Origin of the sequence: Demequina sp. TMPB413 (assembly GCF_020447105.2) — a bacterium.
Taxonomy (GTDB): domain Bacteria; phylum Actinomycetota; class Actinomycetes; order Actinomycetales; family Demequinaceae; genus Demequina.
Genome location: NZ_CP096184.1, coordinates 1,642,211 through 1,698,736 on the forward strand (window position 1 = coordinate 1,642,211; position 56,526 = coordinate 1,698,736).

Here is a 56,526-nt window from a genome sequence, read left to right on the forward strand (position 1 = left end):
GGTAGCGGCAGGTGCCAAGCTCGGTCAGGAGGTTGCTGTCGATGCCGGAGGCGGCGTCGAGGTCGAAGTCGGCAAGGGTCGCACCGGTGGGCAGGTTCGCGAAGCGGAACCGGCCGGCCAGGCGTCTGGCGTCGGTCGCGGTGACCTCGATGGCGAGCAGGCGCTCGAGGGTGTGAGTCAGCGACCAGCCCTCGGCTTGGGCTTGGTCCAGGACGCGGGGCAGGGCGTCGGCGGCGTCGTCGAGTTTCAGTTCGGTGAGGTGGCCGCGTAGTTGCTGAAACACGCTCGCCGGCGTCGCGGCCGTCGTCGCCGTCAGGGTGGAAGCGGTGGTGAGTGGTGTGTTCATTGGAGGGTGTTCCTGTTCTTCGCGGCCGTCTCGTAGGCGGCCAGGCTGATCACGGTGGTGGGTTCGGTGGCGCTAGTGAGCGCCATGGCGGCGCGGCGGGCCGCGGTGCCCGGTGGGATGCGTTCCTTCTTCCGGTGCGGGCGGCCTGGAGGCGCAGCGGCCAGGGCGATGGTCTCCAGGGCGGTGACGTGTCTGCTGTCGCGGATCGTGACCCCCAGCCCCGGCTCGGCAACCTGGTGCCGTGCCAGCACCACGCCGGAGATGGTCCCGATATCGATGGTGGCCGCACCGAGGCGTTGATGGACGATGACGCGGGCCGCAGCCAGTTCCGGCGGGACCGAGTACCGGTTCCCGCGCCAATCGATCAGCGCCTGCCGTGTCGCGGTGCGCTCCTCGGTCACCACCACCGGGAACAGCATCGGTGGCAACGGGCTCAGCCGTTCCGCAGCGAACATGACTGCGGCCGTCGTGGACCCGTCGCGTCCCTCACGGCGTCGACCGTCCTGCCCTTGGGCGAACGCGGTCAGGCGTTGCTGCGCTTGCTCAAGGGTGACATCGTCCGCAAGGTTGCGCCACCAACGCTGGGCGGCGGTGTGGTTGTTCTTCTCGACCACGCCCTTGCGGTTGCCCGACCGGGGCCGGCAAGCGACGACGCTGACCGCGTGGTGCTTGGAGAACGCGGCGAACATTGGTGTCAGATCACTCGTCCCCGCCTTCAGCACGGTGCTCATCCGGTCGAACCGCCACATCTTCGTCACGCCGCCCAGCAGGCCCAGCAGCACCGTCATCGCGGCCAGCAGGTGGGGCAGGTCCATCGACGGGGAGATCACCGCCCGCCAAACCCCCGAGTGCGCGAGCGAACCCACGAGGACGTAGGCGCGTTTGGTTGGGAACGCCCAGTCGGCCGGGGCGTCGGGCAACTCGACCCAGTCGAACTGCGTCTCCTCACCCGGCGGGTGGACGATGATCGCGTTGGGCCGCTTGGTCACATGCGCGCAGGCCGTGCAGGCCGGCCGCAAACTCCGGTCCCGGATCTGGCGAGTCAAGGTCTGATACGACCCTTCGAAGCCCAGTGGCACGAGCTCGTCCAGCAGCGTCACCGCCCACAGATGCGGGTCCTCGCTCAGACGGGCGGTGACGTAGGCGATGAACGCGTCGAACAGATCCGGGGCGGCACGGTGACGCACTCCTGGGGTGCGTTGGCCAGCCAGATAGGCGCGGATTGTCTTGCGGTCGTGATCGGTGCGCCGGGCGATCTCACTGATCGTCATCCCCTGGCGTTTGAGCGCGTGGATGTCCACGTCGTCCTCCTCTGAAAGCATAGGAGCAGGGCCTTTCTCGAGCTGGTGTGTGGTCGAAGACCATCAGCATCGAGGAAGGCCCGCTTCTATGTGCGGAAGCGACCCGGAGTGGGGAATTTCAGTGAGCAGAACTGAGGAATTTCAGTGAGCGCCGTCAGGCACCCCGTCAAGGCAGCGTTCACGGCAACCATTCCCATCTCTGGCCTGGTTGCCGCCGTCGCCCTCCTGCCCCACTCGCGAGGCGTGTCAGGCGCACTGTGGTGGCCGGGCGCCGTCGCTATGTTCGTGATCACCATCTGGGTGGTGCGCACGTGGTCAACCGATGCGCAGATCCAGCATGTGCACGTGCATCCCGCCTGGTTTATCCCGGTCGTGGGCAACATGGTTGTGCCGCTCGCCGAGACCACCCACGCCCCAGTTGATGTGTCGTGGTACTTCTTCGGCGTCGGGGTTGTCTACTGGCTCGGCATGATGCCCATCGTGCTCACCAGGCTGTTTGTGCTTGGCACCATGCCCCAGCGGCTAGCCTCCACGCTCGCGATCATGGCTGCCCCGCCGGCAGTTGCGGCACTGTCATGGGTGCGGCTCGGAGGCGAGTGGTCCGACCCGCTCGCAAGGATTCTGCTGGCCGTCACCCTGTTCAACCTGCTGGTGCTCGCTAGCCACGCCACCTCGTTGCGCAAGGTTCCGTTCGCGGTTCCGGCGTGGGCCTACACCTTCCCGCTCGGCGCGGCCGTCGTCGCGTTCATCGCCGCATACGAGGCCGGTTCCGGATCGTTCTACGCGTGGGCTGGCGGGGTGGTGCTGACGGTCACCACCGCCATCGTGGCCGCACTGTCCGTGCGAACCGTGCGCGGCTTCGTCACCGGCGGGTTGCTGCAGCCAGAGGACTAGGAGCTCGCGGCAGACTGTCGCCGCAATCGCCCTACTTGACGATCTCGCCGCGCCAGGCGCTGATGCCACCTTCAAGGCCCACCGTCTGAGTGAGTCCCGCTTGGGTCATCAGGTCGATTGCCACTCGAGAACGGTTGCCGGAGCGGCAGTAGACCGCGTAGTCAGCAGCGGACTCAAGGCCGGCCACCGCGGTGGCGAACGCCGGGTCCTCGACGTTCATGTTCACAGCGCCCGGCAGGTGGCCCTCGGCGAACTCAGCCGGGGTGCGGACATCGATCACGGTCACGCCGGGCTGCTCCACGGCAAGCGCGAAGGCGCCCTCATCCACGTGAGAGCCATCGAACGCAGGCGGCTCTTGCGAGTCAGAGGAACAGGCCGCCAGAACGACGGCGGCAATAGCGGCAAGGATGGTGGCTCGAAAGGTGCGAGTAGTCATGGTTCTACTATACCCCCCTGGGTATGTGGTGCTGAGATGACGGCCAACGCCTAGCGGCATTCAGGGAAGCGTCACGCCACCTTGACCGGCAGTCCATACGACTCTAGCTGGGCTTTCACCCGGTCCACCAGCTCCTGCGAGGGGGCCCTGGTGTCTCCCAGCAGGTACGGCTCGCCAGTGGCCTCCCACTTAGCCTTGCCCATCTGGTGGAACGGCAGGATCTCCATGCGCTCGACCCCGTCAAGCGTCGCCACAAACTTGCCAATCGCGTCGACGTTCTCTTCTTCGTCGGTCAAACCTGGAACGAGCACGAACCGAATCCACGTCTTCTTGCCAAGGCGCGACAAGCGCTCGGCGAAGTCGAGCGTCGGCTGTAGTGGCCTTCCCGTCACTCGCTTGTAGGTGTCAGGGATCCCAGACTTGATGTCGAGCAACACGAGGTCGATGTAGTTGAGGTCATCGTCCGTGAGCCTCGATCCCAGCAGGCCAGCGGTGTCGAGCGCGGTGTGGATGTTGAGGTCGTGGGCGCGCCTGAACACCTGCGTGACAAAGTGCGATTGCAGGAGCGGCTCTCCGCCCGAGATCGTGAGGCCACCGCCGGTGACCTTCATGATCGTGGAGTAGCGCGTCACGCGCGCCAGCACCTCGTCAACGGTGTGGCGCACACCGTCCTTCATGCGCCACGTGTCGGGGTTGTGGCAGTACTGGCATCTCAGGCCGCACCCTGCCATGAACAGCGTCATGCGGGTTCCTGGGCCGTCGGCGCCCGTCACGAGGTCCCAGGAGTGGACCGAGCCAGCCGTGTTGTCGACGAGGCTCTCGCTCGCCGCTAGTTCAGCGTCGGCGATCTCCATGGGGGGCCCGAGCGTGACGTCGACCGGTACCGATTCGTTGGTCACAATTGCTCCAGACTTCCGGGGTTGCCAACACTACGACAGCGGCGCCCCTGCCTTCCGGACGGGGCGCCGTACTGTCAGTAGTGTTACAGGCCCGCGTGGAACGTGCGCGACAGGACGTCGAGCTGCTGCTCGCGCGTGAGCCGCACAAAGTTGACGGCGTAGCCCGAGACCCGGATGGTGAGCTGCGGGTAGTTCTCCGGGTGCTCCATGGCGTCTTCGAGCGTCTCGCGGTTGAGCACGTTGACGTTCATGTGGAAGCCCTGGCTCACCGTGTAAGCGTCAAGGATGCCGACCATGTTGGTGACCTGCTCGTCGCGGTCGCGACCAAGGGCCGAGGGCACGATCGAGGTGGTGAGCGAGATGCCGTCTTCAGCGTCCTCGTAAGGAAGCTTTGCGACGGACAACGCCGACGCCATGATGCCGTGCACGTCGCGCCCGTTCATGGGGTTGGCGCCAGGGGCAAAAGGCTCGCCGAGACGACGACCATCTGGCGTGTTGCCGGTGGCCTTGCCGTAGACCACGTTGGACGTGATGGTCAGCACCGACTGGGTGTGCTTCGCGCCGCGGTAGGTCTTCTGCTTGCGGATCTTGTTCATGAAGCGGCGGACCAGGTCCACCGCAATGTCGTCCGCGCGGTCGTCATCATTGCCGTAGGTGGGGTATTCGCCCTCGACCTCGTAGTCGGTGATCAAGCCGGTCTCGTCGCGCACAGGCTTGACCTTCGCGTACTTGATGGCCGACAGCGAGTCCGTGGCGACCGACAGGCCAGCGATACCGCAAGCCATGGTGCGCAGGACGTCCTTGTCGTGAAGCGCCATCTCGATGCGCTCGTAGGCGTACTTGTCGTGCATGTAGTGGATGACGTTGAGGGCGTCGACGTACGTCTCTGCCAACCAGTCAAGGAAGGTGTCGAACTTGCCCATGACGTCGTCGAAGTCGAGCACGTCACCCGCGACGGGTGCCAGCGTCGGCGATACCTGCTTGCCGCTCACCTCGTCGCGACCGCCGTTGATGGCGTACAGGAGGCCCTTGGCAAGGTTGACGCGAGCTCCGAAGAACTGCATCTGCTTGCCGACCTCCATGCCGGAGACGCAGCAAGCGATCGCCGCGTCGTCACCGCACTGTGAGCGCAGCAGCTCGTCCGACTCGTACTGGACTGCGGAGGTGTCGATCGACACCTTGGCGCAGAACTCCTTGAAGCCGAGCGGCAAGCGGTCGCTCCACAGCACCGTCATGTTCGGCTCAGGTGCGGGGCCGAGGTTGTACAGCGTGTGCAGGTAGCGGAACGTGGTCTTGGAGACGAGCGAGCGGCCGTCCTCACCAAGCCCTGCGAGGGACTCGGTCACCCACAGCGGGTCGCCGGAGAACAGCGCGTCGTACTCGGGCGTGCGCAGGAAGCGGACGATGCGCAGCTTGATGACGAAGTCGTCGATCAGCTCTTGAGCCTCGACCTCGGTCAGCGTGCCCTCTTGGAGGTCGCGCTCGATGTAGCAGTCCAGGAACGTCGAGGTGCGCCCGAGCGACATGGCCGCACCGTTCTGCTCCTTGACCGCCGCGAGGTAGGCGAAGTACAGCCACTGAACGGCTTCCTTCGCGTTGGTCGCAGGCTTCGAGATGTCGTAGCCGTACGAAGCGGCCATCTGCTTGAGCTCGTTCAGCGCCTTGATCTGCTCCGAGTTCTCTTCGCGGTCGCGAATGATGTCTTCGGTGGAGCGCTGCATGTCGAGCTCGACACGGTCGTTCTTCTTGGCCTGGATCAGCGCGTCAACGCCGTACAGGGCGACGCGACGGTAGTCGCCGATGATGCGACCGCGACCATAGGCGTCGGGAAGGCCTGTGATGATGTGACTCGAGCGGGCGGCGCGCACGTTCGGGGGGTAGGCGTCAAACACGCCGTCGTTGTGGGTCTTGCGGTAGGTCGAGAAGACGGTCTCCAACTCCGGGTCAACCGGGTAGCCGTAGGTCTCGAGCTCCTTGACCACCATGCGCCAGCCGCCGTACGGCATGATCGCGCGCTTGAGTGGTGCGTCTGTCTGCAGGCCGACAATCAGGTTGTCGTCCTCACTGATGTAACCGGGCGCGTGCGACGTGATGGTCGCCGGCGTCTTCCAGTCGATGTCGTAGACACCCTTTTCGCGCTCCTGGGGGAACATGCCCAGCAGCGTCTGCCACACGCGCGTGGTGCGCTCTGTTGGCCCCGCGAGGAAGGTGTCATCCCCGGTGTACTCGGTGTACGCGCACTGAATGAATCCGCGCACGTCGATGGTGTCTGTCCAGGGCCCGGTGGGGAACGAACGCCAGGCGTCAAGCTGCTGGGCGTCAGACTCGGGGTGGGTGGTTCCTTTGGCCGCGATTGTCATCTCGGTAAAACCTTCCTGCATGGGGAAATGCATGGGGAGTAGGCGCTGTAGCACCGTTACCGCCCAGGGTATGCCCTGTGGGCACGGGAATCTCAGGACTTTTGACCTCAAGGTCCTGGGTCCCAAGTGCCGACTTCGCCGGTGACGATGCGGCCCGCTACAGTGACTGCAATGTCCCGAGAGCCTGTATCCGTGGCACGCACCAGGGGAGTGACAATGACGTTGACGTACAGGACGGCTGGGCGCACGCTCGCGGCAGTCGCGTGCTCGAGCCTGATTCTAGGCGCGTGCGGATTGCTGGGCGACGACGCTTCCCCCTCCCCCAGCGCCACGGTTCCCGCTGGCGATGTCGTCACGGTGTCGGTCGCCTATTGGGGCGACTTCGGGCTCGAGGCTCTCGCCGTCGAATATGAGGAGTTGCGCCCCGAGGTCAACATCGAACTGATCTCCGGCAACTACAACGAACTCCACGACGAGCTCCAGCGCCAGATTGTGGCGGAAGCTGGCGCGCCGAGCATCGTCGCCATTGGCGAGGACTACATCGGCAAGTTTGCCGCCCAGCCCGACGCCTTCGCCGACCTCCTGACCTTCAATGCTGGCGATTACCAGGAACGTTATCTCGAATGGAAGTGGGCTCAGGGTTCCACTCCTGACGGCTCGCAATTGGTGGGCATCGGCGCCGACGTCTCGGGCTTGGCCCTCTGTTATCGGCGCGACTTGTTCGAGAACGCCGGGCTTCCGGTCGAGAGAGAGGCCGTTGAGCGGGCCATGGCCGACTCATGGGAAGGCTTCCTTGAGCTGGGCAAGCAGTATGAAGCTGCGGGCGGCGCGGGGGCCTTCCTTGACGACGCTGGCACGCTGCTCAAGCCCGTGCGCGCGCAGACGGGCGCGAGCTATTTCGCCGCCGAGGGCACGTTGGCGCTCGAGCCAGTCAAGCCCGCTTTTGACGTGGCGCTTAGCGCGATCGACTCCGGTTTGTCGGCAGGGGTGATCCCCTTTACCGACCAGTGGGACACGGGTCTCGACAGCGGCACGTTCGCGGCGACCCTATGTCCCGTGTGGGGAATGGGATACATCCAGAGCGTCCTGGAGACCAATGGCGGCAGCGCCAAGTGGGATATCGCCGACATCCCTGGTCCCGGGGGGTCCTGGGGCGGCTCCTTCTACGCGATCCCCTCTCAAGGCACGCCGTCCGAGCAGGAATCCGCGTGGGAGTTCCTGAGCTGGTTGATCCAACCAGAACAGCAACTGCGTGTCTTCCAAGCGACGGGTTCTCTGCCCTCGCAGCCTGACCTGTATGAGGACGACTCCGTTGAGTCCTACAAGCTTCCCTTCTTCAACGACGCCCCGGTGGGGCCGATCCTGGCCAGGGCCGTGACCGAGTTGCCCACGCAAAGCCTCTACTCCCCCAACAACGGGGTGATTGAGGTGACCTTGCAGGACGTGTTGAGCGAGGTGCAGTCAGGCAACGTGGGCAGCGCCGACGCTTGGGCGGTGGCGACAGAGGCTGCCACCTTGGCGGTGGGCACGACCGAGTAGGCGCGGCTGAGGCCGCTAGAACGTCCTGGACTCGCCTGTGGCGCGTAGCGTGATGCCGTCGGCGAAGGGCATCAGCGCCTCGACGCCAAACAGCGGATAGACCGTCACCTCGATCGTCACGGTGGCTGTGGACTGGTCGGGGGCCTCGACGGAGACGAGCGTGACTCCCTCGAGCCGATCCACTCCCCTGCGGTCTACATGGCGCTGCACCGCCGCCGTCATCGCGCCGTGTGCCAGATCGAGTGCGGCCTGATCGCTGCTGGGACCGTCGAAGTATCCGCCGGTGTCGACGGCGTCGGCCGCATCCTCGGCAAGTTCGTCGGCGAGGTGCGTGAGCCGCAAGCGCGTCATATGCACCGCGGTAGCGGCAGACACGACGAGGATGAGCATGAGAGCAAGCACCGTGAAGCCGAGGGTGAGGATCCCGATGGTGCCCTCGTCAGAACTCGCGCGACGCCACCTGTTCATGAGTCCTCCGTGAGGCTGTCGACGGGCGAGCGTGCCGAGCCAACCACCTCGACCTCGAGCGGGATGGCGCCGCTCAGGAAGCCAGGGATACCTGGGAGCGTGACGTGCATGGTCACCTCGGCAGTGACGTCTGTTCCTGGTTCAAGGCACGTTCCGGCACAGGCGACAGTTAGCGCCGCCTCGTCGTCTGTGAAGCCAAAGTCGGACGCGACAAGTCCCACGGCAGCTTGGGCCCTTGTCTGCCCTGCGTGCGTCGCGGAGGCGCGGCTTGCACCGCTTTCCAATTCATGCACGCCAGTGACCACGAAGGTGCGCGCGGCCTCGCCGGCGGCTGATTCCGCTGCGAACGCCCCTGCCTGGATGCGCGACACGGTGACGACGAGGTAGACCAGCGGAATGAGCAGCAAGAGCGACAAGGCGATGAATTCCAGCATCGCCGCCCCCTCGTCGTCGTGGTGAACAGGTCGCCGAGCGCGTCGCCGTGGACTAATCACGATCAACCTCCTCGAACGCCCTGGCCGACACCGTCATTGATCCGATGCCCCACAGACCAAAGACCGGCACGGGTGCGGTGATGGTCACTTGAGTCGCTGGCGCACCGTCGATCACGGTGTCGATCGCGGAGGCGCTCGCGTCGTATCCGCCAAGCGATTCAGCCAGCAGCGACTCAGTGCGCTCCACACCGTCAGCCAGTCCACGGTCGTTGGTGGCAGCCAAACGCGCTCCTTCGGATGCGGCGGAGACGAGCATGTTGCGCACGTGCAGGGCGACGGCAAGTTGAATCACCCCCATCGCGATCGTGATGACGAGGATGGACACCAAGACGAACTCGACAACAACGTTGCCGTCGTCCTGCCCGTGCTTACCCTCCCGTAACACCTTCGATGGCCTTGGTGAACAGGTCATTGAGTGTGGGGCCCGCGATAGCCCATATCCCAGCAACGAGACCCGCCGTCATGAGCGTGATGAGCACCCAACCAGGCACGTCTCCTCGGTCGTCAGTGGCGTCGCGACTGTCGAGCCACGTTTTGAGCTGCACCATGTTGTTCCCTTCCCCCAGCAGGGCCTGCGATCTACAGACCCAATCGAATAGTGGTGAGTCCCGGAAACACCGCAAAGATGACGGTGACCGGAAGAATGAGGAAGATCACGGGGACCATCATCGCGATTTCTCGCTTGCCCCCCTCTTCCATGAGTGCGCGCTGGCCAGCAGTGCGCACGTCTTGTGCCTGCGCCCGCAGGACCTCGGCGAGTGGCGTTCCACGTTCGACGGCGGTGGCCACTCCGTCGGCGAAGCGCCGCAACGGTACCGCGCCCGTGCGATCGGCCAGTTGCGTCAGGGCGTGCGCCAACGGCGTGCCCGTTCGCGAGGCGGCAAGGGTGGCGCGAAGCTCTTCCGCCATCACACCGTGCGTCGTGCGTGACACGCGCTCGAGCGCGCCTACAGCGCCCTCGCCCGCTGCGACCGAAAGTGCGAGTAGTTCTGCGACCGTGGGGAGCTCGGCGACGATGCGTTGCTCCCGTTGTGCGATCGCTCGCGAAAGAACGTAGTCCCTCGCGGCGGCGCCACCCACGCCTGCGACGGCGATGAGCACCACGAGCGCGACTGGGGAGGAACCCCTCGAAGCCGCGAGGAGAACGGCGGCGATGGCACCGAGCGCCAAGCCGCCGACGCCCCACACCACCTGGTGGGCTCTGAATTGCTCCACTGTCAGATCTGCGCCCGCGCGGCGCAAGCGTGCCTCGAGCTCTTGACCGGGAGAACCCCATCGTTCGATCCAGCGTGAGCCGTCTCGCACTACCGGTGCAATGAGGCGTTCAAGTGTGGGAAACGGCGTGATTGGCTCCGCGCGTCGGCGCAACTCGTCCGCCACGGACGCTCGCAGATGCGGTGCCACACGGTCTGCAAGCCGAGGCGTACGCGCACGCCACCAGGCAGCAACCATGGCGAGGCCAACACCGAGTGCGAGGCCAAGCAGAACCGTGCTCGGGCTCATCGCAACACCCTGCTCTCTTCGGGTAGGCGCCCGAGCCTGACCATGAGGCGGTATGCGAGCAGGGTGCTTCCGCCTCCTATCAGGAGCACGGTGAAGCCCGAGGCGGAGTTATACGCTTGCGCGTTCTCGGGTCGCGTGGACAAGAGCGCGAGTACCACCCAGGGAGCTGCCACGGCGAGCCGAGCGGCGTTCACCGTCCAGCTCTGGCGGGCTTCCAACTCGCCGCGGGTGCGAGCGTCATCCCTGAGGAAACCGCTCAGCGTCCGCAATAGTCTCCCCACGTCGGTACCGCCCACGTCGCGGGTGAGTCGCAACGCCTCGATGATGCGGTCGCCCACAGGGTCCGCTAGCCGCGCCTTGAGCGCGTCGAGGCTGTCGCCAAAGCGACCGGAGGCGCGGAAATCCTCGGCGAAGGCGGTGAAGGGCTCGCGCAGATGCTGCGGCCCGCGTTCGCCGAGTTGGCCGAGCGCCTCCGGCAGGGACAGTCCCGCCCGAATGCCCGACGCGAGGTTGTCCACAGCATCGGGCCACACCTCTCGCATCGACGCCTGGCGGCGATTCGCACGCGCCTGCACCAGCGCAAAGGGCCCGCGCGAGGCGATCACTCCGAACGCCAATCCAATCACGGGAGACCCTGAACCGCCGGATGCCAATACCGCCACGACCAACCCGAGCCCAGCAGATGAGGACACCAGCGCCCACGGGGTGACCGCGGGTGCTCCCGCCTGGATCAGGCGGTCTTGAGTCCGTGCGTACCACCCGTCCGCCTTGCGCGGGGTGGGAGCGAGCGGCGGCCAGAACGACCACCAGACCAGGAACAGCCCAGCGCCGAGCGTGAGCCCAAGAGCGGCGTTCATGCCTGCCTCGCCAACAGATCGCTGAGCCTCACGCCCGCCCTGGCGAATCGCTCCTCGTGAGGCGGGTAGCCCTCGCCCCGCACCAAATCGTTCCCGCTGAGGTGGAACAATTCGCTGATCTCGATGATGCCCTGTTCGACCCGGCCAGGCACCCCGACGATCTCACGTACTCGGCGTTTGCCCCTGCCATCCAGTTCAAGGTGAACGACGATATCGATGGCTGACGCGACCGTCGGCACCACGAAGCGGTCGGACACATTGTCGCCCGCAAGCAACGGCAAGGTGCACATCTTGGTGATGGCGTCTCTGGCCGTGTTGGCGTGGATGGTGCACATACCTGGAACGCCTGCGTTGAGAGCGACAAGCATGTCAAGTGATTCGGCTTCGCGCACCTCCCCGATGATGATGCGGTCGGGTCGCATCCGCAGAGCCTCTTTGACGAGGCGGCGTAGAGGGATCTCCCCCGTGCCCTCGAGCGACGGCTGGCGACACTGGAGTCCCACGACATCACGCAGCGGGATCTTCAGCTCGAAGACCTCCTCGCATGTGATGACCCGCTCGCGGGGCGGAATCGAGCCCGCGAGCGCATTGAGGAACGTAGTCTTGCCTGCCTGCGTGGCACCGGCCACGAGCACGTTGAGGCCGGACGCCACCGCTGCCCCGAGGAAGGCCGCCGCCTGCGCAGGCAGGGATCCGAGCGCCACGAGGTCTTGCACGTGGTTGGCCCGCGCAACGTACTTGCGGATGTTGACTGACCAGTGCTCGCGCGTCACATCGGGGATGACCGCGTGCAGCCGCTCACCGCCCGGAAGCGAGGCGTCGACGAAGGGGCTGGACAAGTCGAGTCTGCGACCGGACAGCTTCAGCATCTGCTCCACCAGGTCCCGCACCTGTTGCGCCGTGAGCATGGTGGAGGTGAGCTCTGACGCTCCCCTGCGAGCCACGTACACCTGGCTTGGCTCGTTGATCCAGATCTCTTCTACGTCAGGATCATCGAGGTACTGCTGCAGCGGGCCCAGCCCTGCCACGTTGTCGAGTACCGACTTCGCGAGCGCCGCGCGGTCCTCGACCGGCGCGACCGCGCCCACCAATGCCCGCTCTTCCCACGCCGCCAACGCGTCGTCCACGAGCGCCCTGACCGCGGCCACGTCCCGAACAGGATCCACCCCGCGCTTGCGGATCTGGTCCCGTACCTGCGACTCGATAGCGATAGTTGTCTCAGCCCCCATGCCGGAAACCTTAGAGGGAAACGCGGAATCGCGGGAGCCCCTGTGGATGGGGGCAACGGAACTGCATCGGCCGCAACGGGGTGAACCGCATCACACCGTGGTCCCGATCGCACGTAGGGAGAGGCCTTCTTCCTCTACAACCGACGCCGGTAGTACCGCATGTGACTCACGAAGACAGCGCTGCCGAGCACCGCGGCACCTCCAGCAGCAATCGCGTAGTAGTGCCCAGTGCCGCTCAAGCTGTACATCGTCATCGCGATGTATGCGCTGAACCCTGCCATCGCGATCACGGAGACGAGGGCCGCGGGTATGGCGGCCTTCTGCCAGCGCGCCCATCTCGTGAACCGCCTCAAGGTCAGCAAGAAGCCGATGTCGATCGCGCCCAGGATGAACACCCCAAGAGCAACTGGGAGAAGATACATGGCGACCCACAAGATTCCTGTGATCATCTCGATGAAGTCGTCGGAACCACCGAGAAACAACTGAGCAAAGAGGTAAGTCCCGACGAGCGCACAAAATGGCGCAACGGCCACCACGCACCACCCCGCGACGTGGCTCAGCACCACGCGCCTTGTGGCGATTTGACCATCGTTGCGACGATCGCCCCCCAATGGCGAGCCTTCCACGCCCGGCCCGACCATCACGCGCCCTTCCTCGTGCACCTCGAGCCCCGGGTTCCGCACATCAACTGCGACGGTGCAGGACGTCGCGGCGTCGGCGAAACCTGCAGGTTTGAGACCCGCGTCGCCATTACCGGAAGCGCAAGTCGGTCCATCCCACCACGGTATCCGCCGTCTGCAATCCAAGAAAAGACCACGGCGGCCACCTCGGGCGAGGCGGCCGCCGTGTTGGAGGAGCCGTCGACAACTCGGGCGGAAGTGCCGACGGGGTACTGCCTACAGTCCGAAGAGCTGGGGCAGGTCGGCCATGGAAGGAAGGGAGCCGACGATGAGGTAGTTGACGAGCACGATCACCACGAGCGCGCTCAGGGAGGTGGCAAAGATGTCGCGCTTAGCAGCGGCCACGTGGTCCACCACGGAGCGGGTGCAGCACGCCGCCATGATTCCCGGCACTGCCAGGCCAAGAGCCGCAGCACCGACGAGGGAAAGGCTCACGCCGGACCCGGCGGTGACGATGAAGATGAAGACGGCGGCGGTCGCCAGGGCAAGAAGGGTGCCAAGAACAGCAAACTCCATGGCACCGCGCGTCTCGGACATCCGGCGCTTGCGCACATCCGACTCGACCTTCCATCCCACGGAGTAACCGAAGATGGTGGCACCAAAGGTGACCGTCAACGCCGCTACGAGCAGCAGGGCGAAGGTGACGCTAGTGGCGTCGAGTGCGGCGTATCCGCTCGCGGCCAATCTGGTGGCCGGCGGGGCGAAAAACGCGAAGGTCACGCCGTAGATCACGACGTAACTTGCGGCGGATGCCAGTGCTCGAGTGGCGAGCGGCTGGACCGCGACAGTTTCGACACGGGTTGCCATGAGAGTTCCCTTCCGTGGGGTTACTTCCTCCTGCTGCCCGATGCCTCAACGATGGCACTGGGACCCCCTCTTGCCAAGCAGTCGGGGGCGGCAACGGGCCCATTGGAGGCCCGTGTGAAAAGCCTCACAAGTGCGGCGTTATGTCCCTTTTGCCCTACTTTGAAAGTGACCAATCAGACATTTCGCAGCGACCCACGCGGGGCCCGCACACCACTTCTGGGGGCAGTGCTCGCACCGCTTGGCGCCGGCGATTCGCCAGGTGGACTTTGTCACATCGGAGCACAATGGAGGCATGTGCGGCCGCTATGCAGACTTCCTTGCCGACCAAGACTTGGCGGACGCCTTCTCCCTCGCGGTCAGCGCGGACGACGAACGCCTGCTACCCCCCTCCTTCAACGTCGCGCCCATGCAGATGGTGAGGGTGATTCGCCAGCAAGAACAGTCCAGAGAGCTCGACATCGCGAAGTGGGGATTGGTGCCCTCATGGGCCAAAGGCCCCTCGGTGGGCTCCCGCATGATCAATGCCCGGCTGGAGACCATTGCGGACAAGCCGTCTTTCCGCACCGCCTTCTCCCGCCGCCGCTGCATCGTGCCGGCCAGCGGCTACTACGAATGGCGCACCGATGCCTCCGGCAAGCAGCCCTTCTTCATCCATCCCACAGATGGGTCCCCGCTCGCCTTCGCCGGACTACTCGAGGCGTGGAGGCCGAGCCCCGACGACGCCTGGCTGATCACGTGCGCCATCGTCACCACAGCGGCCAGGGGCGAGATGAGAGACATTCACGACCGCCAGCCCGTCATGATGCGCGCCGACGCGTGGCGTACGTGGCTGGATCCGGCGTCGGCAAAGGACGACGTCCTGGACGCGGCACACGCCGACGCCCCAGACCTCGCCTGGCACGAGGTGGACAAGGCCGTTGGCAACGTCCGCAACAACGCGCCGGAGCTCGTGGAGCCTGCCTGAAGGCGCTAACGCAGCGAGAAAACGAACACCGACACGACGAACAACAGCGACGCCGCGATGGGCACGGTCGCGACCGCCCACGCCCACCGAGCCACGGCCCTGCGCTTCATGGCGGTGGGCGAGACCAGGTGCGTGGCGAAAGCTGCCAACCCTGGCGGCATGGCCAAGGCCACCACGGCCGTCGGCCAATCGGCGAACCCCCACCAGACACCCAACGCCGCCACACCCAGCCCCAAGATCAGGCCGACGACGCCATGTGCCACCGCGGCGAGCGGTCGTGACCACGACCGCGTGACGACGTCAACGCCAAGGCCGACGGTGAACACGGCGAACGGGACCAATACCAGCACGCCGAGCGCGCCGTAGAGCAGCAGGGCCGGCCAGAAGTCGAGCTCGAACAACACTCCGTCCTCGCCATCCAGCGCTCGCGCAGCCAGACGCCCGCAGGCGAGGTGGAACGCGGCGAAGAACACGAGAGCGATGCCTAGCGAGACGCCTGCACGCTCGAGATTGCCTCCCTCACGAGCCTCGGTCACGTCGCGCTCCTCACCCGCACATCTCCCGCCCGCACCGTGACGTCTTCCCCCATTGCGGGGCGCACGATCAGCGCGCCGTCGGCCGCGAGCGCCACGGCCTTACCCGACAGCGGCAACTCCCCTGGACGCTCCACCACCACCTGCTGCCCCAAGGTGACCGTGACGGCCTCCACGTCGGCAAGGAAGGCGTCGGCGTCTTGCTCGGCCTGGCCAATAGCGTCGGCGACGCTGTGAGCAAGGGCGTCAAGAAGGGTACGACGGTCGAGCCGGAGGCCGCCGAGCGTGGCCAGCGACGCCGCGTGAGGCACAGGGAGCTCCTGATCCGTCTGGGAGACGTTGACGCCGATGCCCGCCACCACGGCGTCATCGTGGCGCTCGCACAGGACGCCTGCGATCTTGCGCATGAGACCCCAGCCGGGGACCTCCTCGCCCTCCACGAACACCACCACGTCGTTGGGCCACTTGAGCCACGCCTCGACACCATCGCCGCGCAGCGTGCGCACGCACGCGAGGCCGACGGCGAGGGGAACGAGTCCCCAGCGCTCGGGATCAAGCCTGGGCCTGAGCACAAAGCTGACGGTCAGCGCGGCGCCTGGAGGCGTCTCCCATTCGCGCCCAGCGCGCCCGCGTCCGGACGTCTGATGATCGGCCACCAGCGCGCTCATGTGAGGCCAGTCCATCGGAGCGGAAGCGAGTGCCTCGATGAGCTGCGTATTGGTCGAGGGAGACGCCGCGGTCACCGCGAGCGCGGAGAGCGCGGCCTGCTCTCCCACGAGCGAGGCGAGGCGTTGTGCGGTCAGGGGTAGCCGCGGGTTGTCACCTGTCACGGGCCAAGGCTAATGCGCGAGGGCCTCAGCCGTCATAACAAGGCGGTGAGTTCGGGCGACGCCGACGCAATGACGGCCTCCCGTGCCTCCTGAGCGGTACGCGCCGAGCGGGCAAGATGAGCAAGCCGCTGGCACTGCGCGAACGTGTGCAGCGACAGCGACAGCCGTACCATCGGCACCTTGGTAGGTGCCATCGACAGGCTCGAGACGCCGAGTCCGGCGAGCACGAGCGCGAGCAGCGGGTCTCCCCCTGCCTCGCCGCACACCCCCATCGGCTTACCCGTCACCGCTCCGCCGTGGCAAGCAGCTGCCACCACGTCGAGCAGAGCTGGCTGCCACGGGTCGAGGAGGTCCGACAGTTCGCCCTGCATGCGGTCGGCGGCCATCGTGTATTGCGCAAGGTCGTTGGTGCCAAGGGAACCGAAGTCGACCTCGTCGAGCACGTGCTCCGCTCGCAGCGCCGCGCCTGGTACCTCGATCATCACGCCCACAGACTTCAGGCCGTTCTCGCGCACCCGCCTGGCAAACCAGGCGGCCTCTTCGACGAGAGCCACCATGGGGGCCATGACCCGCACGTCGGCGCCCGTCTCGCTCGCTGCGACTGACAGCGCCTCGAGCTGAGCGTCCAGCAGGTCGGGCCGCTCGGCTGAGAGCCTCAGGCCACGCCTGCCGAGGGCGGGGTTCTCTTCCGCCCCAAGATTGGCGAAGGCGAGCGGCTTGTCTGCGCCTGCATCGAGAGTGCGCACGACCACACGTCGACCCTCAAAGGGCTCGAACACCTGGCGGTAGATCTCCGCCTGCTCCTCAACGGTGGGCGCCGACGAGGCGCTCAGGAACACAAACTCTGTGCGGAAAAGACCGACCCCCTCGACGTCTGCCTGTCCCGCGGCGATCGCATCCTCCACGCCGCCGATGTTCGCCAGCAACGCGACGCGCTTGCCGTCCTTGGTCATTCCAGGGCCGCTGCTATCGGCCAGCGCAGCCTCGCGGCGCTGGGAGCGCTGCCGGAGGCGCTCGACCAACTCTCCGGTGGGGTTCAGGTGCACTTGGCCGGTGTCGCCGTCGACGAGCACAGGGGTGCCGTCGGCAATATCAGTCGCGCCGGCAACCTTGACGGCGGCAGGGATTCCCATTTGGGCTGCAAGGATCGCGGTGTGGCTGGTGCGGCCGCCTTGCTCGGTGACGATGCCGACCACCTTGGAGCGGTCGAGAGTCGCGGTCTCGGCGGGCGCGAGGTCCATGGCGACCAGGACGCACTCGCCCGTGAGTGGGGGCACTCCTGGCGCCGGCTCACCAAGCACGGCGGCGATGGCACGATCGCCCACGTCGCGCAAGTCGGTTGCACGCTCCGCGAAGTAGCCGCCGAGCGCGACAAACTGGTCGATGTAGTCCTGAGTCGCAGCGTCGATCGCCTGCGCCGGCCCCTTGCCCGCGCTCGCGTGAGCAATAGCACCGTCAATCAGGCCAGGGTCGCGCGCCAGCATGGCCGTGGCGCCAAGGATCTCCGCTGCGTTGTCGCTTGCCGACGCCGCACGCCTGTCAATCTCCGTCGCCACTTCCGCCAAGGCAGCCCTGATGCGCTCCTCGGCCTCGGCGGCGGGCAGCACGGCCTCGTCTGCTGGCGGCCGCACGGCGGCGCCCACCTGAACGACGGGAGCAAAGGCGGCTCCCGAACTGACGGGAATTCCTTGGACGACGCTGTCCATCGCTGCCCTACTTCTCGGCGTCGAGGTCGCGCTCGAGCAACGCCACAAGGGTGGCAAGCACCTCGTCGGCGTTGTCGGCTTCACAGCCAAGTTCCACCGTGTCGCCGTGCTTGGCGCCGAGCGCCATGATCGAGAGCATCGAGTTGGCTGGCGAAGGCTTGCCACCAGGCTTGCAGATGGTCACGGCGGCGCCAGACTCGTTGACGGCCTGTACAAACAGCGCGGCGGGGCGCGCGTGAAGGCCAACGGAGGAACCGATCTCTACGGTACGAGTAGGCATGGGAATCATCCTTTGTGCGTTGGGGCCAGGTGGCCTAGTGATGAGGACAAGGCAAGGTCGAGAGGGAGTTCGGCGGACACCGTGACGGTGGGAAGCGAGAGGTCTCCCGGCGTGGGGACGGTGCTTCCCGGCAAGGCGACGGCTGCGGCTCCCCACCTCACGCCCGCCTCAAGCGCCTCTGTCAGCGAGCCGCCGCGTTCGAGGGCGGCGAGCCAACCGGCGAGCAGGCAGTCGCCAGCGCCCACCGTCGACTGCGGGTGAACCACCACGGCCGACGCGTGGACCGCGGTGTTCGCGTCGACGGCAAGTGCCCCGTGCTCACCCAGGCTGACCACCACAGCGGCGATGCCGTCGGCCACGAGGGAGCGTGCGGCCTCCAGGACGTCGGCAAGGGTGGGCAATGCGGCGCCTACCAGTTCTTCGAGTTCTTCGTGATTGGGCTTGATCAGGTCGGGCAGGGCCGCCACCGCCTTGCGCAGCGCTGTGCCGGACGTGTCGATCGCGACCTTCACCCCACGAGCCCTCGCGCGCTCGATGAGGCTGACGTAGAGACCGCCGTCAATTCCTGGCGGCAAGCTGCCGCAACCGACGACCCAGGCAGCGTCGGCCGTGTGACGGTCGACGGCATCGAGCATGGCCATGGCGTCGGCCGCAGTGGACGCCCTCCCGGACTCGTTGATCTTGGTCGTGACGCCCTGGGCATCGACGATCGTGATGTTGGTACGCACCGCACCTTCGAGCGCGATGAAGTCGTGCGGAACGCCATCGCCGTCGAGCCTGGCGGAGAACTCGACAGCCGGCGCACCGTGGGCGGGCAGCACGGCGACCGTGTGCAGCCCGTTCGCCGCGAGCGCGCGCGAGACGTTCACGCCCTTGCCGCCCGCGTCAATGTGCAGCCCGCCCGCTCGGTGCACCTCTCCTACGCGGAGTTGGTCAACCGAGATGGTGCGATCCAGGCTGGGGTTCGGTGTGAGTGTGACGATCATGCGCGCACTACCTCCACTCCAGCCGCATCGAAATCTTCCGTTGTCTCGTCGTCGAGGCCTGCGTCCGTCACCAGCAAGGCCACCTCTGACACCTCGGCAAAGCGGTGAAGATGGATCTGGCCGGCCTTGGTGGCGTCGGCGACCACGATGACGCGCCTCGCGGCAGTCACCATCGCCCGCTTCGCTGCGGCCTCCGCCTGGTCAGGCGTAGTGAAGCCGCGCTCCACCGAGAAACCGTTCGTTCCCAAGAACGCGACGTCGATCGCCATGGACTTGAGCGCGTCGGTGGTCCACTGCCCCACCGCGGCACCCGTGCGACTGCGGACCCGACCTCCCAGCATCATGAACTCGATGCCGGGAAGGTCGGAGAGCCGCGAGGCGATCGCGATGGAGTTGGTGACCACGGTGAAACGCTTGTCGCGAGGAAGAAGCCCCGCGATGGCGTAAGACGTGGTGCCAGAGTCGAGCAGGATCGAGCCGCCGTCGGGGATCTCCGCGACGGCGCGCTCTGCGATCCGCTGCTTTTGCTCGGATCGCTGGGTCTCGCGCGCCGCAAGAGTCGGCTCGAGCGTGAGCCTCTCCACCGGCAAGGCGCCGCCGTGAACACGCCGCACCACGCCGAGTCGCTCGAGGGCCGTCAGGTCGCGACGCACGGTCTCGACCGTGACCCCCAGCTCCTCTGCCAGCGCTCCCACTTCAACCCGCCCTTGAGCGCGTGCGCGGTCAAGGATGGCCTCGTGTCGTTCAGCGGCGTACACCCGTCACTCTCCTCGTCTCAAGCGCCAGAGTTACGGTTCGACCGTGACCTTGATGGCAGCGCCACGCTTCACGATGTCGAACGCATCTAGCACGTTCTCGAGCGCGATGTGCTCTGTAATCAGGTCCTTTACCGGCACCTTTCCTGAGGCGATCATCTCAAGAGCCGCCTTGTTGTGGTGTGGCGCCGAGCCGTTGGCACCAAAGATGCGCAACTGGCGGTAGTGCACCAGATTGGAGTCGCACGTGATGGTGGGGTTGGTCTTTGGCAGTCCGCCAAAGAAGCTGATCTTGCCGTTGCGGGCAGCCATCTCGATGGCCTGCTCCTGAGCGATGTTCGCGGCCGTGGCGGTGATGATCGCATCGGCGCCCCGGCCGCCGGTGAGCTCCTTGACGCGCGCCACCACGTCCACCGTGGCGCCGTTGATGACCTCGTCGGGGTGAACGGCGTCGGCCGTCATCTTGAGGCGTTCGTCATTGACGTCGATGAGGAAGATCTTCCCGGCACCGTTGGCCCGCGCGAGGCGGATGTGCATCGCCCCAATGGGACCTGCCCCGAAGACGACGACCGTGTCGCCCTCTTCGATGCCGAGGATGCGCTGCGCGTTGATCGCGCAAGCGAGCGGCTCGGCGGCGGAGGCCTCGTCATAGCCGACGCCTTCTGGAATGCGATTGAGGCCATCGACCTTGAGCACCTCGCGAGGGACGATCATGTACTCGGCGAACCCGCCGTCGTACTGGTAGCCCATCGACGTCTGGTTCTGGCAGACCTCCATCCAGCCGCGCTCGCACTCATAGCAGTCGCCACACGGCACGGCCGCGATGACCTGCACGCGAGCGCCAATCTCCCAGCCCTCGACGCCGTCGCCGATCTCCACGATCTCGCCAGCGATCTCGTGGCCGATGATGCGCGGCGGCGAGAGGTTCTGGTGACCGTTGTAGAAGATCTTCACGTCCGTGCCGCACGTGGAGCAGTTGCGCACACGCAGCTTGATCTCGCCTGGGCCGACTTCCGGTTCCGGCACGTCTTCGACGCGCACGTCCTCGGGGGCATAGAACATCAGGGCTTTCACGACTGGTATTTCCTTCCTTGGCGGGGGTTAGGCCTGGGGAGACAAGAGCGCCATGACGTCGTCGATGGACGACGCCTCACGCAATGCGGCGGCCGACTCTGGATCCATGAGCACGGTGGCCAGGGACTGCAGGATGTCGACGTGCTCCTCTGAGCGGGACGCAATCGCGATGCAGACCTGCACCTCGTTGCCGTCCCAGTCGACTCCGTGGGGAAACTGAAGGTAGGCGATCGCCGCGCGCTCGATGTGCTCGCGGCTCGCGTTGGTGCCGTGGGGGATTGCCACGCCCTCGCCGATGTACGTCGAGACGGACTCTTCCCTCTCGAGCATCGCGTCGGCGTAGGCCGGGGAGGCGGCGCCGATCTTGGTCAGGACCTCCCCGCACTGCCGCAGCGCGTCCGCCTTGTCCTTGGCTTCAAGGCCAAGGCGGACGGCGCTGGGCTCGAGGATCGCCCGAGGGTCAGGACTCAAGGTCTTGACCCTGGGCGATGGCGTTCTCGACCTTGGCAAAGGCCGGGTCGCCCATGAAGACAGCGAAGGGAACCACCACCGCGTTGGGCGCGGTGGTCTGGGCGCGGGACGCCAAGCCCTGGTGGCACATGACCACCGACGCGTCGGCTGGAATCTCGTCGACGGGCGTGTGGATCACCTCAACTCCATGCTTCTTGAGCTTGGATCGCAAGGTGCTTGCCACCATGACGGAGCTTCCCATGCCTGCGTCGCACGCCACCACAAGACGCTTGACGTCGGAACCATTGATTGTTGGCATCGCTTTCTCCTCTACCTCGTTGTATGGATGTGCTTAACGCTACGCCGGGACTGACGCAGTCTCGTTGGCACTGTCCTCGGCGCCGTCCTCGCGCTTGGCCTCACGACCAAACCCGAGCAGGAACGCCGCCACGGTGAACGCCACGGCGGCGGCCAACGTGACCTGTAGCAGCATGACCACCCAGTTCCCCACACCCGGCGGCGTGAAAGCAGCCCAGGCAAAGATTGATCCTGGCGACGGAGGTGCTACGAGTCCGCCATTGAAGAGGACACCGACCAGCACGCCGGTCATCCCGCCCAGGATCGCTGCGGCGATCATCTTCGGCTTGGCGAGCACGAACGGGAAGTAGATCTCGTGGATGCCTCCAAAGAAGTGGATGATGATCGCTCCGGGAGCGGCGGCCTTGAGCATGCGGGGTCCGAAGAACGCAAAGGCGACGAGGATGCCGAGACCTGGTCCGGGGTTGGATTCGATCATGAACAGCAGCGACTTGCCTGCATCCTCCGCCTCGGCCGTGCCGAGCGGGGTGAAGACGCCGTGGTTAATGGCGTTGTTGAGGAACAACACCTTGGCAGGCTCGACCACGATGGACGCGAGCGGCAGCAGGTTGTTCTCGACGAGGAAGTCCACGCCCTCGCCGGCCCACTCCACGCCGCGCTCGACCACCGGCCCGATGATGATCTTGCCGAGAATCGCGATGAAACCGCCGAGGATGCCGAGTGAGAAGTTGTCTACGAGCATTTCGAAACCGGGCTTGACCTTGTCCTGCCACAGCCCTTCGACCTTCATGAGGCACCACGCCGCAGCCGGCCCGATGATCATGGCGCCAAGGAACATCGGCACATCCGAGCCCACGATCACACCCGTGGTGGCCACGGCACCGATCACGGCACCACGCGTGCCGTAGACCAACTTGCCGCCCATGTACCCGATGAGCAATGGCAACAAGTACGTGATCATGGGTCCGACGATCACCGCGATCGATGCAGTCCACTCCATGACGCCGTCGTGCGGCTCACCATTGAACTGTTCGGCGACCTTGTTGATCCAGCCCGCCTCGATAAACAGCGCAGTGATCAGGCCCCAGGCCACGAAGGCGCCGATATTGGGCATGATCATGGCCGACATGAATCGGCCTAGACGTTGAACCTGAGCGGCAGCCCCGCCGCCCTCACGGTTCTTGTTTGCCTGCATATCAGGTGCTGACATGCGTACCTTCCCTTCCTATGCCTCGCGTCATTGCGAGAGGCGGAGATACTCGGTGCCCGTTTGGGCCCGTATTGGTTGACATTGCGCAATCTAGACCTCAAAGCGGGCCGAGTCAAGCCCCAACCGGGCGCGAACGGACATGCCTGTTGTGCGGTTGCTAGAATCGGACAGGCGCCGAGGGGACGCCCCTAGAGCCAAGGAACGTCTGTGATTCGTATCGGAGTGGTCGAAGACGACCCCGTCAACCGCCGCGGACTCCTTGACCACCTCGCGCGCTATTCGGAAGAGCACGGCGTGGAGTTCGCGATCAGTGAGTTCGCCGATGGGGCCGACCTCGTGGAGCGCTACCGGCCCGAGTACGACATGCTGCTGCTGGACGTGCAGATGCCTCGGATGGACGGTCTGGAGGCCGCCCACAGGGTGCGCGAGGTGGACTCCGACGTCATCATCATCTTTGTCACCAACATGGCCCAGTACGCCATCAAAGGCTACGAGGTCGACGCCCTCAGCTACCTGGTGAAGCCGGTGCCGTACTTCGCCTTTGCTCAAGAGATGGGGCGCTCGCTCGCCCGCTTGCAGCGCCATCAAGGCGACAGTGTGGTGTTGACAGTGGGAAACACTCTGGCGCGAGTGCCCACCACCGACATCGTCTACGTCGAATCCGTCAAGCACCGCATCACGGTCCACACGCTGAGCGGAAAGCACTCGTTCAGCGGCACGCTCAAGGCCATGGACCAGGAGTTGGAGGGCCGGGGCTTCTTCCGCTCAAACTCCTGCTACATCGTCAACCTCAGGCACGTCTCCCGGGTAGAACAGCACACGTGCGTCATGACAGGGGGCGACGAGTTGCAGGTGAGCAGGCCACGACGACGCGCCTTCCTTGAGGCCCTCACCGACTTTGTGGGAGGCAAGACCACGCCATGATCGAAGGCCTGCCCGACATCCCCCGTGTGTTCACCGCTCTGGCCGAGTGGTCGGCCTGTCTGGTCTACATCTCCTTGATGCGCAAGCGGCTGCCGCTGATCTCGCTCGTCCCCGTTGCCGTCGTCGGCCTTGCCGCCTTGATCGGCGTCCAACTGGTCGCGGAGACCCTGCCGCTTGAACTGTGGACGGTGGGCATGGCGGCGGCTGTCGGCACCATGTTCGCTTTTATCTACGCGAGCGCCGACGTGTCGCTGCGCGAAGCGGGAGACCTGGTCGCGAGGGCGTTCGTGCTCGCGGAACTGCTGGCCTCGCTCGAGTGGCAGCTTGATGTCTTCTTCCTCGGCGGCGATGACGCGACCCGCATGTCGAGCGTCGCGCTGCTGATCGGCGTCTACGTCGCGGTGTTTGGGATGGCCTATTCGGCCGAGCGCAAGCACTTCCCTCGCGACCACCGCGTGGTGGTGGACAACCGCACGCTCATCGTCACGGTGGTGGTGGCGATCGTGACGTTCCTCATGTCAAACCTGAGCTTCATCACCACCAACACCCCCTTCTCGGGCCCCGTTGGCCCGGAGGTCTTCTACATCCGCACGCTGGTGGACCTGTGCGGCTTCGTGATCCTCTTCGCGTTGCGCGGTCAGCGCCTCGAGTTGCTGCGCGCCACGGAGGTCAACGCGGTCAACGTCATGCTTCGCAATCAGCGCGACCGCTACCTGCAGTCCAAGCACGACATCGACGTGGTGAACCGCAAGTACCACGACCTCAAGTACTACATCCACGCAATCCGGGCAGAATCAAACCCCGACGCCAGGGCCGGCTATATCGACCAGCTTGAGGATTCGATCCGTGGTTACGAGACGTCCGCTCTTGATACCGGCAGCCACGTTCTCGACACCCTCTTGACGGCCAAGAGCCAACAGGCCGACCGCATGCAGATCACCCTCGCTGCTGTCGCCGACGGCACCGCGATCGCGTTCGTCGACGCGATGGACCTGGTCACCCTCGTCGGCAACGCGCTCGACAACGCGATCGAAGCCACGTCGTCGCTAGGAGACCCGGCGCAGCGCCTGGTACGGATCGCGGTGTACCGCCAAGGCGGCTTCGCCATGATCAAGGTGGAGAACGTCTTCAGGGGGACGCTTCAGATGGTCGACGGCCTCCCCCAGACCACCAAAGCGAGCTCGCTTCACCACGGCTACGGTCTCAAGAACATGCGGGAGACGGCGGAGAAGTACGGCGGGTCTCTCACCGCCCACGCGGAAGACGAGTGGTTTGTAGTCCGCGTCCTGCTGCCGACGCCCGCGCCTGGTAGTCCTCGGCACGCCAGGCGTGCGGCCGAGACCTCCGCCCCCACAGCCGACTAGCCCCGCACCGGCCTCCTAGGCGAGGTCGTTGTCTGCGGCCGCAAGGGCGGCGGCGATCGCCATGTGCATGTCGAGGTACTGATACGTGCCGAGCCTGCCACCAAAATGCACCTGCTGCTCGCCCCGCGCGAGCTCTCGATATGCCGCGAGGCGTTCCCTGTCGCGGCCGGTTGACACCGGGTAGTACGGCTCGTCTTCCCGTGTGGCAAAGCGCGAGAACTCGCGCGCGATCACCGTCATGTCCCGCGGATAGTCGCGTTCAGGGTGGAAGTGGCGGAACTCGAGAATCCGGGTGTACGGCACCTCTTCGTCGGCGTAGTTCATGACGGAAACGCCTTGGTAATCGCCGACGCCGACGACCTCTGTTTCGAAGTCAAGGGTGCGCCAGGAGAGCTCTCCCTCCTCGTACGCGAAGTACTTGTCGACAGGACCCGTGTAGACTACGGGCACCTGGCCGACCACTCGCGAACGTGTGAACTCGCCAGCGTCGGCGAGGAAGTCGACGCCCAATTTGACGTCAATGCATGGGTGGTCAACCATCCGCTCGAACCACGCGGCGTAGCCCTCGACGGGAAGGCCCTCGTAGGTGTCGGAGAAGTACCTGTTGTCGTATGAGTAGCGCACGGGCAGCCTGGCGATGATCGATGCCGGCAGCTCGCGAGGGTCGGTCTGCCATTGCTTGGCCGTGTAGCCCCTGACGAAGGCCTCGTACAACGGTCGCCCCACGAGCGACACGCCCTTTTCATCAAGGTTGCTCGGTTGGCGCCCTGCCATTTCCGCTGCTTGCTCGCGAATCAGCTGGCGCGCCTGTTCGGGCGAGTAGGCGGAACGGAAAAACTGGTTGATGGTGCCAAGGTTGATGGGCATCGGGAAGACCTCGCCGCGGTGCGTGGTGTAGACCCTGTGGCGGTAGTCCGTGAAGTCGGTGAATCGGCGCACGTAGTCCCATACGCGCTCGTTGGAGGTGTGAAAGAGGTGCGCACCGTACTTGTGGACCTCGATACCCGTCTCAGGGTCCGCAAACGAGTACGCGTTGCCGCCAAGATGATCGCGCTTGTCCAGCACGGTGACGTGGCGCCCACGGCTCGCCATCCGTTCAGCCATGGTCAGGCCGTAGAGGCCCGCTCCGACGACCACGAGGTCCGTCACGAGCGACCCATCAGTTGAAGTTCAACGCCCATCGCGCTCCACGGTAGGCGGCCATCGAGACGGATCGGCCTGGCCTTCCAGGCAGATTCACGAGGTGCCCGAGCGTGCTTCTGCGCAGCCGCCTGTACACCACCGGATCGTCGTATCTGAGCCCTCGCCACAACTCCACCTTACGGGCGAAGTCCTCATCCCGCCCCGAGCGCAGCAGCATGGTCGACGAGATGACACACACGATGCGAAGGTGGTGAAGCAAGTAGCGGTAGAGCGCGTCCGGCACCTCGTAAGGGCTCACAGGAACGTCCATCATCATCCGATTGACCTTGAGCTGCTGGTCGATGCGGCGAATCATCACGTGCTCGTTCACGGACTGGTCCGGCCTGCCAATGAAGTAGCGGTAGAGATCGACGTCCAGGTAGTACAGCGTCCGCACGCTGAGCAGCGGCTCGTAGACGTACAAGTTGTCCACATAGAACGTGTGCTCTGGCAACTGCAGTCCCGACTCCCGCAACACCTCGGTGCGATACACGAGCGAGTGCATCATCAAGTACTGACTGGTCCGGAAGCGACCCACCTCATCCCAGCCGAACACCCGACCCTTCGGAAGCACGTTGCGGTATCTGACCGCCCGCTGACGGCGGCTGCCCACCTTCTCGTACACAAAGTTGGACACCACCAAGTCGACGGGTGCCGCGCTCGCCGAGAAGTCCCTGAGCGTCGTCAACAGCGCCGCGAAGGCGTCGACGTCAACCCAGTCGTCTGAGTCAACCACCTTGAAGTACGCACCGCGCGCCTGAGCAAGGCCGGTGTTGATCGTGGAGCCGTGCCCACCATTTGGCTTGTGAACGGCCTTCACGACGCCGGGGTGGGCGGCCTCGTAGCAATCGGCGATGGCCCCTGTCGCGTCGGTCGAGCCGTCGTCGACAATGAGGATCTCAATGTCGGGAGCGCCCACAGCCAAGAGGGAGTCGACGCAGCGCTCCATCCATCCCGCCGCGTTGTACGACGGGACGATGACGCTCAAAGTGACCATCGCCGACTCTCCTATGGCTGTGGCGCGGGCTCACCCGGCTGGATGGTCGAATCCTGCGCGCCGGAGGGAACAGTACCCTGCTCGTCGTCGCCGTCTTCACCGTCCTCACCTGGTTCGCGCTTGAAGATGATCTTGAAGATGGGGAAGAACACCCAGAACGAGATCGCGGAGTAGATGATCATGGTCAAGACGTCTGCGAACGTCTCGCCAGTGGAGCCCCAGCCAAGCGTGTCAATGAAGAAGTCGTACACAGGCGCCTTGTAGAAGCCCTGAGCGGCCGCCGCGATGAACGTGATGATGACGTACGCGATGAAGTACCACATCGCCGCACGCCACGGCGAGGTGTTCGACTTGAAGGTGATGTTGCGCTGGAGGAAGAAGTTGATGACCTGCGCGATCGCGAGAGTGATCTGCACCGCGAGGAAGTAGGCGAGGCCGCCGCCTCCCTGTGGGAGCTCACCCGCGACGTAATCGAACATGTAGTACTGCGATCCGTCGACGTCTGAGCCGACAGGGAACACCTGGAAGGTGGTCTCGAGGAGCGATGTGGTGTTGAACCATGCCCTGAACAGCGGCATCAGCGCCAACTGCAACACCGTCACGGCCTGGGAAAACACCGTGAACATGAGGAACTGCGCGAAGCCAGGCCGCTTCTCGGTGAAGACTTCCCACTTGCGGCGGATGGCGTGAATCATCGTCGACTCCTCGACAGGTCGGGGGCCGCCGATTGTGCGCTCGCGGCCAGTTCGCGCTTCATGCTCTTGGTGTCCCTGCGCGCCCGGAAGTACCCGCGCACCACGCCGGACGCTCCCCGCCAGAAGTGGCCGTTGACGATGTCGACGATCGCGTGCACCATCGGCATCGATACAGCGCCCAACGTCATCTTGCCCATGGCCCTCAACGGCATGTTGTAGAGGAATAGCAGGTTCAAATCCGGCTTGCCGCGGCGTTCAGAGCGTGCGATCAAGCCGCGCAGCACCGTGGCGGCAAGGCGTGCAATCGGGCTCTTCGCGCGGTGCATGGCGAGCAGCGGATCGTTCACGCCAAGGTCACGGTTCGCGCCTGTGGCCGAAGGCAACTCGCGGCCGAGAAGTGCCGCGAAGTCCTCGTCGCTCACGTCCTTCACGTCCGCGGCGGCGTACCACGCAAGTTCCGGCCGACGCGCGGGGGCAGGTGTGCCCGCGACGCGGTAGTTCTCGCGGAGTCGGGTGTCGTCCACGCTGGCCCCAATGCGCAACTCGTAGTCGGCCTCATCGATCACCCAGGCGTCCGCCTCTGCGTCGAAGCGACGGAAGGTTCTGTCATCGAACGGCAACTTGACCCGGGTGCTCTCGCCAGGCTCCAGGGCCACTTTGGCGAAGCCCTTGAGTTCGGCCGTGGGGTGGACGGGACCGTCGCCCTGGCGGGAGACGTACATCTGGACCACCTCGGAGCCAGCCCTATCCCCCGTGTTGGTGAGCGTGAGGCTTGCGCCTGTCTCGGTGACGCGCAGGTCGTCGTATGCGAATGACGTGTAACTGAGCCCGAAGCCGAAGGGGAAACGCACGGGGACATCCGCGGTCGCGTAGTACCGGTAGCCAACGAACATGCCCTCGCGGTATTCGGCGTCGGCGTCGCGTGCGGGGAAACGGCCGTGCGTTGGCGTGTCCTCGAGCACCATCGGATACGTTTCCGCGAGCCTTCCTGACGGGCTGGCCGCTCCGGTCAGGATGTCGACCATGGCCTCCGCTCCCGCCTGACCACCCAAGTAGCCATGGACCACTGCGGTGGCGTTGTCGAGCCACGGCATCTCCACTACAGAACCCGCCGACAACACGACGACGACGCGCTCCGCCGCCTCGCTGACGCGCTCAAGGAGTTCCACCTGATTGGCGGGCAGCCGCAAGTGCTCGCGGTCGATGCCTTCCGACTCACTGATCTCGTCGAGACCCATGTAGAGGAGCACCACATCGGCTGCGGCCGCCACGTCGAGCGCGTCCGCCGCGACCGCCTCGTCTGGCGTCCCATTGCGACGGAAGCCCTGGGCGTGATTGACCGAGTCGAAGCCCGCGTCGCTCCACGCCTCCAGTGCGGTGACCACGCGGCTCGCGTTGACGAGTGAAGACCCAGCGCCTTGGTACCGCGGCGTTGCCGCGAAGTCGCCGATGACGGCGAGTCGGGTGTCTTTGGCCAGAGGAAGCACGGCGTCGTGGTTCTTCAGCAGCACGACGCTCTCTCGTGCAGCGCGGCGCGCGAGCTGGTGGTGCTCCTCAAGATCGACCGCACGGGCGCGGCCAGGTTCCATGCCCTGGACAAGGGCGCGCATCTCTTCTGCGCGCGCATTCAGCATCGCGGGGTCAAGGCGCCCGTCCTTCACGGCGTCGACAATCTCCCGCGCCGAGCCAAGTCCCGGCGATGGCATTTCAATCGTGCCGCCCGCCTCGATCGCAGCCACCGCGTCGTTGCTGCCGCCCCAGTCCGTCACCACCGCGCCGGCGAAGCCCCACTCGTCGCGAAGAATCTCGCTCAGCAAGTGAGCGTTCTCGTGGGCGTACGTGCCGTTGATGCGGTTGTAGCTGGTCATGATCGCGCGAGGCGAGGCGTCGCGCACCACGATCTCAAAGGCCGTCAGGTAGATCTCGCGCAACGTGCGCTCATCCACCACGGAATTGCTGGCCATGCGGCGCGACTCCTGGCTGTTGACCGCGAAGTGCTTGGGGCAGGCAGCCACCCCTTGAGACTGAATGCCCCTAACGTACGCGGCAGCGAGAGTGCCCGAGAGGAACGGGTCCTCAGAGAAGTACTCGAAGCTGCGGCCACACAGCGGGCTGCGCTTGATGTTGAGCCCTGGGCCAAGCAGCACGTCAACGCCCTGTTGCGCGGCCTCTGCACCGATCGCCTCGCCGATCTGCTCGGCCAAGGCCTGGTCCCAACTATTGGCGACCGTGGCCGCCGTGGGGAAGCACGTCGCCGGCTGGGACGCGTTGATCCCCAAGTGATCGGAGGAGCCAGTTTGCCGGCGCACTCCGTGCGGGCCGTCAGCGAAGAACAGCGACCGGATGCCCGCGTGCCCAAACTCACGGCTCTGCCACGTGTTGAGGCCACTCAGCAATGCGGCCTTCTCGAGAAGGGTGAGGTCCTGTGCCATCACTATCGACTCCTTGTGGCGCGTGGCGACTGACGGTCGGGCCCGCAGTTCTTGGGCGGCGTCTTTGCCGTTCGGCTACTCACGGTTCTCTCCTTGTACGTACCCGCCCGGTGGCCCGGACGGGGCTGATGCGGCGTCGCTGATGGTTGGTCTTGTCCGCCCGTCCCGCCTGCGTGACGGAGCGTGCGCAGGTTCAGAACACCACGCGATATGGCCTCCTGAGAGGCGTTTCGCACGACCTGTCACGTGGGCCGCACAACTTGCGTGGGGGCCGGCAAGCGGCGATTCCAGGGCAGGACAACATCGGGATGCCGCGCCCGCTGAGGCGCACGCGGCATCCCGAGTCTCCTGCTCGTTGTGGCTAGGCTTCGGCCGGTTCAGCGGCCGCGGAGGCCGCGTGGTGGCGGCGCACCCTGCGCCAGACCATGAAGGTTCCGAACGCCACCAACAGCCCGATGACAGCCGTGGTCGCGTACTGGATGTAGACCCAGGCTGGCGGCGTGTAGTCAACTGTCGCGCCAGGGGCGAGTCCGTTCATCGCGTTCGAGTTGGTGACCGTGAACAGGATGTTGTGGGTCGCGTCACGAATGTCGGTGACGGCCTTTGCCGAACTGGTGTCCTGGAAGGACTTGGAGGGCTGGAACGTCAGCGTAAGGTCCGTCCCAGCATCGATTCCCTCGTTGGGGTTCATGTAGGAGTACAGGTTGAAGTCGGAGATCGCGAAGCCTTCGAATCCCCACTCGTTGCGCAAGACCTCCGTCATGAGCGCCGGTGAACCACCCGCCCACGTCGCACCGATCCTGTTGAACGAACTCATGATGCCGCCGGCACCGATCGTCGTCTCAGAGATCGTTCCTTGGTCATCCGACAGGTAGGCGACGTCCATCGTGACGTCCTTGATGACCATCTCGAATGGCTTCAGGTACAACTCCCTGATGGTCTGCTCGGTCGCCCAGGTGGCCACGCCGTTATTGACGCGGTTGGTCTCCTGCTCGTTGAGCGCGAAGTGCTTGACCATCGTGTAGACGCCCTTCTCCGCCACCGCGTTGGACACAGCAGTCGCCATCGCGCCCGACAACAGCGGGTCCTCCGAGTAGTACTCGAAGTTGCGGCCGCCGAAAGGCGAGCGATGCAGGTTCACGGCAGGTGCGTACCAGCCATTGATGTCCTTCTGCAGCGCTTCTTCGCCGAGCATCCTGCCCATGGCCGCGGCGAGTTCCTTGTCCCAGGTCTGGGCGATCAGGAACTCTGACGGGTAGGCGACACCGTTGATGGACGAATTGATGAAGGAAGAGAATCCTGCAGGTCCGTCAGGTTCAAGGGTCTGCGGCTTGGCGATCGACTCGATCGCGGCGGTCTGGTAGGCGCCGTTCAGGAGCAAATCAGTCATGCTGCCGACAGAGAGCGAGTCAAGCAACTCTTCCCACTTCGGGTCGTCCTTTGGCAGGCCCCTCAGGTCAATGAGAGCCAGTTCGGAGCGTTCGCCCGTCGTCGGCTTCTCGCCGTCGAAAGCCTCGGCCGCGGCGTCGTCGTCCCATGCTGCGAAGCCCTCGGCGACGGCCTCGCTCGCGATGTAGAGGTCAGGAGTCGGCGCCGTCGGGAAGGTGCCCGCGAAGTCCGCACGCGACATCGACAGGACCTTGCCCTCTTCTGGCTCGGCCGTGAACTGCGCCGAGACGTCGTCGAACTGGTTGGTGACCTCCGCCAGGTCGCTTGACCTGGTGTTGGCGCCTGAATAGACCACGTCGGACTCGACGGTGTAGGTGATCGGTTCCGTCCCTGGTGCCACCGTGTGCGAGTCGGTGCGAAGGCTGATGACGTAGTCGCCCTCTTCCAGCACGTAGGCCCGCTCGCCCAGGTAGTCGTACGACGCCATGTCCTCGACCGCGAGTTCGATGGTCAAGGTCTCGCTGGCGCCGGGCTCGAGCAGTTCCGTCTTGTCGAAGCCGCCCAGCACCACCTCGGCCTTTTCGATGCCACCTTCGGTGTAAGGCGCGCTGTAGTACAGCTCGACGACGTCCTTGCCCGCGACCGCGCCGGTGTTGGTGACCTTGACGTCGACCTCCACCGATCCGTCAACGTCTCCGGCTTCCGTGCCCACGATCTCCCACTCGAAGTCCGTGTAGCTCAACCCGTAGCCGAAGGGGTAGACCACTGCGTTGTCGTAGTTGATGAAGCCCTCGGCTGCGGCCGTCTCGTAGTAGCGGTAGCCGATGTAGATACCCTCGGCATAGTTCACAAACGGGGCGTCCGACGTGACGGTGGCGTTCGACGTGGCGCGTTCGATGCTCGAGACCGGGTACGACACTTCAAGGTTCTCGTAGATGAAGTCGCCGAAGTTGACGAAGGTGGGGTCGGCGGTGAAGTCGGCGGCCCACAGGTCCGCCGTGCGGCCGGAGGGGTTGACCTCGCCGCTCAGAATGCTGCCGACGGCGTTGAGACCGGTGGCGCCTGGCGAACCGGCGAGCAAGATCGCGTCGATGCCGCGGTCGCTTTGCAGGTCGCCCATCTCGATCGTGGTGGAGGAGTTGACCACCACGACGACGGTCTCGAAGTTGGCCTTCGCCAGGTCGATCAGGTCGCGCTCGTCCTTGTTGAGCTCGAGCTGGTGCTGGCCAGGCTCAGCGTTGTCATCCCAGTCCGTCATGTCCTGCGTGAGGTCTCCACCCTCGCCGCCTGGACGGCCGATGTAGACCACTGCCGCGTCGGCGAAGTCGGGGAACGACGCTGCGTGAGCCTCGTACTCGCCGACGGGGAGTTCGCCGATGTTGTATGTCGACTTGCCGGGGTTGTCCATCTCGATGTAGCCGCGGCGGTTGTCCTTCGCAAAGGCCTCAATCGCGGCGAAGACCTGGTCGTTGACCTGGAAACCAGCGTTCTCGAGCCCCGCACGAGCCGTGACTGCCGAGTTCGTGTCAACGGAACCGGAGCCGGAGCCGCCGAAAACGGGGTCGGCTGCCGCGCGGCCCAGCATCGTCACGCGCGAGTTTGCGGCGAGGGGCAGGGCGCCAGACTCGTTCTTCGCGAGGACGATGCCACCGGCGGCGATCTCTTCGACGAGCGCCCTAGCGGCCTCGTCGACTTCCTCAATAGTGGAGAACTCCGAGGTGTAGTAGTCGGTGTCCCAGCCCGCCGACTCCTCAGAGTTGGTGAACGTGTAGGTGCCAGAGCCAAATTGCGAGGCAACCCAGCCGCCAGCGACGTTGAGCGCCACGTTCGCCACAATGGCGACGGCAGTCACCAGGGTGAGGACGGGCACCCAGATCGCAAGGTACTTCTTGTTGGACATGGGCTTGTTCGCTCGGCGGGCGTTCTTTGGCGCCTTGGCGTTCACTGTGGTTCTCCTTCAGTGCTGTCCGTCGCGAGTGCTGGGCGACGGTCGAATGTCGTGATGCGGGGCCGCGTGTGCGGTCGAGGTCGCGGCGTGTACCGCACCTTGTTGCGGCCCCTTGGCCCCGGGTGTCCGATCACAGAAGCGGTCGGACACCCGGGCCTGCGCGTGAGTCACGCCAGGCGGGGCGAATTCTTCACTCGGTGACCTGAGTGATGGTTCCGTCTTGATCGATTTGCCAGGTCTCGCCTGTCGCTGCCGAATCGGCCTCGATGACGAAGTTGCCGCCTTCTTCGATCGTCACGGTTCCCGTGACGCGCGAGGCGGCGTCGGTGGCGACGAACGGCATCACCATGAGGCCGTACTTGATGGTCGGCTCCTGGACGTCGCTGGCAAGCATGACCTGGGCCCAGTCGTCGTCGGCGAGCGCATCCAAGACCGCCTGGCGGGCGGTCTGCAGGTCCGTTGCGACGTCGACGTTCACCTCAGCCGTGACGGCGGAGTCTTCTGCTTTGTCACCGTCGTTGCTGCTGCAACCCGTGAGACCGATGGTGCCGGTGACGGCGATCAGCAGTCCGAGGCCTGTGGTCAGTACCTTGTTGTGCTTCATTTCTACTCCCTTGCTGAGGTGCGGCCGGGGGTGTCCCATGGCCTTGGTGCTCGCAGATGGCCGGCGACGTAGGCCGCCGGCCATCTGCGATGGTGCTTGTGGTGCTTTAGTTAGCGATCGGACCCGAGTAGTTCAGGCCGAACCCGTAGTCGTACGCGTTGCCGTTGGCATCGGTGTAAGGCGTCATGTCCTTCGCGACGTCCTCAAACTGAGCCTCGACAGTGTCCATGTCGGCCGGGAACTGGATCGGCAGACGGCCCGAAGGCTCGTACTGACCCAGCGCCACGTCGATCACGGCCTGGTCGGAGGTGCCGAAGCTGACAAGGATCGCGTCAGACTCCGCTTCGAACTCGGCGGGGATGATCGGGTTGACCGCCTTCAGAACGGTGATCACCGGGATGTCGTTCCCAGAGGCCTCGACAGCAGCCACTGCGCGCTTGAAGGCGTCCAGGTCTGCAGCGTTCGTAATGTACGCGGTGTTGCCGAAGTAGGAGCGGTTCTCCACGGTACCGTCCTCGAGAATGTCCCCCGAGATCGAGACCTTGCGGACGTTCTCTCCGTCAGCAACGTAAGGACCGTACTGCAGCGTGAGGGGCGTCCACGTCTTGGTGCCATCCTCAGCAACCGTGAGGCCCGCGTTGGTGAAGGTGCCGCCCGAGTTCGGGCTGTCCATCCCGACGAGTACCAAGTCGACGTCGGACAGGTCAGGAGCGGTGTAGCTCACGACCTTGCCCTCTGCGTCCAGTTCGACCTCATCGGTGACGACGGTGCCGAAGTACTGAGCGGCCACGTCCAGATCCATGGTCGGACCTTGCGTGTACGTCGCGGGACCAAATGCTCCCGGGATGCCGATGTCGTATGACTGCGGGATGTACACGGTCTTGTCTGACCAGTCGCCGCCCTCTGCGATCACGCCGTCGTTCTTCAGCATGACGACCGACGCGAGTTGAGCGTCGTAGCCAGCAGCCACCTTGTCCTCAGAGGCGAGAACAGAGGAGGACTCCGCAGGGTCGAGGAAGGCCGACTCGTACAGGCCCACCTGGAACATCATGTTGAGGATGCGCGTGCCGGACAGTTGGAAGCGAGTTTCCGCGTCCATATCGAGGTCACCTGCCTCGAACTTCTCCTGCCACAGGTCGGCAGCCTCGAGGATGAAGGTCGCGTCGTTCACGCCACCGAACATGTCGTGTCCGGTGCCCAGCACCTCGACGTAGCGCTCGGCGGGGGTCAGGTCCTCGGCGCCCCACGCCATGGCGAGGAAGGCACCCTCGTCGTTCGAGCCCGTCATGACGCCCCAGTCGGTCACGACGACACCCTCGTAAGAGTTGTCGTCGCGCAGGATCGCCATACGGCCGGAGTCGTACGCCGTACCGGTGCGGTCCTCGAACAGCGGGTCGCCGTTCGCGTCAAGCGCGATCGAGTACGCCGTCATGACTGCTGCCGAGTCGAGCGCTCCCTGGAAGACGGAGACGTGCTCGTCAAGGTTGTCGCCGGGGTAGACGCCGTACTTGCCTGAGGTGGTGTGACCTTCGCGGCCACCCTCACCGGGACCGTCTCCAGCCCAGTGCTTGATCATGGCGTTGACCGACTCTGCGCCCCACTCGGTGTCGCCACCAGTGGTCTGGAATCCGGTGACGTAGGCGCCAGTGAGCTCGGCCGCTTGAGCCGCGTCTTCACCGAAGGTGCCACCCACGCGGCTCCAACGAGGCTCGGTGGCCAGGTCAACCTGCGGGCTCAAGGCAGTGGTGATGCCCAGCGCGCGGTACTCGGCCGACGCCATCTCGGCAAAGGTGAGCGTGTAGGACGAGTCGAACGTCGCCGCGAGGCCCAGGTTGGAGGGCCAGCGAGAGATGTCGGCGCCCTCAGCGTTGTATCCGCCCGAACCAGCGGTTGAGCGCGGGTCGGAGGCGAAGTTCACGGGCACGTAAGGCGTGTCAGCGGTCGCGAGCGTCTCGACGTATGCCTGCATGGAGTTGACCCACGGGACCGTCACTTCTGCGTCGCTGCCAGCTGCGTTCAGTACTGCGCGCAGGTTCGACTCGGACAGATAGGTCTTCTGGGCGTCCGTCAGGCCGTCCGCAGGTGAGCGCTCGTGCGAGCTGAAGAGCATGAGGCCGGCAATCTGCTCGATCGACATCTGCGAAGCGAGGTCGGCTGCGCGCTCGCTCGAGTCGACGCGCCAGTCCTCCCACGTGTCCAACTCGCCGTTGGCGTTCATGTCCTTGAACGCGTACGTCGAGCCGTCGATGACCTCGTCGATGAGCGTGATGCCACTGTCCACACCGTATGACAGCGTGGCGCCGTCGGCAGGGTTGTCCACCACGACGAACGTGGTGGTGCCGTCGGTGACCTCTCGCGTCTCGTACTTGGCTGGCTGGGCCGTGGGAGTGTCATCGTCGGGGTCGCTGGTGCACGCTGCGAGCGTGAGCGTCATGCCCAGCATCGCGAAAAGCGCCGCACCCTTGATAGGCGTAGGCCTCATTGCCGGTCTCCAATCGTCGTCATCGACTTCATTGCTTGTCTCCTGTGCAACTGGTGGGCCGCGTGCGGTATCGCACTTGTCGACACTGCGCGCCGCCCCGCCCGATCACCGTCCATGCGCGGCAACCATGCCGCTCTGTACGCCTTAGGCGAGATGTATTTCTTAGGTCAGCGCTCTCACCGCGGTGCCGTGGTCAGGCGACTCGTCGATCCGAGCATCGTTGCCGGACCGCCGACGCACCACGGGTGATTGCGCTATCCGGAAGTCAATCAGCGGGCCATGTCGCCCATCGGGTCGCTCGCACGACCTGTTACACACGCCGCAAGATCTGTCGCTGCACGGGGCGGCCGTTATCGTTCCGTTATCTGAGCGTTATCGCCCCGCGATGAGGCGGTTCAACGGATCTCGCCTCGTAAGGGCTCAACGCGCCGCGCCCTGCGTCGAGGGCGTGCAGCAAGGAAGGGCGGCTAGGCTGTGTCCGAGTTGACCCAAGGGAGCAAAGTGGCCGACACCACCAAGTCCACCGCGTCCGCACTTGCGGGACTGCGCGACAAGATGACCGCCGCGATCGAGACGCCGGAAGCCGCGGCGCTGGAGAAGCAGCACGCTCGCGGCAAGAAGACGGCGCGCGAGCGCGTGGAACTGTTGCTCGACGAGGGTTCCTTCGTCGAGTTCGACGCCCTCACGCGCCACCGCGCCACCGCGTTCGGACTGGACAAGAACCGCCCCTTTGGCGACGGCGTCGTCACCGGCTACGGCACCGTCGACGGTCGCCAGGTGGCCGTCTACTCTCAAGACTTCACCGTGTTCGGCGGTTCGCTGGGCGAGACCCACGGCCACAAGATCACCAAGGTGCAGGACTTCGCGTTGCGTACAGGAGTGCCGCTCATCGGGATCTCCGACGGCGGTGGCGCGCGCATCCAAGAGGGCGTCGCCGCCCTCACCCAGTTCGCCGAAATCTTCCGGCGCAACGTCGCCGCGTCCGGCGTCATCCCCCAGATCTCGATCATCTTGGGGCCGAGCGCCGGCGGTGCCGTCTACTCGCCCGCCCTGACCGACTTCATCGTCATGGCGGACGGCACGTCGCAAATGTTCATCACCGGCCCTGACGTCATCAAGTCGGTCACGGGAGAAGAGGTCACGTTCGAGGACCTTGGCGGCGGTCAGACGCACAACGTCAAGTCTGGCGTGGCCCACTACCTCGCCGACGACGAGGACGACGCGATCGAGTACGTGCAGCACTTGCTGCAGTTCCTTCCGCAAAACAACCTCTCGGACCCCACCGTGTGGGACATGGAAGCTGACCTTGACGTCACGGACGACGACCTCGCGCTCGACGCGCTGGTGCCGGATAGCGACAACCAGCCCTATGACATGAAGACCGTCATCGAGACCGTGCTCGACGACGGCGACTTCCTCGAGGTGCAGCCTCTGTTCGCCTCCAACGTGGTCGTCGGCTTCGGTCACGTCGAGGGCCACTCGGTGGGTGTGGTCGCCAACCAGCCGTTGTCGATGGCTGGCACCCTCGATATCAACGCTGCGGAGAAGGCCGCGCGGTTTGTGCGCACGTGCGATGCGTTCAACATCCCCGTCTTGACGTTCGTGGACGTGCCAGGCTTCCTACCTGGCGTTGACCAAGAGCACCAGGGCATCATTCGCCGCGGAGCCAAACTGATCTACGCCTATGCAGAGGCCACCGTGCCGCTCATCACCGTGATCACACGCAAGGCTTATGGCGGCGCGTACATCGTGATGGCATCCAAGCAACTTGGCGCCGACATCAACCTGGCCTGGCCCACCGCTCAGATTGCCGTGATGGGAGCGAGCGGCGCCGTCAACATCCTGTCGCGACGCGCCCTCGCCGAGGTCGAGAAGGCTGGCGGGGACGTCGACGCCGAACGGCAAGCGCTGATCGACGACTACGAGGCGAGCATCGTCAATCCCTACAACGCAGCTGACAAGGGCTACGTGGACGCCGTGATCGAACCGTCGCAGACGCGCGCGCAGATTGTGCGTGGACTGCGCGCCCTGCGCACCAAGCGCGCGGCACTTCCCCCCAAGAAGCACGGGAACATCCCGCTATGAGTGACGTCGACGGCGTCATGGATGCCTCCGCATCGATGCGGGTGGTGCGCGGCGCCCCTAACGACGACGAACTGGCCGCTCTCGTCGCGGGGATGGCGGCCATGGCGAGCGTCGCCCACGACGAGGAGGAGCCAGGCTCCCCCACCTCGGCATGGATGGATCGCGCGCGCACGATGCGCGGCATCAAGGTGGGCGTACTTGGCCGCGGGCCAGGCGCTTGGCGGCACTCGCTCAGATGAGGTCCCGCACGCGCCTGCACCCTCGCTACCGCTGGCTGGTGGCTGCCTTGGTGCTGGTGCCTACGGCCATCGCGACCCCGTGGATGATCGTGCGGGGAACCACGGCTTCGGACACCCAACCGGCGGACGCTTCGTTTGACCACGCCGACGCCGCCGTCGTGCTGGGGGCCCGCGTGTACGCGGACGGGCGCCCGTCGCGCTTTCTCCGCGAGCGCGTCGAGACGGGAGTGCAGTTGTATCTCGACGGCACCGTTGACCGCCTCATCATGAGCGGCGACGGTTCCGATAGTTCCGGATTCGGCGAGCCGAGCGTGATGCGCCAGGTCGCGGAGAACATGGGGGTGCCGCCGGAGGCCATCGAAGAGGACCCCCTGGGCGTCGACACCTACTCGTCGTGCGTGAACGCCCGCGACACTTTCGGGGCCAGCAGCGTGATCATGGTCAGCCAGGAATTCCACGTCCCGCGCGCGGTGTGGGTGTGCGACCGCATCGGCCTGTCCGCCCAGGGCGCGTACCCACCTCAACGTCTCACCAAGTCAACGCTGACGGGACACGTGCGCGAGATCGCGGCGGACGCGAAGGCCATGTTGGACGTGTGGAGCGGCAGGGTTCCCGACGGCACGTCCTGACACTCGGAAGGGCAGGTCACCCGGGACCAAAGTAATTAGGTAAGGCTTACCTTTCGAAATAGCGTGAGCCTATGCAGCTCATTGCGATGGCGCCGGGCACGCGGGCACACGTCCGCGCCGTCAGTGCGGACTCGGCCGCGGTACTCCGTCTGCGCGAGATGGGCATCAGGCCGGGCGCGCTTCTGCGGCTCACGGCACGGGGTGCATCCGGCTCACGCATCGTGTCGATCGGCGCCTCCCGGTTAGCCATCGACTCCGCGACGTGCGCGTTGATCGAGGTGGATCCGTCATGAAGCAAGCAGTACGGACCGCAAGCATCCTGTTGGTGGGCAACCCCAACGTCGGCAAGTCCACGCTGTTCAACGGCCTCACCAAGGCACGCCAGCGCGTGGTCAACGCCCCTGGCACGACGGTGGCGCTGGCTTCCGGAACGTGGCGCGTAAGCGGCGAGGATCTCTCGCTCGTTGACCTCCCAGGCACCTACAGCCTGATCGCTCGCTCGCCAGACGAGCAGGTCGCGGCCGACGCGGTCAACAACGCCGATCACAACGTCGCCGTGGTGGTGCTCGACGCGACGGCACTCAGCCGCTCGCTCTACCTGCTCGGACAGGTGGCCGCTGCCGGGCGGCCAGTCGTGGCGGCGCTCACCATGGTCGACTTGGCCCAGGCGAGAGGGCTGCAGCCAGACGCGGCGGCATTGTCGACCGCGCTCGGAGTGCCCGTCATAGAGGTCAACGGCCGTTCGGGTGCGGGTCGCGCGGCACTCGAACGAGCCGTTGCCGCCGCACTCGTACACCCACCAATGGTGCACGGGATCGAGCCGCATAAACATGCAGCCACGCTCCCCGACACCCTGGCCTGCACCCAGCATCTCTTCGACTGGGTGGAATCGATCACCGATGCGGCGGTCCCCGCAGGCGAGCCGCGCCTCACCTTCACCGATCGCCTCGACCGGGTGCTCCTCAACCCGTGGCTCGGCCTGCCGGCCTTCCTCGCGGTGGTGTGGGCCGTGTTCCAACTGACCACCGTGGTGGCCGGGCCCCTGATGGATGCTGCCGCGCAACTCATCGAAGGGCCGGTCGCGTCTGCCACGTCGTCGCTCCTCGACTCACTGCGTGCGCCCGACTGGATCGTCTCCTTCACCGTCAACGGCGTGCTCGCCGGCGTCGGCACCGTACTCTCCTTTGTCCCCCTCATGGCGATCATGTTCGTGGCCGTCGGCACGCTTGAAGGCAGCGGCTACCTCGCTCGCGTCGCTGTGGTCGCCGACCGCGCGATGCGCTCCCTCGGCCTCGACGGGCGCGCCATGCTGCCGCTCGTGGTGGGCTTCGGCTGCAACGTTCCTGCCCTGTCCGCTACTGCCGTGCTCCCCCACGCACGTCAGCGGCTCCTCACCGGACTGCTCGTGCCGCTCACCTCGTGCACGGCCCGCCTTGCCGTCTACCTCATGCTCGCTCACACGTTCTTCCCGTCCCAGGCAGGCACGGTGGTATTCGCCATGTACGTGGGGTCCGTGGTGCTCGTGATCGGCTGGGGCCTGATTGCGCGCCGCACGGTGCTGCGCGACATCGTCCCCGAGCCCCTCATCATCGCGCTGCCCGACTACCAACTCCCCCACGTGCCCTCGCTCGGCATGAGCGTGTGGACGCGCGTCACATCCTTTGTGCGCAAGGCGGGAACCATCATCGTGGTGGTCGTCATGGCGCTGTGGGTGCTGCAGGCGATCCCCGTGCGAGGCGGCCACGAGCTCGCCGACGTCCCCGTCGAGGATTCGGTATACGGCGCGGTCGCTCACGCCGCCGCCCCAGCCCTCAGTCCCCTGGGCCTTGACGATTGGAAGATCGCCTCGGCGCTCGTCACTGGCGTCGCTGCCAAAGAGGTGGTGATCGCGGCGCTCGCGCAGTCTTACGCGATCGACGACGAGGCGGCCGGCGCGGAGGCGACACTCGGCGAGCAGCTTCGAGCCACGGTGGAAGAGACCTCTGGCGGCCATGCGGGTGCAGCCGCACTCGCTCTCATGATCTTCACCCTGTCCTACCTGCCGTGCCTCGCCACACTTGCGGAGCAGCGTCGGCTCTATGGCACGCGGTGGACGGCCCTCGCGGCTGGCGCCCAGTTCGTAGGCGCCTACGCGATCGCCACCGCCGTCTTCCAGGTGGGGAAGTTGCTGTGAGCGGGTCCTTTGGCGCCGTGATGGACCGGCTGGCCGCTGGAGACAGCCCGCGCGTGGCGGCGCGGACGCTTGGCATTTCCGTCGACCTTGCTCAAGCGGTCGCCAACGAGGCTGGCCGCTTGGGATTGGTCGTTCCAGCGTCGGCCGCGTGCGGAACGTGCGTGCCTCGCTCCTCCCCTGCGTGCGCAGGTTGCCCGCTCGTGCGCGACAGCTAGCTTGCCGCCGGAGTGCAGGACAATGCGACTGCGGCCCACGACACGGGTGGCAGTTCGACCGTCAACCTTCCCTCGCCGTCGATAGAGCACGGCAGTTCCCTCAAGCCCACGCGCTCGGGCTGAGCAAGCGTATTGCTGGCGCGGATGTCCTCGTCGAACAGGGCATGGCTCTCCACCACCCTCACGTGACCCAGGCTGCTGACGTCCACCACGACTGTTTGTGACTCGACCTGAGACCTGTTCACCAAGAAGACCGCGGCCGCCCCGGCGTCGGCGTCATGCGTCGCAACGGCGTCGACGAGCGGCACCTCTCCATACGTGGTGGTCGCATACGTCTCCGCCTCTACGTGCACGTCGATCGCCTCGCCGCGTGCGAGCCGGGAGGTGAGCGCGAACGGGAAGAAGGTGGTCTGGCGCCACGCGGGACCGCCCGGCTCCGTCATGATCGGCGCGATCACGTTGACCAACTGAGCCAGCGACGCACTCGTGACCCTGTCCGCGTGCTTAATCAGCGAAATCATCAGCGAGCCGAACACCACGGCGTCGAGCACCGAGTACTCGTCTTCAAGCAGGCGCGGCGCGACGGGCCAGTTGTCGATGCCGGTGATCTTGTCCACGTTTTCGAATCGCGAGATGTACCAGACGTTCCACTCGTCGAACGAGATGTTGATGGTCTTGGCAGAACCCTTGCGCTGCTTCACCTCGTCGGCGGCTTCGACCACTTTTTCGATGAAGCGGTCCATGTCAACGGCCGACGCCAGGAAGCTTGCCGTGTCCCCTTCCAGCTCCTCGTAGTAGGCGTGGCAGGAGATGTAGTCCACCTCGTCGTAGGCATGGTCAAGCACCGTACGTTCCCACTGCCCGAAGGTCGGCATCCCTGCGCCGGAGGAGCCGCAAGCGACCAGTTCGATGCGCGAGTCGAGCTGGCGCATCGCCCTGGCGGTCTGCGCGGCGAGCGCGCCATACGCCTCGGCGGTGCTGTGGCCAATCTGCCACGGGCCGTCCATCTCGTTGCCGAGGCACCACATGGTGACGCCGTATGGCTCTGTGCGGCCATGAGATACGCGGCGATCGGAAAGCTCGCTGCCTGCAGGCACGTTGGCGTACTCCAGCAGATCAAGGGCCTCTTGAAGGCCACGGGTACCAAGGTTGACCGCAAGCATCAGGTCGCTGTCGACTCGCTCGAGCCACTCGGAAAACTCTTGAAGCCCCACCTCATTCGTCTCGGTGGAGTGCCAGGCAAGGTCGAGTCGGCGCGGCCGCTGCTCTCGCGGGCCAACGCCGTCCTCCCATCGATACGCCGACACGAAGTTTCCGCCTGGGTATCGGATGGTGGAGACGCCGAGTTCACGCACCAGGTCGATCACGTCACCACGGAACCCCTGCTGGTCCGCGGTGGGATGTCCAGGCTCGTAGATGCCGGTGTAGATGTGCCGCCCCAGGTGCTCAACGAAACCGCCGAACAGGCGGCGGTTGACCGTTCCGATACGCGAGGCGGGGTCGATGCTCAGGTGGGCGGGAACGGTGGGCACGCGCTGTCTCCTTCGTCGGATACGGCCTGGCGCGTCGGCGTTTTCGCCAGCACACGCGCTTCGACCATCGTCACGATACAACGATGAAAAGCCGCCGCCTGGGACCTCACGGCCACACTCGCTAGGCTCGCAGGCGTGACCGTCCCCTTTGTGCTCGCCTCCGCCTCCCCCGCTCGTCTCGCCGTGTTGCGGGCTGCCGGGATTTCCCCCACCGTGATCGTCAGCGGCGTCGACGAGGATGCCTTGCTTGCGGCAGCGGCGAGTCCTTCTGGGGACGGGCCCTCCCCGGCCGACGCCGTACTCCTATTGGCACGAGCCAAGGCCGAAGACGTGGCCGCGCGACAGCCCAACGCGCTCGTCCTGGGCTGCGACTCGATGCTCGAACTCGATGGCGAAGCGCTGGGGAAGCCTGGCGATGCGGATACGGCGCGCGCGCGCTGGCACGCGATGCGAGGTCGGGTGGGCGTCCTTCACACGGGGCATTGGCTCATCGACGCACGAGACGGCGTCACCTCGGCAACCGGCAGGACCGCCTCGACCACGGTCCACTTTGCCGACCTGACGGACGAGGAGATCGATGCCTACGTCGCCACCGGCGAGCCGCTCAGCGTCGCCGGCGCCTTCACCGTCGACGGCATCGGCGGCCCCTTTGTGGAGCGCATCGAGGGCGACCATCACAACGTTGTGGGCGTCAGCCTGCCCGTTCTCCGCCACTTGCTGAACGAGCTTGGAGTGAGGATTCAGGACCTCTGGGTCCCGACTTCCTGACGCCACGGTTTGTGGCGTACCGACAACCCTGGACAGGGTAGCCTCACTTCGCGGCCCTTTCATTGTTGAATCCCTACAAACTGGCGTGCGAGCGCTGTGCTTCCGACCAAATCCAACAGAGAGCGGGTCCCGGGTCGGTGGTCGTGCCATGCGCCACGGTAGGTTGAGCGTCGTGCCTGCGTTCTCCTCGGTTCTTATCGCCAATCGCGGCGAGATCGCCGTCCGCGTGATTCGCGCGTGTCGAGACGCCTCCTTGCGCTCGATTGCCGTCTACGCCGAGCCAGATAGGGACGCCCCCCACGTCGCTCTCGCCGACGACGCCTACGCCCTTGGCGGCGTGACAGCGCGCGAGTCCTATCTCGACATCGGCAAGATCCTCGAGGTCGCTCAGCGCTCCGGCGCCGAGGCGATTCACCCCGGCTACGGCTTCCTTTCGGAGAATGCCGAGTTCGCCCAAGCGGTCATGGATGCGGGCCTCGTGTGGATCGGCCCACCCCCCGCCGCCATTACGTCTCTCGGGGACAAGGTCAGTGCCCGCCACATCGCGCAAGCTGCGGGCGCGCCGCTGGTGCCCGGCACCGCAGACCCCGTCGCCACGGCCGACGAGGTGGTCGCCTTCGCCGACGAGTTTGGCTTGCCAGTGGCCATCAAGGCCGCCTTCGGAGGCGGCGGGCGTGGGCTCAAGGTGGCCCGCAACAGGGAAGACATCCCCGAGCTCTTCGACTCCGCTACCCGCGAGGCCGTCGCCGCCTTTGGTCGCGGCGAGTGCTTTGTAGAACGCTTCCTCGACAAACCCCGCCACGTGGAAACCCAATGCTTGGCCGATACGCACGGCAACGTCGTCGTCGTCTCGACGCGCGACTGCTCGCTGCAGCGTCGGCACCAGAAGCTCGTCGAAGAGGCCCCCGCGCCGTTCCTGACGGACGACCAGAACGCCAAGCTCGTGCACTCCAGCCAGGCAATCCTGCGCGAGGCGGGCTACGTGGGGGCGGGCACGTGCGAGTTCCTCATTGGCGTGGACGGCACCATCAGCTTTCTCGAGGTCAACACGCGCCTCCAGGTGGAACACCCTGTGACAGAAGAGGTCACCGGTGTTGACCTGGTCAGGGAGCAGTTCCGCATCGCCGCGGGCGAGCCCATCTCAAATCTGCACCCGCAGGTGCGCGGCCACTCGATAGAGTTCCGCATCAACGGCGAAGACCCTGCCGCTGGTTTCATGCCCGCCCCCGGCCGCATCAGCACGCTCCGACTGCCGTCGGGCCCCGGCGTGCGCGTCGACGCTGGCGTCCACCAAGGCGACACCGTCTCTGGCAACTTCGACTCGATGATCGCGAAGCTCATCGTCACCGGCTCGACGCGTGCGGAGGCCATCCAACGTGCGCGACGGGCAGTCTCCGAGTTTGTGGTCGAGGGCATCCCCACGGTGTTGCCCTTCCACGAGGCCGTGCTCAACGCACCAGAGTTTGTGGCAGAGGACGGCTTTGGCGTCTACACCACCTGGATCGAGACCGGCTTTGCCGAGACGGTCAGGACGCTCGGCGCGTCTGGTGCAGCGGCCGCTGGCCACGACGACGACGGAGCCGCGACGGAGCGCGTGGTCGTTGAGGTAGGCGGCAAACGGCTCGAGGTCGTCTTGCCAGCAGCACTTGCACAGGCCGGCAGGGCGCGGGCCCGCGCTGGCGTTCCTGCGCGCCGCACCACGCGCAAGCCGTCCGCCATGCGCGCCAGCTCGGGAGTCACCCTCTCCTCTCCCATGCAAGGCACCATCGTGAAGGTCGCTGTGGAAGACGGCGCGACAGTCGCCGAGGGCGACTTGGTGGTGGTGCTTGAGGCCATGAAGATGGAGCAACCACTCATTGCGCACCGATCCGGCGTGGTCACAGGCCTTGTCGCGGCCGTGGGCAGCTCCGTGACGGCCGGCGCGCTCATCTGCGACATCGTCGACCCCGCCTCCGAGTAGGCCGTCGAGCACGCGTCAACGCACGCATGCCGAATTACGCAACACAACTGTTGCGAATTGTTGACATGGGCCTTCGGCCCCCCGTAGCCTCAGCGAGTTAGGTAAGCCTTACTTACTCCTGGAGGTCGCGTGCTCGCCAACTACCTCATCGGCTTGAGAGAGGGCCTCGAGGCAGCGCTCGTTATCGGCATCCTGGTGGCGTACCTGGTCCGCACCCAACGCCGGGACCTGCTTGCCTCGGTGTGGACGGGCGTCGGCGTGGCCGTGGTCGTCTCGCTCGCCGCGGGGGCGGCGCTCACGCTCGGCCCCAACGGTCTCAGTTTCGAGGCGCAAGAGGTCATCGGCGGGTCGCTCAGCATCGTCGCGGTCGCGCTCATCACGTGGATGATCTTCTGGATGGGCAAGACCGCGCGCTTTCTCAAGCGTCACCTCGAGGATGGGGTCGAGAAGGCGATCGCTATGGGCAAGGGCGCCATCGTCACGATGGCACTGGTCGCAGTGGGCCGTGAAGGGCTCGAGACGGCCCTGTTCCTGTGGGCAGGTATCGAGGCGGCTGGCTCCACCACGGCGCCCATCACTGGCGCGGTTCTCGGTCTCCTGACTGCGGTCGCGCTCGGTGTGCTCATCTATCGCGGTGCGGTGCGCATCAACCTGCGGGTCTTCTTCCAGTGGACCGGGGTGTTTCTCATCATCGTTGCTGGTGGAGTCCTCGCTTACGGCATCCACGACCTCCAAGAGGCTCGCGTCTTGCCAGGCCTGAACACCCTCGCCTTTGACGTGAGTGACACGATCACGCCCGGCTCGGTCCTTGGGACCCTCCTCAAGGGCATCTTCAACTTCTCCCCGGCAACCACCGTTCTCGAGGCCACTGCGTGGATCCTGTACGTCGTCCCCACCATGTGGCTGTTCGTCCGCACCGCTTTTCGCGGCAGTCCCACACCTTCAGGCGCACCCCGCGCCACCAAGACCGCCGCACACGCGGCCTAATCCTTAAGGATCACCTCACCCCATGAACGCCCGCTTCGCTCTGCCCTCGCTCGTCCTCACGGGTGCCGTCGTCGCCCTCGCTGGCTGCGTCCCGAACGCGCCCAGTGGCGCCGACTCGGTGACCGTGACGGCCACAGACGACGGCTGCACCTTGTCCAGCTCCGAGGCTCCCGCTGGAACGCTGGTCTTCTCCGTTGAGAACGAGGGATCTGCCGCGACCGAGTTCTACCTGCTCGCATCGGACGGCTCGTCGATCGTCTCCGAGGTCGAGAACATCGGGCCGGGCCTGACCCGCGACCTCACCGTTCAGGTCGCTGCCGGCGGCTACTTCACGTCGTGCCGCGAGTCCGACAACGCCGACGCCGTGCCGGTCGCGTTTACCGTCACCGAGGCAGAGTCGGACGTCCCCGTCGACGAGGAACGCGAGGCGCTGCTGAACCAGGCCGCCCAGACCTACCGCGCGTATGTGCAACAGGAGGTCGCCGCGCTCGTGATCGCGACTGATGAGTTTGTCGCCGCGTACACCGCGGGTGACGACGACGCCGCCCGCGAGATCTACGCTCCAGCCCGCATTCACTGGGAGGCCATCGAGCCAGTCGCCGAGTCGTTCGGCGACCTCGACCCGAGCATGGACCTGCGCGAGGCAGACCTCGCGGAGGGCGAGCAGTGGACCGGCTGGCACGCGATGGAGAAGGACCTGTGGCCTCCGCTCGACTACGCCGCCCTGTCCGTCGACGAGCGCCAGGCGCTCGCCGACCAACTGGTCGCCGACACCGCCGAGCTGTCCGCCCGCGTGAACGCCGACGACTTCACCTTCGAGGCCTTCCAAATTGGCAACGGCGCCAAGGAACTGCTCGACGAGGTCGCCACTGGGAAGATCACGGGCGAGGAAGAAATCTGGTCCGGCACCGATCTGTGGGACTTCCGCGCCAACCTCGACGGGGCCTGGGAGGCCTACGTGGTGCTCAAGCCCGCCGCTGACCTTACCGACGCAACCCTCAGCACCGAGATCGAGGAGCGCTTCGCTGCGCTCGACGCCGAGTTGGCCCAGTACGGCTCGCTTGAGGACGGCTTCGCGAACTACTCCGAGTTGACCGATGACCAGGTGGTCGAACTGTCCCGCCTGGTGGAGGCGCTCAGCGAGTCCTTGTCGCACCTCACCGCCGCTGCGATCGGCTGATGAGCGAGCGTCATGGGGTCTCCCGCCGCGCCGTTCTCGGCGGGACCGGGGTGGCGGTCGGAGCGGCAGCCCTAGCGGGCGCCGGCTTCGCCACCGGCAGGGCAACGGCCTCGCCGATGCAGTTGCGCCACTACGACTTCCATGGCGACCACCAAAGCGGCATCGTCACGCCCCAGCAGGACCGGATGCATTTCGCGTCCTTCGACGTCATTACGGACGACCGCGACGCGCTGATCGGCCTGCTGCGCTCGTGGTCTGAGGCGGCCTCCGTGCTGATGACGGGCTCCGAGCTTGGCACCGGCATCGCGGGCGGTTCACCGCTGGCTCCTCCTGACGACACCGGTGACGCCACCGGCCTGCCTGCCTCTGGCCTCACCATTACCTTCGGCTTTGGGCCAGGCCTGTTCTCCAAGGACGGAGTCGACCGCTTCGGCATCGCCAACAAACGGCCTGCTCAGCTGATCGACTTGCCTCACTTCCCTGGCGACACGCTCGAGGAGCGACTCACCGGCGGCGACCTGTGCGTGCAGGCCTGCGCCGACGACCCGCAAGTCGCGATGCACACCATCCGCAACCTCTCGCGCCTCGCCTTTGGCATCGCCTCTGTGCGGTGGGCGCAACTCGGGTTCGGGCGCACGTCGTCAACGACTCGCGCCCAGGACACGCCCCGCAACCTGATGGGCTTCAAGGATGGCACCCGCAACCTCAAGGCCGAGGACTCCGACAACGTCAACCGGTGGCTGTGGGCCGAACGGGGCGATGGCCAGGACTGGATGGCGGGGGGCACCTACCTCGTCGCACGCAAACTGCGCATCCTTGCCGAGATTTGGGACCGCGCGTCGCTCGGTGAACAGGAGGCGCTCGTGGGGCGCACCAAGGGCTCGGGGGCACCGCTCTCTGGGGGCAACGAGTTCACAGAGCCCGACTTCACGCGGCCGGGTGCGGGAGGCGAGCCGCTAATTCGCTCGGACGCGCACGTCGCTCTCGCGCATCCCAGCGCAAATGCCGGCGCCATGATGTTGCGCCGCGGCTACAACTACACGGACGGTGCCGATGCCCTCGGCCGTCTCGACGCTGGCCTGTTCTTCCTTGCGTTTGTGCGCGATCCCGCGACCCAGTACGTACCGATGCAGACGGCGATCTCGTCGTCTGACGCCATGACGGTGGAGTACGTACGGGCCGTCGGCTCGGCAATCTTCGCGGTGCCACCAGGGGTCGCGGCCGGCTCCCCCCTCGGCAACAACGGCGCCTACATCGGCGAATCGCTGTTCGCCTAGCGCCTCAGCGCCGCACGGACTTCTCTGTCATCGAGTGAAGTCGGCGCGCCGCCTCGGCGATCGTGCCTGATAGCGACGGGTAGACGGTGAAGGCGGAGGAGACGTCGTCCACCGTGAGGTGGTGAGCGACCGCCAGGGTCAGGGGGAAGATGTGCTCTCCAGCGCGCGGCCCCACCACCACGGCGCCAAGAATCTGGCCAGTCACCGTGTGGCCGAAGATCTTCACGAATCCACTGTCGATGCCCAGCATCTTGGCGCGAGGATTGCGTGCCAAGTCCAGCTTTGACACCTCGAAGAAGATGCCGCGATCTGTGAGTTCCTGCTCTGTGGCCCCCACGGCCGCGATCTCTGGCAACGTAAAGACTGTCGAGGCGACCTCCCCCAACTCGATCGGAGTCACGGCGTCTCCCAGCGCGTGCGCCATCGCGATGCGGCCCTGGGTCGCCGCCACTGACGCGAGCGGGAGCACGCCGGTGCAGTCCCCCGCAGCGTAGACTCCGCGCGCGCTCGTGCGGGAGACCCGATCAACGGCGATGTAGCCCTTGGCGTCCACCTCGACACCCGCGCTCTCCAGGCCCACGTCTTCAGTGTTGGGAACCGAGCCGATCGCCATGAGGCAATGCGAGCCCTCGATCACGCGACCGTCGGTGAGCGACACCCGCACGCCGTCGGCGTTCGCCTCGACAGAAGCGGCGCGCGCCCCGCCCAGAACCGTCATGCCGCGCCTCGCGAACTCCTCCTGCACGTGCGCGGCAGCTTCAGGGTCCTGGGTCGCAAGTACGCGCTCCCCCGACGAGACCAGGGTGACCTGGGCGCCCAGCGTGAGGTAAGCGCCTGCGAACTCGGCACCGGTCACGCCTGAGCCGACCACGACGAGGTGTTCCGGCATGGTGTCGAGACCGTACAACTGCGTCCACGTGAGGATGCGCTCGCCGTCCGGCGGGGACGAAGGCAAGACGCGAGGCCGGGCACCGAGCGCGAGGAGGACAACGTCGGCCGTGTAGTCGACTCCATCGACGGCGACCGTCGACGGCGACCTCAAAGCGGCGGTGCCCGTCACAACTCGCACCCCTTCCCGCTCAAGCCGCGCGAGAATGTCGGCGCTTTGACGCGCGGCCAGCCGCGTGACCCGCTCATTGACCGCGCCAAGATCGACAGTGTGGTGCCCAGCGCCTGTCGTGTCATTGCCCTGAGCGTCACGGATGCCCAATTGCCCGGCGCGGTCGGCGATGGTGAGCCACTCGGCGGTGGCGATGACCGTCTTGGATGGCACCACGTCCGTCAACACGGCGTTCCCTCCAAGGCCCTGCCGCTCGACGAGGGTCACCTCCGCGCCGGCCGCCGCCGCGACTAAGGCGGCCTCGTAGCCGCCAGGACCTCCACCGACAATCACAACACTCACCATGGGACCATGGTCCCACTGTCTGTAACGAGCTCGCCAGGCGGGTGAGCGACCCTTCGAGACCAAGGCGTCCACCACGGCCGACCGCACCGTGCCCATGCGAGCGGGGAGATACGCTCGTGACATGTCTGCACACGCTCTCGCGGCCGAAGCCGCTGCCCTGCTCGCCGACCGCACCGGCGTCCCCTCCCACGACCTCGCGCTGATCCTCGGCTCCGGCTGGGGCGGCGCCGCCGAGTTGATCGGCGACGAGGTGGCGTCGGTCGAAGCATCGGACATTCCAGGGTTCACCGGCCACGCCGTTGCCGGCCATCACTCGACCTTCCGCTCGCTCCTCACGGCTGGCGGCAAGCGGGTGCTGGTGCTCGGCGCCCGCCAGCACTTTTACCAGTCGCGGGACGCGGCGACGGTGGCCCATGCGGTGCGCATGGCGGCAGCGGCTGGCTGCACGCAACTGGTGGTCACCAATGGCTGCGGCTCCACTCGACCGCACGTCGGCCCGGGCTCGGTGGTGCTCATCTCGGACCACCTCAACCTGACGGGCGCGACCCCGCTCGAGGGCGCCACCTTCGTGCCCATGGGAGATGCCTACTCGCCGCGACTCCGCGACCTCGCCCGCACCGTCGACCCTGACGTGATCGAGGGCGTCTACGCCCAGTTCACCGGCCCGCAGTACGAGACCCCTGCCGAGGTACGCATGGCCACCATTCTTGGCGCCGACCTGGTGGGCATGTCGACCGCTCTCGAAGTCATCGCCGCGCGCGAGGCGGGACTCGAGGTACTCGGACTGTCGCTCGTGACGAACCTTGGCGCAGGGATCGGCACCGAGGCCCTCAACCACCAAGAGGTCCTCGAAGCAGGCACGGCCGCCGCCCCGCGTATCTCTCGCCTCTTGGCGGACATTGTGGGGAAGATGTAGTTATGGACGTCTCCGACATCGACGACGCCGCGGTAGCGGCGACCACCTGGCTCAAGGACGACCCCGACCCCGCCACGCGTGCCGAACTCACGCAGGTGCTCGAAGCGGTCGCGGCAGGCGACGCCGACGCCGCGGCCGACTTGGCCGATCGCATGTCGGGTCTTCTCCAGTTCGGCACAGCGGGGCTGCGCGGGCGGCTCGGAGCCGGCCCCAATCGGATGAACCGTGCAGTCGTCATTCGCGCCGCCTCCGGACTGTGCTCTTACGTGACGGCGCAGCTTGGGCATCCCGGCACCGTCGTCGTCGGCTACGACGCCCGCCACGGCTCCGCCGAGTTTGCTCACGACACCGCCGCCGTGGCCGTCGCCGCCGGCCACAGGGCGCTACTGCTGCCCTCGCCTCTTCCCACACCCGTGCTGGCGTACGCGATCAAGGCGTTGGGTGCCGACGCCGGCGTCATGGTCACCGCGTCGCACAATCCAGCGTGGGACAACGGCTACAAGGTCTACTTGGGCGCGTCCATCACGCCGGAGGCGCCCGGCGCGCAGATCGTTCCCCCGCACGACGCCGGCATTGCCAAGTTGATCGAGGCGGTCGACGCGGTCGCAGGGGTGCAGCGGGCAACGTCCGGCTGGGAGGTGCTCTCGCCGAGTGTCGTGGACGACTATGCGGCCAAGGTCGCCGCACTCGTGCCCGCGCCGCAAGGGGACGTGGCGACGAGGCGCACGGAGCTCAAGGTGGTGCTGACACCCATCCACGGCGTCGGCGACGCGACGGTGCGCCAGGCGCTTGGCCTGGCGGGATTCACCGACCTCACATCGGTGCCAGAACAAGCTCAGCCGGACCCCGACTTCCCCACCGTGGCCTTCCCCAACCCTGAAGAGCCGGGCGCGATCGACCTCGCGCTCAAGCTTGCCACCACCATCGACGCCGACGTGGTGATCGCGAACGACCCCGACACCGATCGCTGTGCCGTGGCCACCGTCATCGATGGCGACTGGCGCATGCTGCATGGCGACGTAGTCGGCTCGCTCCTTGGCGAAAGGGTGGCCGCGGCCCACGCCGGGCAACCGCAGGCGACGCTCGCGAACTCCATCGTGTCCTCACAACAGTTGGCCGCCATTGCGAAGCGTCATGGCCTCGCCCACGCGAACACCCTCACGGGCTTCAAGTGGATCTCGCGTGCACCGCAGTTGTTGTACGGCTACGAGGAGGCACTCGGTTACTGTGTGGCGCCTGAGCTGGTGCTCGACAAGGACGGCGTCTCCACCGCGGTGCTCATGGCCGAGATGGTCTCGGAGCTCAAGGCTTCTGGCCGCACTCTCGCCGACGCGATCGACGACCTCGCCCGCCAGTACGGCGTCTATCTGTCGTCCCAGGTGTCCGCGCGCTTTGATGATGTCTCGCAGATCCCTGCGTTGATGAAGAAGCTGCTGGCGTCGCCCCCCGAGCAACTCGCCGGCTCGCCCGTCACGGGCACTGACGACATGAACCAGGGCTTCGCGGGGCTGCCGCCCACCAACGGTCTCCACCTCGCGGCTGAATCGGGCGCGCGCGTCATCATCAGGCCATCTGGTACCGAGCCGAAGGTCAAGGCCTACCTCGAGGTGATCGAGGTGGTGGACGCGGGAGACGTGCGCTCTGCTCGCGGTCGCGCGGCCGACGCCATGGCCGCCTTGCGCAAGGACGTCGAGGCCCTACTGGGCGCCTAGACACCCGCCACGGTGCGCGGGGCGTTGCCCCCGCCGCGGCCGACATCGCCGCACCCGTCAACCCGCAACCGTGCCCCCAACCCGTGCCCGCACCCGCCTTCGCACCCCCGTCAAGAACTCACTACTGGCCCGACACGGCCGCCGCTGAGTGAGCGGGGCTCACGCACCAAACGTCAGCCTGGTAGTGAGTTCTTGACGGCGGGCAGAATGACGCGGCGGGCAGGGCCGGACGCGGGCGCGCGGCCGACGCCATGGCCGCCTTGGCAAGGACGTCGAGGCCCTGCTCGGGGCTTAGTACCCGTTCAGGGGCCTAATAGGAGTCGCCGCCAGCGGCTTCCGACGCCTCAGCGCCGTCAAGGCCGTCGAGCACCGCGCGCGTGCCGCTGAGCCCCAAGCGCGAGGCCCCCGCCTCGACCATGGCAAGCGCAGCGTCGGCCGTGCGAATCCCGCCAGACGCCTTGACGCCGATGTCGGGGCCCACAGTCTCGCGCATGAGAGCGACAGCGTGAACGGAGGCGCCACCCGCAGGGTGGAACCCGGTGGACGTCTTCACGAAGTCAGCACCGGCGGCGACGGCCGCATTGCACGCACCCACAATGGCGTCGTCGGTGAGGGCCGCGGACTCAATGATGACCTTGAGCACTGCGCCGCGCGTGGTGGCGCGCACGGCCGCGATGTCGGCCTCGACGGCCGCGAAGTCGCCCGCGAGCGCAGCACCGATGTCGATCACCATGTCCACCTCGTGCGCACCGAGCACCACGGACTCACCCGCCTCCGCAGCCTTCACCGCTGAGGTGTGCTTGCCAGAGGGGAAGCCGCACACGGTCGCAATCAGCAGCCCGTCCGGCACCGACCCGGGAATGAGCGACGGCGAGACGCACACCGAGTAGACGCCCAACTCCGCGCCCTCGGCCACCAGAGCTGCAACGTCGGCCGGGGTTGCCTCGGGCTTGAGCAGAGTGTGGTCAACGAGCCGGGCCAGTTCCATACGCGAAAGAGTCATGGCACCAGCCTACGTCCGTTCAGCCTTCGAAACCCTCGACGATGCTGTCTGCCAGGTCGGCACGCTCGTGATACGGAAGGAACGCACCCCAGGCCGCCACCAAGGTGGCCTCGAACAGGTCCTCCTTGGTCCACCCGGCTCCCACGAGCGCCTCAAACTCTCCCGACATGGACACGCCGGAGACCAGGCGGTTGTCGGTGTTGATGGTGACCGCGAAGCCGAGGTCGCGCAGCTCATGCATCGGGTGGTCCTCGATGGACGTCGCCGCCGCGGTCTGCACGTTGGAGGTGGGGCTGCACTCGAGCGGAATCTGCTCGTCGAGAGCGTGCTGGGCGATCAGGCCAAACACCGGCTCCTCGTCCGTGCCAAAGTTCTCGATGTCCTCGTGAATGCGGACGCCGTGGCCCAAGCGTCGTGCGCTGCCAAGCCCCAGCGCCTCGCCAACGGAAGCCGCGCCGTCGGCCTCGCCAGCGTGAATGGTGACGGGCATGTGGTTTTCGCGCAGCAGTTGGAAGGCCTCGCGGTGCTTCGAGGGTGGGAAGCCGAACTCGGGTCCGGCAATGTCGAAGCCGACGCAGCATCGGCCGCGGTTGGCGATCGCCAGTTCCGCGATCTCGTAGGAGCGGTCGAGGTGACGCATGGCGTCGAGCAGGGCGGCGGCGCGAATACCGCGTCCCGCTTCCGCCGCCTCGGCGATGCCCTCTTCGATGCCTGATTGCACGGCTTCGACCACCTCTTGGAGGCTGAGACCGCCGGCGACGTGCTGCTCGGGCGCGTAGCGAAGTTCGGCGTAGACGACGCCGTCGTTCGCGAGGTCGACCACGGCCTCGCGCGCGATGCGGGTGAGGTTCTGGGCCGTCTGCATCACCGCGGTGGTGTGGGCGAACGCCTCGAGGTAGCGCACCAGGTCGCCAGAGTTGGCGTTCTCGACAAACAGCCGCTGCAGTTCGTCAGGGTCAGTCGAGGGCAGCTCGTGCCCGATCTCGCCTGCCAACTCGATGAGTGTCGACGGGCGCAGACCGCCATCGAGGTGGTCGTGCAGGAGGATCTTGGGCAGGGCGAGAATCTCTGGGGTGGTGAGCGTCATGGGTCAAGCGTACGGCGCTACTGCGGAACGGCTCCCCACAGGATCGACGCGAAGTACGCGAGACCCATCACGATGAACATCCCTGCGAGCGTCGCGGGGCTCGACTTCCCCGTCGACCGGTACATGCCAAACAGACCCACTGCCGTTGACATGCCCAAGACGCCGACGCCGGCGGCGCAAGCGAAGAAGTCCTGCGCGGTGACGCCTCCGTACGCCGCGCCGAGTATCAATAGGGAGCCGACGCTCGCGGCAACAGCCACCCCGACGGCAATGCCGCGCTCCCGATGCGTCCAGTTGTGCCACGCGAGGTACGCGACCTCGCCGCAACCAAGCGCCAGCGACACGCCCACGACGCCCAAGTGCCCCGAGTGCTCCAGCGATCTGTTGGATGCCCACGCGACCGCCAGCCATGCGATCGCTCC

General features: G+C 66.0%; 54 protein-coding genes (2 of these 54 only partly in view). 18 read left to right on the forward strand and 36 right to left on the reverse strand.

Annotation, left to right across the window (positions count from 1 at the left end):
• Positions 1-346, reverse strand: partial view of an IS21-like element helper ATPase IstB gene (istB, locus tag LGT36_RS07960; RefSeq protein WP_248642028.1) — the 5' end (the start) only. The gene continues 494 nt to the left of window position 1, outside the view; only the first 346 of its 840 coding nucleotides appear in the window; it begins with the start codon at positions 344-346; the stop codon falls past the left edge of the window.
• Positions 343-1,668, reverse strand: a complete 1,326-nt coding sequence (locus LGT36_RS07965; RefSeq protein WP_248642042.1) for an IS21 family transposase — start codon at positions 1,666-1,668, stop codon at positions 343-345. Before LGT36_RS07965 ends, istB begins: the two co-directional genes overlap by 4 nt.
• Before the next feature lie 123 nt (positions 1,669-1,791).
• Here LGT36_RS07965 and LGT36_RS07970 point away from each other — a divergent pair, with 123 nt between their 5' ends.
• Positions 1,792-2,541 carry a hypothetical protein gene (locus tag LGT36_RS07970; protein ID WP_226264659.1) on the forward strand — a complete coding sequence of 250 codons (750 nt, stop codon included), beginning with the start codon at positions 1,792-1,794 and terminating at the stop codon, positions 2,539-2,541.
• A 31-nt stretch (positions 2,542-2,572) separates the two neighbouring features.
• Here the strand turns inward: LGT36_RS07970 and LGT36_RS07975 are convergent, their stop codons facing one another.
• From LGT36_RS07975 to pflB, 3 genes are all read right to left on the reverse strand, one after another.
• The gene (locus LGT36_RS07975) at positions 2,573-2,977 is read right to left on the reverse strand and encodes a rhodanese-like domain-containing protein (protein WP_226095470.1); all 405 of its coding nucleotides are present in this window, start codon (positions 2,975-2,977) and stop codon (positions 2,573-2,575) included.
• Between the two features lie 71 nt (positions 2,978-3,048).
• Positions 3,049-3,876: a pyruvate formate-lyase-activating protein gene (pflA, locus tag LGT36_RS07980; protein WP_226095471.1), complete on the reverse strand. Its 828-nt coding sequence runs from the start codon at positions 3,874-3,876 to the stop codon at positions 3,049-3,051.
• 83 nt (positions 3,877-3,959) lie between these two features.
• Positions 3,960-6,236: a formate C-acetyltransferase gene (gene pflB, locus LGT36_RS07985; protein WP_226095480.1), complete on the reverse strand. Its 2,277-nt coding sequence runs from the start codon at positions 6,234-6,236 to the stop codon at positions 3,960-3,962.
• A gap of 192 nt (positions 6,237-6,428) precedes the next feature.
• Between pflB and LGT36_RS07990 the strand changes: the two genes are divergently transcribed.
• Positions 6,429-7,775, forward strand: coding sequence for an ABC transporter substrate-binding protein (locus LGT36_RS07990; RefSeq protein WP_226095472.1), 1,347 nt, complete (start codon positions 6,429-6,431; stop codon positions 7,773-7,775).
• Between the two features lie 15 nt (positions 7,776-7,790).
• Here LGT36_RS07990 and LGT36_RS07995 read toward each other — a convergent pair whose 3' ends face one another.
• The 9 genes from LGT36_RS07995 to LGT36_RS08035 all read right to left on the reverse strand — a co-directional run bounded on the left by LGT36_RS07995 (position 7,791) and on the right by LGT36_RS08035 (position 13,813).
• The gene (locus tag LGT36_RS07995) at positions 7,791-8,243 is read right to left on the reverse strand and encodes a hypothetical protein (protein ID WP_226095473.1); all 453 of its coding nucleotides are present in this window, start codon (positions 8,241-8,243) and stop codon (positions 7,791-7,793) included.
• Positions 8,240-8,677: a pilus assembly protein gene (locus LGT36_RS08000; RefSeq protein WP_226095474.1), complete on the reverse strand. Its 438-nt coding sequence runs from the start codon at positions 8,675-8,677 to the stop codon at positions 8,240-8,242. The genes LGT36_RS07995 and LGT36_RS08000 overlap by 4 nt, the downstream gene beginning before the upstream one ends.
• A gap of 52 nt (positions 8,678-8,729) precedes the next feature.
• Positions 8,730-9,122, reverse strand: a complete 393-nt coding sequence (locus LGT36_RS08005) for a TadE family protein (RefSeq protein ID WP_226095475.1) — start codon at positions 9,120-9,122, stop codon at positions 8,730-8,732.
• Complete coding sequence (locus LGT36_RS08010) at positions 9,106-9,285, reverse strand: hypothetical protein (RefSeq protein WP_226095476.1); 180 nt, start codon at positions 9,283-9,285, stop codon at positions 9,106-9,108. The genes LGT36_RS08005 and LGT36_RS08010 overlap by 17 nt, the downstream gene beginning before the upstream one ends.
• Positions 9,286-9,316: 31 nt before the next feature.
• Positions 9,317-10,240 (reverse strand): type II secretion system F family protein, encoded by a 924-nt coding sequence (locus LGT36_RS08015; RefSeq protein WP_226095477.1) that lies wholly within the window; start codon positions 10,238-10,240, stop codon positions 9,317-9,319.
• A complete protein-coding gene (locus tag LGT36_RS08020) occupies positions 10,237-11,097 on the reverse strand; it encodes a type II secretion system F family protein (RefSeq protein WP_226095478.1) in 861 nt (286 codons plus the stop codon). The genes LGT36_RS08015 and LGT36_RS08020 overlap by 4 nt, the downstream gene beginning before the upstream one ends.
• Complete coding sequence (locus LGT36_RS08025; RefSeq protein WP_226264658.1) at positions 11,094-12,326, reverse strand: CpaF family protein; 1,233 nt, start codon at positions 12,324-12,326, stop codon at positions 11,094-11,096. Before LGT36_RS08025 ends, LGT36_RS08020 begins: the two co-directional genes overlap by 4 nt.
• Before the next feature lie 134 nt (positions 12,327-12,460).
• Positions 12,461-12,970, reverse strand: coding sequence for a hypothetical protein (locus tag LGT36_RS08030; protein WP_226094582.1), 510 nt, complete (start codon positions 12,968-12,970; stop codon positions 12,461-12,463).
• A gap of 252 nt (positions 12,971-13,222) precedes the next feature.
• Complete coding sequence (locus LGT36_RS08035) at positions 13,223-13,813, reverse strand: hypothetical protein (RefSeq protein WP_226096713.1); 591 nt, start codon at positions 13,811-13,813, stop codon at positions 13,223-13,225.
• 292 nt (positions 13,814-14,105) lie between these two features.
• Here LGT36_RS08035 and LGT36_RS08040 point away from each other — a divergent pair, with 292 nt between their 5' ends.
• Positions 14,106-14,777: an SOS response-associated peptidase gene (locus LGT36_RS08040; RefSeq protein ID WP_226096712.1), complete on the forward strand. Its 672-nt coding sequence runs from the start codon at positions 14,106-14,108 to the stop codon at positions 14,775-14,777.
• A gap of 5 nt (positions 14,778-14,782) precedes the next feature.
• On the opposite strand, the gene LGT36_RS08045 is transcribed toward LGT36_RS08040, so the two are convergent.
• From LGT36_RS08045 to LGT36_RS08090, 10 genes are read right to left on the reverse strand one after another with little or no spacing between them, the layout of a single operon-like run.
• Complete coding sequence (locus LGT36_RS08045) at positions 14,783-15,313, reverse strand: hypothetical protein (RefSeq protein WP_226096711.1); 531 nt, start codon at positions 15,311-15,313, stop codon at positions 14,783-14,785.
• A complete protein-coding gene (locus tag LGT36_RS08050) occupies positions 15,310-16,140 on the reverse strand; it encodes a biotin--[acetyl-CoA-carboxylase] ligase (protein WP_226096710.1) in 831 nt (276 codons plus the stop codon). The genes LGT36_RS08045 and LGT36_RS08050 overlap by 4 nt, the downstream gene beginning before the upstream one ends.
• Positions 16,141-16,172: 32 nt before the next feature.
• On the reverse strand, positions 16,173-17,846 hold the full coding sequence (gene ptsP, locus LGT36_RS08055; RefSeq protein WP_226096709.1) for a phosphoenolpyruvate--protein phosphotransferase: 1,674 nt from the start codon (positions 17,844-17,846) through the stop codon (positions 16,173-16,175).
• Positions 17,847-17,853: 7 nt separating this feature from the next.
• A complete protein-coding gene (locus LGT36_RS08060; protein WP_226096708.1) occupies positions 17,854-18,126 on the reverse strand; it encodes an HPr family phosphocarrier protein in 273 nt (90 codons plus the stop codon).
• Between the two features lie 5 nt (positions 18,127-18,131).
• On the reverse strand, positions 18,132-19,112 hold the full coding sequence (gene pfkB, locus LGT36_RS08065) for a 1-phosphofructokinase (protein WP_226096707.1): 981 nt from the start codon (positions 19,110-19,112) through the stop codon (positions 18,132-18,134).
• Complete coding sequence (locus tag LGT36_RS08070; protein WP_226096706.1) at positions 19,109-19,870, reverse strand: DeoR/GlpR family DNA-binding transcription regulator; 762 nt, start codon at positions 19,868-19,870, stop codon at positions 19,109-19,111. The genes pfkB and LGT36_RS08070 overlap by 4 nt, the downstream gene beginning before the upstream one ends.
• A gap of 30 nt (positions 19,871-19,900) precedes the next feature.
• Entirely contained in the window at positions 19,901-20,941 is a 1,041-nt protein-coding gene (locus LGT36_RS08075) for a zinc-dependent dehydrogenase (protein WP_226096705.1), read from the reverse strand.
• 27 nt (positions 20,942-20,968) lie between these two features.
• Positions 20,969-21,412, reverse strand: a complete 444-nt coding sequence (locus tag LGT36_RS08080) for a PTS sugar transporter subunit IIA (protein WP_226096704.1) — start codon at positions 21,410-21,412, stop codon at positions 20,969-20,971.
• Positions 21,402-21,710, reverse strand: a complete 309-nt coding sequence (locus LGT36_RS08085) for a PTS lactose transporter subunit IIB (RefSeq protein WP_226096703.1) — start codon at positions 21,708-21,710, stop codon at positions 21,402-21,404. Before LGT36_RS08085 ends, LGT36_RS08080 begins: the two co-directional genes overlap by 11 nt.
• A gap of 39 nt (positions 21,711-21,749) precedes the next feature.
• A complete protein-coding gene (locus LGT36_RS08090; RefSeq protein WP_226096702.1) occupies positions 21,750-22,919 on the reverse strand; it encodes a PTS mannitol transporter subunit IICB in 1,170 nt (389 codons plus the stop codon).
• A 207-nt stretch (positions 22,920-23,126) separates the two neighbouring features.
• Here LGT36_RS08090 and LGT36_RS08095 point away from each other — a divergent pair, with 207 nt between their 5' ends.
• Positions 23,127-23,843, forward strand: a complete 717-nt coding sequence (locus LGT36_RS08095) for a LytTR family DNA-binding domain-containing protein (RefSeq protein ID WP_226096701.1) — start codon at positions 23,127-23,129, stop codon at positions 23,841-23,843.
• Positions 23,840-25,207: an ATP-binding protein gene (locus LGT36_RS08100; protein ID WP_226096700.1), complete on the forward strand. Its 1,368-nt coding sequence runs from the start codon at positions 23,840-23,842 to the stop codon at positions 25,205-25,207. Before LGT36_RS08095 ends, LGT36_RS08100 begins: the two co-directional genes overlap by 4 nt.
• A gap of 15 nt (positions 25,208-25,222) precedes the next feature.
• Here the strand turns inward: LGT36_RS08100 and glf are convergent, their stop codons facing one another.
• The 7 genes from glf to LGT36_RS08135 form a co-directional block, all read right to left on the reverse strand.
• Positions 25,223-26,356, reverse strand: a complete 1,134-nt coding sequence (gene glf, locus LGT36_RS08105; RefSeq protein WP_226096699.1) for a UDP-galactopyranose mutase — start codon at positions 26,354-26,356, stop codon at positions 25,223-25,225.
• A 10-nt stretch (positions 26,357-26,366) separates the two neighbouring features.
• Positions 26,367-27,386, reverse strand: a complete 1,020-nt coding sequence (locus LGT36_RS08110) for a glycosyltransferase family 2 protein (protein ID WP_226096698.1) — start codon at positions 27,384-27,386, stop codon at positions 26,367-26,369.
• An 11-nt stretch (positions 27,387-27,397) separates the two neighbouring features.
• Positions 27,398-28,081 carry a GtrA family protein gene (locus LGT36_RS08115; RefSeq protein WP_226096697.1) on the reverse strand — a complete coding sequence of 228 codons (684 nt, stop codon included), beginning with the start codon at positions 28,079-28,081 and terminating at the stop codon, positions 27,398-27,400.
• The gene (locus LGT36_RS08120) at positions 28,078-30,513 is read right to left on the reverse strand and encodes a glycoside hydrolase family 3 C-terminal domain-containing protein (protein WP_226096696.1); all 2,436 of its coding nucleotides are present in this window, start codon (positions 30,511-30,513) and stop codon (positions 28,078-28,080) included. The genes LGT36_RS08115 and LGT36_RS08120 overlap by 4 nt, the downstream gene beginning before the upstream one ends.
• Before the next feature lie 361 nt (positions 30,514-30,874).
• On the reverse strand, positions 30,875-33,847 hold the full coding sequence (locus tag LGT36_RS08125; RefSeq protein WP_226096695.1) for a glycoside hydrolase family 3 C-terminal domain-containing protein: 2,973 nt from the start codon (positions 33,845-33,847) through the stop codon (positions 30,875-30,877).
• A gap of 193 nt (positions 33,848-34,040) precedes the next feature.
• Positions 34,041-34,454, reverse strand: a complete 414-nt coding sequence (locus LGT36_RS08130; RefSeq protein ID WP_226096694.1) for a hypothetical protein — start codon at positions 34,452-34,454, stop codon at positions 34,041-34,043.
• A gap of 106 nt (positions 34,455-34,560) precedes the next feature.
• A complete protein-coding gene (locus LGT36_RS08135) occupies positions 34,561-36,936 on the reverse strand; it encodes a glycoside hydrolase family 3 N-terminal domain-containing protein (RefSeq protein WP_226096693.1) in 2,376 nt (791 codons plus the stop codon).
• Positions 36,937-37,491: 555 nt separating this feature from the next.
• Between LGT36_RS08135 and LGT36_RS08140 the strand changes: the two genes are divergently transcribed.
• The 6 genes from LGT36_RS08140 (at position 37,492) to LGT36_RS08165 (ending at position 42,277) form a co-directional block, all read left to right on the forward strand.
• Positions 37,492-39,021 (forward strand): acyl-CoA carboxylase subunit beta, encoded by a 1,530-nt coding sequence (locus LGT36_RS08140; RefSeq protein ID WP_226264660.1) that lies wholly within the window; start codon positions 37,492-37,494, stop codon positions 39,019-39,021.
• Entirely contained in the window at positions 39,018-39,260 is a 243-nt protein-coding gene (locus tag LGT36_RS08145; protein ID WP_226094539.1) for an acyl-CoA carboxylase subunit epsilon, read from the forward strand. Before LGT36_RS08140 ends, LGT36_RS08145 begins: the two co-directional genes overlap by 4 nt.
• Complete coding sequence (locus LGT36_RS08150; protein WP_226264657.1) at positions 39,257-39,889, forward strand: vancomycin high temperature exclusion protein; 633 nt, start codon at positions 39,257-39,259, stop codon at positions 39,887-39,889. Before LGT36_RS08145 ends, LGT36_RS08150 begins: the two co-directional genes overlap by 4 nt.
• A gap of 71 nt (positions 39,890-39,960) precedes the next feature.
• Complete coding sequence (locus LGT36_RS08155) at positions 39,961-40,182, forward strand: FeoA family protein (RefSeq protein ID WP_226095081.1); 222 nt, start codon at positions 39,961-39,963, stop codon at positions 40,180-40,182.
• A complete protein-coding gene (locus LGT36_RS08160; protein WP_226095082.1) occupies positions 40,179-42,062 on the forward strand; it encodes a ferrous iron transporter B in 1,884 nt (627 codons plus the stop codon). The genes LGT36_RS08155 and LGT36_RS08160 overlap by 4 nt, the downstream gene beginning before the upstream one ends.
• On the forward strand, positions 42,059-42,277 hold the full coding sequence (locus LGT36_RS08165; protein ID WP_226095083.1) for a hypothetical protein: 219 nt from the start codon (positions 42,059-42,061) through the stop codon (positions 42,275-42,277). Before LGT36_RS08160 ends, LGT36_RS08165 begins: the two co-directional genes overlap by 4 nt.
• Here the strand turns inward: LGT36_RS08165 and LGT36_RS08170 are convergent.
• Complete coding sequence (locus LGT36_RS08170) at positions 42,274-43,809, reverse strand: alpha-N-arabinofuranosidase (RefSeq protein ID WP_226095084.1); 1,536 nt, start codon at positions 43,807-43,809, stop codon at positions 42,274-42,276. The two genes, LGT36_RS08165 and LGT36_RS08170, sit on opposite strands and share 4 nt — an antisense overlap.
• A gap of 135 nt (positions 43,810-43,944) precedes the next feature.
• Between LGT36_RS08170 and LGT36_RS08175 the strand changes: the two genes are divergently transcribed.
• The 5 genes from LGT36_RS08175 to efeB all read left to right on the forward strand — a co-directional run bounded on the left by LGT36_RS08175 (position 43,945) and on the right by efeB (position 49,981).
• The gene (locus LGT36_RS08175; RefSeq protein WP_226095085.1) at positions 43,945-44,577 is read left to right on the forward strand and encodes a nucleoside triphosphate pyrophosphatase; all 633 of its coding nucleotides are present in this window, start codon (positions 43,945-43,947) and stop codon (positions 44,575-44,577) included.
• Positions 44,578-44,725: 148 nt separating this feature from the next.
• A complete protein-coding gene (locus tag LGT36_RS08180; protein WP_371922740.1) occupies positions 44,726-46,537 on the forward strand; it encodes a biotin carboxylase N-terminal domain-containing protein in 1,812 nt (603 codons plus the stop codon).
• Positions 46,538-46,666: 129 nt separating this feature from the next.
• Positions 46,667-47,524 carry an iron uptake transporter permease EfeU gene (gene efeU, locus LGT36_RS08185; RefSeq protein ID WP_226095309.1) on the forward strand — a complete coding sequence of 286 codons (858 nt, stop codon included), beginning with the start codon at positions 46,667-46,669 and terminating at the stop codon, positions 47,522-47,524.
• A 22-nt stretch (positions 47,525-47,546) separates the two neighbouring features.
• Entirely contained in the window at positions 47,547-48,704 is a 1,158-nt protein-coding gene (gene efeO / locus LGT36_RS08190; protein ID WP_226095308.1) for an iron uptake system protein EfeO, read from the forward strand.
• Positions 48,704-49,981 carry an iron uptake transporter deferrochelatase/peroxidase subunit gene (efeB, locus tag LGT36_RS08195; protein ID WP_226095307.1) on the forward strand — a complete coding sequence of 426 codons (1,278 nt, stop codon included), beginning with the start codon at positions 48,704-48,706 and terminating at the stop codon, positions 49,979-49,981. The genes efeO and efeB overlap by 1 nt, the downstream gene beginning before the upstream one ends.
• Positions 49,982-49,985: 4 nt before the next feature.
• On the opposite strand, the gene LGT36_RS08200 is transcribed toward efeB, so the two are convergent.
• Positions 49,986-51,386, reverse strand: a complete 1,401-nt coding sequence (locus LGT36_RS08200; protein WP_226095306.1) for an NAD(P)H-quinone dehydrogenase — start codon at positions 51,384-51,386, stop codon at positions 49,986-49,988.
• A 121-nt stretch (positions 51,387-51,507) separates the two neighbouring features.
• On the opposite strand from LGT36_RS08200, the gene LGT36_RS08205 reads away from it, so the two are divergent.
• Both LGT36_RS08205 and LGT36_RS08210 read left to right on the forward strand, forming a co-directional pair.
• A complete protein-coding gene (locus LGT36_RS08205; RefSeq protein ID WP_226095305.1) occupies positions 51,508-52,302 on the forward strand; it encodes a purine-nucleoside phosphorylase in 795 nt (264 codons plus the stop codon).
• A 2-nt stretch (positions 52,303-52,304) separates the two neighbouring features.
• The gene (locus LGT36_RS08210) at positions 52,305-54,014 is read left to right on the forward strand and encodes a phospho-sugar mutase (RefSeq protein ID WP_226264432.1); all 1,710 of its coding nucleotides are present in this window, start codon (positions 52,305-52,307) and stop codon (positions 54,012-54,014) included.
• 310 nt (positions 54,015-54,324) lie between these two features.
• Here LGT36_RS08210 and deoC read toward each other — a convergent pair whose 3' ends face one another.
• The 3 genes in view from deoC to LGT36_RS08225 are tightly spaced (at most 19 nt apart) and all read right to left on the reverse strand, a layout consistent with a single transcriptional unit that may run on beyond the window.
• Positions 54,325-55,017: a deoxyribose-phosphate aldolase gene (gene deoC / locus LGT36_RS08215; protein WP_226264465.1), complete on the reverse strand. Its 693-nt coding sequence runs from the start codon at positions 55,015-55,017 to the stop codon at positions 54,325-54,327.
• A gap of 19 nt (positions 55,018-55,036) precedes the next feature.
• Positions 55,037-56,104, reverse strand: a complete 1,068-nt coding sequence (locus LGT36_RS08220) for an adenosine deaminase (protein WP_226095914.1) — start codon at positions 56,102-56,104, stop codon at positions 55,037-55,039.
• A 17-nt stretch (positions 56,105-56,121) separates the two neighbouring features.
• Positions 56,122-56,526, reverse strand: partial view of a hypothetical protein gene (locus tag LGT36_RS08225; RefSeq protein ID WP_226095913.1) — the 3' portion only. It continues 84 nt past the right edge of the window; the window shows 405 of its 489 coding nt (coding positions 85-489); its start codon lies beyond the right edge, outside the window; it ends in the stop codon at positions 56,122-56,124.

Coding starts and splice junctions, on each gene's coding strand:
- LGT36_RS07965 (WP_248642042.1), bottom strand. CDS start 1,668: ATGCTTTCAGAGGAGGACGACGTGGACATCCACGCGCTCAAACGCCAG.
- LGT36_RS07975 (WP_226095470.1), bottom strand. CDS start 2,977: ATGACTACTCGCACCTTTCGAGCCACCATCCTTGCCGCTATTGCCGCC.
- pflB (WP_226095480.1), bottom strand. CDS start 6,236: ATGACAATCGCGGCCAAAGGAACCACCCACCCCGAGTCTGACGCCCAG.
- LGT36_RS07995 (WP_226095473.1), bottom strand. CDS start 8,243: ATGAACAGGTGGCGTCGCGCGAGTTCTGACGAGGGCACCATCGGGATC.
- LGT36_RS08000 (WP_226095474.1), bottom strand. CDS start 8,677: ATGCTGGAATTCATCGCCTTGTCGCTCTTGCTGCTCATTCCGCTGGTC.
- LGT36_RS08010 (WP_226095476.1), bottom strand. CDS start 9,285: ATGGTGCAGCTCAAAACGTGGCTCGACAGTCGCGACGCCACTGACGAC.
- LGT36_RS08015 (WP_226095477.1), bottom strand. CDS start 10,240: ATGAGCCCGAGCACGGTTCTGCTTGGCCTCGCACTCGGTGTTGGCCTC.
- LGT36_RS08020 (WP_226095478.1), bottom strand. CDS start 11,097: ATGAACGCCGCTCTTGGGCTCACGCTCGGCGCTGGGCTGTTCCTGGTC.
- LGT36_RS08025 (WP_226264658.1), bottom strand. CDS start 12,326: ATGGGGGCTGAGACAACTATCGCTATCGAGTCGCAGGTACGGGACCAG.
- LGT36_RS08035 (WP_226096713.1), bottom strand. CDS start 13,813: ATGGCAACCCGTGTCGAAACTGTCGCGGTCCAGCCGCTCGCCACTCGA.
- LGT36_RS08040 (WP_226096712.1), top strand. CDS start 14,106: ATGTGCGGCCGCTATGCAGACTTCCTTGCCGACCAAGACTTGGCGGAC.
- ptsP (WP_226096709.1), bottom strand. CDS start 17,846: ATGGACAGCGTCGTCCAAGGAATTCCCGTCAGTTCGGGAGCCGCCTTT.
- LGT36_RS08060 (WP_226096708.1), bottom strand. CDS start 18,126: ATGCCTACTCGTACCGTAGAGATCGGTTCCTCCGTTGGCCTTCACGCG.
- pfkB (WP_226096707.1), bottom strand. CDS start 19,112: ATGATCGTCACACTCACACCGAACCCCAGCCTGGATCGCACCATCTCG.
- LGT36_RS08085 (WP_226096703.1), bottom strand. CDS start 21,710: ATGCCAACAATCAATGGTTCCGACGTCAAGCGTCTTGTGGTGGCGTGC.
- LGT36_RS08090 (WP_226096702.1), bottom strand. CDS start 22,919: ATGTCAGCACCTGATATGCAGGCAAACAAGAACCGTGAGGGCGGCGGG.
- LGT36_RS08100 (WP_226096700.1), top strand. CDS start 23,840: ATGATCGAAGGCCTGCCCGACATCCCCCGTGTGTTCACCGCTCTGGCC.
- LGT36_RS08110 (WP_226096698.1), bottom strand. CDS start 27,386: ATGGTCACTTTGAGCGTCATCGTCCCGTCGTACAACGCGGCGGGATGG.
- LGT36_RS08115 (WP_226096697.1), bottom strand. CDS start 28,081: ATGATTCACGCCATCCGCCGCAAGTGGGAAGTCTTCACCGAGAAGCGG.
- LGT36_RS08120 (WP_226096696.1), bottom strand. CDS start 30,513: ATGGCACAGGACCTCACCCTTCTCGAGAAGGCCGCATTGCTGAGTGGC.
- LGT36_RS08130 (WP_226096694.1), bottom strand. CDS start 34,454: ATGAAGCACAACAAGGTACTGACCACAGGCCTCGGACTGCTGATCGCC.
- LGT36_RS08135 (WP_226096693.1), bottom strand. CDS start 36,936: ATGAGGCCTACGCCTATCAAGGGTGCGGCGCTTTTCGCGATGCTGGGC.
- LGT36_RS08140 (WP_226264660.1), top strand. CDS start 37,492: ATGACCGCCGCGATCGAGACGCCGGAAGCCGCGGCGCTGGAGAAGCAG.
- LGT36_RS08145 (WP_226094539.1), top strand. CDS start 39,018: ATGAGTGACGTCGACGGCGTCATGGATGCCTCCGCATCGATGCGGGTG.
- LGT36_RS08150 (WP_226264657.1), top strand. CDS start 39,257: ATGAGGTCCCGCACGCGCCTGCACCCTCGCTACCGCTGGCTGGTGGCT.
- LGT36_RS08155 (WP_226095081.1), top strand. CDS start 39,961: ATGCAGCTCATTGCGATGGCGCCGGGCACGCGGGCACACGTCCGCGCC.
- LGT36_RS08160 (WP_226095082.1), top strand. CDS start 40,179: ATGAAGCAAGCAGTACGGACCGCAAGCATCCTGTTGGTGGGCAACCCC.
- LGT36_RS08180 (WP_371922740.1), top strand. CDS start 44,726: ATGCGCCACGGTAGGTTGAGCGTCGTGCCTGCGTTCTCCTCGGTTCTT.
- efeO (WP_226095308.1), top strand. CDS start 47,547: ATGAACGCCCGCTTCGCTCTGCCCTCGCTCGTCCTCACGGGTGCCGTC.
- efeB (WP_226095307.1), top strand. CDS start 48,704: ATGAGCGAGCGTCATGGGGTCTCCCGCCGCGCCGTTCTCGGCGGGACC.
- LGT36_RS08200 (WP_226095306.1), bottom strand. CDS start 51,386: ATGGTGAGTGTTGTGATTGTCGGTGGAGGTCCTGGCGGCTACGAGGCC.
- LGT36_RS08205 (WP_226095305.1), top strand. CDS start 51,508: ATGTCTGCACACGCTCTCGCGGCCGAAGCCGCTGCCCTGCTCGCCGAC.
- LGT36_RS08210 (WP_226264432.1), top strand. CDS start 52,305: ATGGACGTCTCCGACATCGACGACGCCGCGGTAGCGGCGACCACCTGG.
- deoC (WP_226264465.1), bottom strand. CDS start 55,017: ATGACTCTTTCGCGTATGGAACTGGCCCGGCTCGTTGACCACACTCTG.
- LGT36_RS08220 (WP_226095914.1), bottom strand. CDS start 56,104: ATGACGCTCACCACCCCAGAGATTCTCGCCCTGCCCAAGATCCTCCTG.